57 protein-coding genes (2 of these 57 only partly in view) are annotated in these 57,671 nt (G+C 39.4%); 35 read left to right on the forward strand and 22 right to left on the reverse strand.

Annotation, left to right across the window (positions count from 1 at the left end; translation table 11 throughout):
- On the forward strand, nucleotides 1-18 hold the 3' portion of the coding sequence (locus AC0VYH_RS07750; RefSeq protein ID WP_475373613.1) for a zinc-dependent alcohol dehydrogenase family protein. Its footprint begins 984 nt before the window's first position; 18 of the gene's 1,002 nt are visible here — the last part of the coding sequence; its start codon lies beyond the left edge, outside the window; its stop codon occupies nucleotides 16-18.
- Nucleotides 19-149: 131 nt separating this feature from the next.
- On the opposite strand, the gene AC0VYH_RS07755 is transcribed toward AC0VYH_RS07750, so the two are convergent.
- Nucleotides 150-1,001, reverse strand: coding sequence for a glycine betaine ABC transporter substrate-binding protein (locus AC0VYH_RS07755; RefSeq protein WP_475373614.1), 852 nt, complete (start codon nucleotides 999-1,001; stop codon nucleotides 150-152).
- Between the two features lie 132 nt (nucleotides 1,002-1,133).
- Here AC0VYH_RS07755 and AC0VYH_RS07760 point away from each other — a divergent pair, with 132 nt between their 5' ends.
- Nucleotides 1,134-1,328, forward strand: a complete 195-nt coding sequence (locus AC0VYH_RS07760) for a hypothetical protein (RefSeq protein WP_194221031.1) — start codon at nucleotides 1,134-1,136, stop codon at nucleotides 1,326-1,328.
- Nucleotides 1,329-1,411: 83 nt separating this feature from the next.
- Here the strand turns inward: AC0VYH_RS07760 and AC0VYH_RS07765 are convergent, their stop codons facing one another.
- Nucleotides 1,412-2,050, reverse strand: a complete 639-nt coding sequence (locus AC0VYH_RS07765) for a LysE family translocator (protein ID WP_475367086.1) — start codon at nucleotides 2,048-2,050, stop codon at nucleotides 1,412-1,414.
- Between the two features lie 338 nt (nucleotides 2,051-2,388).
- On the opposite strand from AC0VYH_RS07765, the gene AC0VYH_RS07770 reads away from it, so the two are divergent.
- From AC0VYH_RS07770 to AC0VYH_RS07835, 14 genes are all read left to right on the forward strand, one after another.
- Nucleotides 2,389-5,631, forward strand: a complete 3,243-nt coding sequence (locus AC0VYH_RS07770; RefSeq protein WP_475373615.1) for a DEAD/DEAH box helicase — start codon at nucleotides 2,389-2,391, stop codon at nucleotides 5,629-5,631.
- A gap of 80 nt (nucleotides 5,632-5,711) precedes the next feature.
- Nucleotides 5,712-5,999, forward strand: coding sequence for an HNH endonuclease (locus AC0VYH_RS07775; RefSeq protein ID WP_430242314.1), 288 nt, complete (start codon nucleotides 5,712-5,714; stop codon nucleotides 5,997-5,999).
- Nucleotides 6,000-6,192: 193 nt separating this feature from the next.
- Entirely contained in the window at nucleotides 6,193-7,764 is a 1,572-nt protein-coding gene (locus AC0VYH_RS07780; protein ID WP_475367088.1) for a glycine betaine uptake BCCT transporter, read from the forward strand.
- Between the two features lie 215 nt (nucleotides 7,765-7,979).
- A complete protein-coding gene (locus AC0VYH_RS07785) occupies nucleotides 7,980-8,804 on the forward strand; it encodes an STAS domain-containing protein (protein ID WP_475368797.1) in 825 nt (274 codons plus the stop codon).
- Between the two features lie 187 nt (nucleotides 8,805-8,991).
- Nucleotides 8,992-9,705: an NAD-dependent deacylase gene (locus AC0VYH_RS07790; protein WP_475369050.1), complete on the forward strand. Its 714-nt coding sequence runs from the start codon at nucleotides 8,992-8,994 to the stop codon at nucleotides 9,703-9,705.
- Nucleotides 9,706-9,824: 119 nt separating this feature from the next.
- On the forward strand, nucleotides 9,825-10,286 hold the full coding sequence (locus AC0VYH_RS07795; RefSeq protein ID WP_475373616.1) for a GNAT family N-acetyltransferase: 462 nt from the start codon (nucleotides 9,825-9,827) through the stop codon (nucleotides 10,284-10,286).
- Between the two features lie 47 nt (nucleotides 10,287-10,333).
- On the forward strand, nucleotides 10,334-10,930 hold the full coding sequence (locus AC0VYH_RS07800) for an LOG family protein (protein WP_430242306.1): 597 nt from the start codon (nucleotides 10,334-10,336) through the stop codon (nucleotides 10,928-10,930).
- Nucleotides 10,931-11,109: 179 nt separating this feature from the next.
- Nucleotides 11,110-12,672: a fatty acid--CoA ligase gene (locus tag AC0VYH_RS07805; protein WP_430242304.1), complete on the forward strand. Its 1,563-nt coding sequence runs from the start codon at nucleotides 11,110-11,112 to the stop codon at nucleotides 12,670-12,672.
- A gap of 249 nt (nucleotides 12,673-12,921) precedes the next feature.
- The gene (locus tag AC0VYH_RS07810; RefSeq protein WP_475367092.1) at nucleotides 12,922-14,166 is read left to right on the forward strand and encodes a DHH family phosphoesterase; all 1,245 of its coding nucleotides are present in this window, start codon (nucleotides 12,922-12,924) and stop codon (nucleotides 14,164-14,166) included.
- Nucleotides 14,167-14,508: 342 nt separating this feature from the next.
- Nucleotides 14,509-14,712, forward strand: a complete 204-nt coding sequence (locus AC0VYH_RS07815) for a hypothetical protein (protein ID WP_430242300.1) — start codon at nucleotides 14,509-14,511, stop codon at nucleotides 14,710-14,712.
- Nucleotides 14,713-14,952: 240 nt separating this feature from the next.
- Nucleotides 14,953-15,633, forward strand: a complete 681-nt coding sequence (gene yknW / locus AC0VYH_RS07820; RefSeq protein WP_475367093.1) for a YknW family membrane protein — start codon at nucleotides 14,953-14,955, stop codon at nucleotides 15,631-15,633.
- A 3-nt stretch (nucleotides 15,634-15,636) separates the two neighbouring features.
- Entirely contained in the window at nucleotides 15,637-16,755 is a 1,119-nt protein-coding gene (locus AC0VYH_RS07825; protein ID WP_475367094.1) for an efflux RND transporter periplasmic adaptor subunit, read from the forward strand.
- The gene (locus AC0VYH_RS07830; RefSeq protein ID WP_430242295.1) at nucleotides 16,752-17,444 is read left to right on the forward strand and encodes an ABC transporter ATP-binding protein; all 693 of its coding nucleotides are present in this window, start codon (nucleotides 16,752-16,754) and stop codon (nucleotides 17,442-17,444) included. Before AC0VYH_RS07825 ends, AC0VYH_RS07830 begins: the two co-directional genes overlap by 4 nt.
- A complete protein-coding gene (locus tag AC0VYH_RS07835) occupies nucleotides 17,441-18,628 on the forward strand; it encodes an ABC transporter permease (RefSeq protein WP_475367095.1) in 1,188 nt (395 codons plus the stop codon). Before AC0VYH_RS07830 ends, AC0VYH_RS07835 begins: the two co-directional genes overlap by 4 nt.
- A 38-nt stretch (nucleotides 18,629-18,666) precedes the next feature.
- Here AC0VYH_RS07835 and recQ read toward each other — a convergent pair whose 3' ends face one another.
- Nucleotides 18,667-20,757 carry a DNA helicase RecQ gene (recQ, locus tag AC0VYH_RS07840; RefSeq protein WP_430242289.1) on the reverse strand — a complete coding sequence of 697 codons (2,091 nt, stop codon included), beginning with the start codon at nucleotides 20,755-20,757 and terminating at the stop codon, nucleotides 18,667-18,669.
- 258 nt (nucleotides 20,758-21,015) lie between these two features.
- Here recQ and AC0VYH_RS07845 point away from each other — a divergent pair, with 258 nt between their 5' ends.
- The 3 genes from AC0VYH_RS07845 to AC0VYH_RS07855 all read left to right on the forward strand — a co-directional run bounded on the left by AC0VYH_RS07845 (nucleotide 21,016) and on the right by AC0VYH_RS07855 (nucleotide 22,290).
- The gene (locus AC0VYH_RS07845) at nucleotides 21,016-21,714 is read left to right on the forward strand and encodes a DUF421 domain-containing protein (RefSeq protein ID WP_475367096.1); all 699 of its coding nucleotides are present in this window, start codon (nucleotides 21,016-21,018) and stop codon (nucleotides 21,712-21,714) included.
- 16 nt (nucleotides 21,715-21,730) lie between these two features.
- A complete protein-coding gene (gene fbpA / locus AC0VYH_RS07850; RefSeq protein WP_475367097.1) occupies nucleotides 21,731-21,910 on the forward strand; it encodes a Fur-regulated basic protein FbpA in 180 nt (59 codons plus the stop codon).
- A 257-nt stretch (nucleotides 21,911-22,167) separates the two neighbouring features.
- Nucleotides 22,168-22,290 carry a Spo0E family sporulation regulatory protein-aspartic acid phosphatase gene (locus tag AC0VYH_RS07855; protein WP_430242421.1) on the forward strand — a complete coding sequence of 41 codons (123 nt, stop codon included), beginning with the start codon at nucleotides 22,168-22,170 and terminating at the stop codon, nucleotides 22,288-22,290.
- Here AC0VYH_RS07855 and AC0VYH_RS07860 read toward each other — a convergent pair.
- Nucleotides 22,243-22,410, reverse strand: coding sequence for a hypothetical protein (locus tag AC0VYH_RS07860; protein WP_194222344.1), 168 nt, complete (start codon nucleotides 22,408-22,410; stop codon nucleotides 22,243-22,245). The two genes, AC0VYH_RS07855 and AC0VYH_RS07860, sit on opposite strands and share 48 nt — an antisense overlap.
- Before the next feature lie 337 nt (nucleotides 22,411-22,747).
- Here AC0VYH_RS07860 and AC0VYH_RS07865 point away from each other — a divergent pair, with 337 nt between their 5' ends.
- The gene (locus AC0VYH_RS07865; RefSeq protein WP_048310190.1) at nucleotides 22,748-22,990 is read left to right on the forward strand and encodes a type B 50S ribosomal protein L31; all 243 of its coding nucleotides are present in this window, start codon (nucleotides 22,748-22,750) and stop codon (nucleotides 22,988-22,990) included.
- Nucleotides 22,991-23,074: 84 nt separating this feature from the next.
- On the opposite strand, the gene AC0VYH_RS07870 is transcribed toward AC0VYH_RS07865, so the two are convergent.
- A complete protein-coding gene (locus AC0VYH_RS07870; RefSeq protein WP_475367098.1) occupies nucleotides 23,075-23,557 on the reverse strand; it encodes a sigma-70 family RNA polymerase sigma factor in 483 nt (160 codons plus the stop codon).
- Between the two features lie 398 nt (nucleotides 23,558-23,955).
- On the reverse strand, nucleotides 23,956-24,840 hold the full coding sequence (locus AC0VYH_RS07875) for a TetR/AcrR family transcriptional regulator (RefSeq protein ID WP_194221049.1): 885 nt from the start codon (nucleotides 24,838-24,840) through the stop codon (nucleotides 23,956-23,958).
- 223 nt (nucleotides 24,841-25,063) lie between these two features.
- Here AC0VYH_RS07875 and AC0VYH_RS07880 point away from each other — a divergent pair, with 223 nt between their 5' ends.
- Nucleotides 25,064-28,228 (forward strand): efflux RND transporter permease subunit, encoded by a 3,165-nt coding sequence (locus AC0VYH_RS07880; RefSeq protein WP_475367099.1) that lies wholly within the window; start codon nucleotides 25,064-25,066, stop codon nucleotides 28,226-28,228.
- Nucleotides 28,229-28,391: 163 nt separating this feature from the next.
- A complete protein-coding gene (locus AC0VYH_RS07885) occupies nucleotides 28,392-29,225 on the forward strand; it encodes an STAS domain-containing protein (RefSeq protein ID WP_475368801.1) in 834 nt (277 codons plus the stop codon).
- On the opposite strand, the gene AC0VYH_RS07890 is transcribed toward AC0VYH_RS07885, so the two are convergent.
- Both AC0VYH_RS07890 and AC0VYH_RS07895 read right to left on the reverse strand, forming a co-directional pair.
- Complete coding sequence (locus AC0VYH_RS07890; protein WP_475368802.1) at nucleotides 29,220-29,555, reverse strand: hypothetical protein; 336 nt, start codon at nucleotides 29,553-29,555, stop codon at nucleotides 29,220-29,222. The genes AC0VYH_RS07885 and AC0VYH_RS07890 overlap by 6 nt on opposite strands.
- A 299-nt stretch (nucleotides 29,556-29,854) precedes the next feature.
- The gene (locus tag AC0VYH_RS07895; protein ID WP_475368803.1) at nucleotides 29,855-30,523 is read right to left on the reverse strand and encodes a haloacid dehalogenase type II; all 669 of its coding nucleotides are present in this window, start codon (nucleotides 30,521-30,523) and stop codon (nucleotides 29,855-29,857) included.
- A gap of 167 nt (nucleotides 30,524-30,690) precedes the next feature.
- On the opposite strand from AC0VYH_RS07895, the gene lepB reads away from it, so the two are divergent.
- Nucleotides 30,691-31,245, forward strand: a complete 555-nt coding sequence (gene lepB / locus AC0VYH_RS07900) for a signal peptidase I (RefSeq protein ID WP_404682535.1) — start codon at nucleotides 30,691-30,693, stop codon at nucleotides 31,243-31,245.
- Between the two features lie 308 nt (nucleotides 31,246-31,553).
- The gene (locus tag AC0VYH_RS07905; RefSeq protein WP_475368804.1) at nucleotides 31,554-32,348 is read left to right on the forward strand and encodes a CAP domain-containing protein; all 795 of its coding nucleotides are present in this window, start codon (nucleotides 31,554-31,556) and stop codon (nucleotides 32,346-32,348) included.
- A gap of 33 nt (nucleotides 32,349-32,381) precedes the next feature.
- Here AC0VYH_RS07905 and AC0VYH_RS07910 read toward each other — a convergent pair whose 3' ends face one another.
- The 4 genes from AC0VYH_RS07910 to AC0VYH_RS07925 form a co-directional block, all read right to left on the reverse strand.
- Nucleotides 32,382-33,056, reverse strand: coding sequence for a DNA alkylation repair protein (locus AC0VYH_RS07910; protein ID WP_475368805.1), 675 nt, complete (start codon nucleotides 33,054-33,056; stop codon nucleotides 32,382-32,384).
- A gap of 313 nt (nucleotides 33,057-33,369) precedes the next feature.
- A complete protein-coding gene (locus tag AC0VYH_RS07915) occupies nucleotides 33,370-34,215 on the reverse strand; it encodes an STAS domain-containing protein (RefSeq protein WP_475368806.1) in 846 nt (281 codons plus the stop codon).
- Between the two features lie 208 nt (nucleotides 34,216-34,423).
- A complete protein-coding gene (locus AC0VYH_RS07920) occupies nucleotides 34,424-35,452 on the reverse strand; it encodes an SEC-C metal-binding domain-containing protein (RefSeq protein ID WP_475368807.1) in 1,029 nt (342 codons plus the stop codon).
- A 130-nt stretch (nucleotides 35,453-35,582) separates the two neighbouring features.
- A complete protein-coding gene (locus tag AC0VYH_RS07925) occupies nucleotides 35,583-37,232 on the reverse strand; it encodes a PAS domain S-box protein (protein ID WP_475373617.1) in 1,650 nt (549 codons plus the stop codon).
- A gap of 259 nt (nucleotides 37,233-37,491) precedes the next feature.
- Here AC0VYH_RS07925 and AC0VYH_RS07930 point away from each other — a divergent pair, with 259 nt between their 5' ends.
- A complete protein-coding gene (locus tag AC0VYH_RS07930; RefSeq protein WP_475373618.1) occupies nucleotides 37,492-38,526 on the forward strand; it encodes an LCP family protein in 1,035 nt (344 codons plus the stop codon).
- A 144-nt stretch (nucleotides 38,527-38,670) separates the two neighbouring features.
- Nucleotides 38,671-39,522, forward strand: a complete 852-nt coding sequence (locus tag AC0VYH_RS07935) for a YihY/virulence factor BrkB family protein (RefSeq protein WP_475373619.1) — start codon at nucleotides 38,671-38,673, stop codon at nucleotides 39,520-39,522.
- On the opposite strand, the gene AC0VYH_RS07940 is transcribed toward AC0VYH_RS07935, so the two are convergent.
- The 5 genes from AC0VYH_RS07940 to AC0VYH_RS07960 form a co-directional block, all read right to left on the reverse strand.
- On the reverse strand, nucleotides 39,519-40,319 hold the full coding sequence (locus AC0VYH_RS07940; protein WP_475373620.1) for a sensor histidine kinase: 801 nt from the start codon (nucleotides 40,317-40,319) through the stop codon (nucleotides 39,519-39,521). The two genes, AC0VYH_RS07935 and AC0VYH_RS07940, sit on opposite strands and share 4 nt — an antisense overlap.
- A gap of 166 nt (nucleotides 40,320-40,485) precedes the next feature.
- Nucleotides 40,486-40,692 (reverse strand): heavy-metal-associated domain-containing protein, encoded by a 207-nt coding sequence (locus tag AC0VYH_RS07945; RefSeq protein WP_194221061.1) that lies wholly within the window; start codon nucleotides 40,690-40,692, stop codon nucleotides 40,486-40,488.
- A gap of 60 nt (nucleotides 40,693-40,752) precedes the next feature.
- Entirely contained in the window at nucleotides 40,753-40,872 is a 120-nt protein-coding gene (locus AC0VYH_RS07950) for a DUF6254 family protein (protein WP_226612411.1), read from the reverse strand.
- A 58-nt stretch (nucleotides 40,873-40,930) separates the two neighbouring features.
- Complete coding sequence (locus tag AC0VYH_RS07955; protein ID WP_475373621.1) at nucleotides 40,931-41,770, reverse strand: polysaccharide deacetylase family protein; 840 nt, start codon at nucleotides 41,768-41,770, stop codon at nucleotides 40,931-40,933.
- 107 nt (nucleotides 41,771-41,877) lie between these two features.
- Complete coding sequence (locus tag AC0VYH_RS07960; RefSeq protein ID WP_194221062.1) at nucleotides 41,878-43,152, reverse strand: NCS2 family permease; 1,275 nt, start codon at nucleotides 43,150-43,152, stop codon at nucleotides 41,878-41,880.
- Between the two features lie 185 nt (nucleotides 43,153-43,337).
- On the opposite strand from AC0VYH_RS07960, the gene AC0VYH_RS07965 reads away from it, so the two are divergent.
- Nucleotides 43,338-44,618: a purine/pyrimidine permease gene (locus AC0VYH_RS07965; RefSeq protein WP_475373622.1), complete on the forward strand. Its 1,281-nt coding sequence runs from the start codon at nucleotides 43,338-43,340 to the stop codon at nucleotides 44,616-44,618.
- Between the two features lie 82 nt (nucleotides 44,619-44,700).
- The gene (locus tag AC0VYH_RS07970; protein WP_194221064.1) at nucleotides 44,701-45,135 is read left to right on the forward strand and encodes a universal stress protein; all 435 of its coding nucleotides are present in this window, start codon (nucleotides 44,701-44,703) and stop codon (nucleotides 45,133-45,135) included.
- Between the two features lie 30 nt (nucleotides 45,136-45,165).
- Here the strand turns inward: AC0VYH_RS07970 and rpiA are convergent, their stop codons facing one another.
- Nucleotides 45,166-45,831 carry a ribose-5-phosphate isomerase RpiA gene (gene rpiA / locus AC0VYH_RS07975; protein WP_303536091.1) on the reverse strand — a complete coding sequence of 222 codons (666 nt, stop codon included), beginning with the start codon at nucleotides 45,829-45,831 and terminating at the stop codon, nucleotides 45,166-45,168.
- A 345-nt stretch (nucleotides 45,832-46,176) separates the two neighbouring features.
- Between rpiA and gndA the strand changes: the two genes are divergently transcribed.
- Entirely contained in the window at nucleotides 46,177-47,589 is a 1,413-nt protein-coding gene (gene gndA, locus AC0VYH_RS07980) for an NADP-dependent phosphogluconate dehydrogenase (RefSeq protein ID WP_194221066.1), read from the forward strand.
- Between the two features lie 60 nt (nucleotides 47,590-47,649).
- Here the strand turns inward: gndA and AC0VYH_RS07985 are convergent, their stop codons facing one another.
- From AC0VYH_RS07985 to zwf, 3 genes are all read right to left on the reverse strand, one after another.
- Complete coding sequence (locus AC0VYH_RS07985) at nucleotides 47,650-48,225, reverse strand: hypothetical protein (RefSeq protein ID WP_475373623.1); 576 nt, start codon at nucleotides 48,223-48,225, stop codon at nucleotides 47,650-47,652.
- Nucleotides 48,226-48,309: 84 nt separating this feature from the next.
- Nucleotides 48,310-48,933, reverse strand: a complete 624-nt coding sequence (locus tag AC0VYH_RS07990; protein ID WP_194221068.1) for a cyclase family protein — start codon at nucleotides 48,931-48,933, stop codon at nucleotides 48,310-48,312.
- Between the two features lie 174 nt (nucleotides 48,934-49,107).
- Nucleotides 49,108-50,601 (reverse strand): glucose-6-phosphate dehydrogenase, encoded by a 1,494-nt coding sequence (gene zwf, locus AC0VYH_RS07995; RefSeq protein ID WP_475373624.1) that lies wholly within the window; start codon nucleotides 50,599-50,601, stop codon nucleotides 49,108-49,110.
- Nucleotides 50,602-50,996: 395 nt separating this feature from the next.
- Between zwf and AC0VYH_RS08000 the strand changes: the two genes are divergently transcribed.
- The 6 genes from AC0VYH_RS08000 (at nucleotide 50,997) to AC0VYH_RS08025 (ending at nucleotide 57,078) form a co-directional block, all read left to right on the forward strand.
- The gene (locus tag AC0VYH_RS08000; protein ID WP_475373625.1) at nucleotides 50,997-51,611 is read left to right on the forward strand and encodes a hypothetical protein; all 615 of its coding nucleotides are present in this window, start codon (nucleotides 50,997-50,999) and stop codon (nucleotides 51,609-51,611) included.
- 121 nt (nucleotides 51,612-51,732) lie between these two features.
- Entirely contained in the window at nucleotides 51,733-52,263 is a 531-nt protein-coding gene (locus tag AC0VYH_RS08005) for a DUF420 domain-containing protein (RefSeq protein ID WP_194221071.1), read from the forward strand.
- A 275-nt stretch (nucleotides 52,264-52,538) separates the two neighbouring features.
- Nucleotides 52,539-53,249: a purine-nucleoside phosphorylase gene (gene deoD / locus AC0VYH_RS08010; protein WP_194221072.1), complete on the forward strand. Its 711-nt coding sequence runs from the start codon at nucleotides 52,539-52,541 to the stop codon at nucleotides 53,247-53,249.
- Between the two features lie 150 nt (nucleotides 53,250-53,399).
- A complete protein-coding gene (locus AC0VYH_RS08015) occupies nucleotides 53,400-54,872 on the forward strand; it encodes a spore germination protein (RefSeq protein ID WP_475373626.1) in 1,473 nt (490 codons plus the stop codon).
- Between the two features lie 27 nt (nucleotides 54,873-54,899).
- Nucleotides 54,900-55,988 carry a GerAB/ArcD/ProY family transporter gene (locus AC0VYH_RS08020; RefSeq protein ID WP_475367116.1) on the forward strand — a complete coding sequence of 363 codons (1,089 nt, stop codon included), beginning with the start codon at nucleotides 54,900-54,902 and terminating at the stop codon, nucleotides 55,986-55,988.
- Nucleotides 55,978-57,078, forward strand: a complete 1,101-nt coding sequence (locus tag AC0VYH_RS08025) for a Ger(x)C family spore germination protein (RefSeq protein WP_475368816.1) — start codon at nucleotides 55,978-55,980, stop codon at nucleotides 57,076-57,078. Before AC0VYH_RS08020 ends, AC0VYH_RS08025 begins: the two co-directional genes overlap by 11 nt.
- Here the strand turns inward: AC0VYH_RS08025 and AC0VYH_RS08030 are convergent, their stop codons facing one another.
- A protein-coding gene (locus tag AC0VYH_RS08030) for an NAD(P)-dependent oxidoreductase (protein WP_475368817.1) crosses the window boundary here: on the reverse strand, nucleotides 57,079-57,671 show its 3' portion. Its footprint extends 25 nt past the window's final position; only the last 593 of its 618 coding nucleotides appear in the window; its start codon lies off the right edge, out of view; the stop codon is at nucleotides 57,079-57,081.

Consider the following 57,671-nt stretch of genomic DNA (forward strand, 5'->3'; position numbering starts at 1 on the left):
GATTTGACACATTCTTAAATATAACGTCAAATAACGAAAAGGAACCCATTCGGGTTCCTTTTCATATTGGTTAGTCAAACAAATGAACTAAAAAATAAAGCCATTCATGAGAGCTAATAGATAAAGAATTCGAAGATGAGTTCAGGCCGTTATTCAGTCCATTGAGAGACAAGCTCTTCGTTCTCTTCAACCCACTGCTTTGCGCCTGTTTCGGTGTCGTCAGCATTCTTAATCGTTGCCATTAGACTACCGAGTGAATCATCATCCATCTTCCAATTGTTCATCCACTTAACGATTTCAGGGTGATCGTCACTGAAATCTGTTCTTGTCATAAAGTAAATATCGTCCGCTTCACCATAAACATTTTTGGGATCTTCCAGGTACTTTAAGTCATATTCTGCAAAAGCCCAGTGAGGATTCCACAGCGTGACAATAATAGGTTCTTCGTCTTCATAAGCTTTCTTAAGCTCACTCATCATCGCTGGACCAGAGCTATCGACAAGGTCATAATTTAATTCATATTCATCAACAGCCGTTCTGCTCATTTCCATCAAGCTAGCGCCCGGATCAATTCCAACAATTTGCTCTAATCCAAGTTCGCTTTTTTTGTCGTTCAGTTCTTCTATACTATTGATATCCATATACGAAGGGACAACGAGGCCAAGACCAGTACCCTCATACCATGTTTCTTGCATCTCAACATCTTCTTTGTACTCTTCATATAGTGGCTTATCAGTCGTAGGTAGCCAAACCTCTGCTGCTACATCAAGGTCGCCCTGTGAAATACCAGCCCAAACTGGTGACTTTTCCATTGATTTTAGTTCAATGTCGTATCCTTTTTCTTCAAGTATCACTTTCCACATATTTGAAACGGCGATATTTTCAGCCCAGTTGTTTAATCCAAACGTAACCGTTCCTTTCGACTCTTCACTTTCTCCAGATCCACAAGCTGCTAGAATTGAAAGTGCTGCAATGACTAGGACTAAGATTCCTCTCCTCATAGATACTCTCCTTTTTCTTTCTTATTTTTTGTGTGAAAACGCACATGTTTTCTATCATAACAAATGTGTCACACTTTTGCAGGTTTATTACAGAAAGGAGACAGTGTATGATGAAGGTAGGGAGGGATGGGGATGATCACAATTGCAACAACGCTTATAGTTATTTTTCTTGTTATTATTTTAATTGGTACGCTAATGGTTGCCGGAAAAAGTGATCCTGGGTATGGGAAGAAAGCGAAGAATACAACGGTTACCATTTCCGCTATTTATCTTCTTGTAAGCGTTCTCGCTATAGCAGGCATTGCAGCTTATGTTTATTTTACGTAAACGCATCATTGTAACGAGAATGCTTCTTCAAAAACATTCGTAGTCAAAATGAAGACGTAATAGGATTGGCTGCATAGCCAATCCTATTTTGAAGCAACGAAAATCATTTCAGCTGCAAGGTAGCCGAACCGTAAACCAAAAAATAATAATACGAGACTGGCGGTTACACTAATCGCGCGGAGCGTTCGAGGTTTCATTAGTGATTTTCCGAAGTGGACGGTCATACAAAGATTGACATTCCAAAGGCCGATCCCAATGAAAACGAGTGCAGATAAGAAAAAGGCCTGCCATTTGTCTGGTTGTTGCAGTGAAACGCTAAGCACTGATCCGTAAATACCGAGCCAGAAAAGAAGGTTCATTGGATTAAATGCAGCGATCATAAAACCGGTTGCGTAGGAATGAAATAAACCCGTTCTTTCTTTGTCCTCGTCTTCATCAAGACTTACTTGAGATCGAAAGCCTTGAATCCCTGAAATCGTTAAGATAATGGCTCCGAGAATCATTAAACTAATTTGGACAATAGTCAGCTTAACAAAAGTTGCAATACCGAAGTACATCAAATACATGAGTACAAGGTCTGCACTCATTCCACCTGCTCCTACGAAGAGAGAAGACCAGAACCCTTTATGAATTCCTCGCTTCATGATTTCAATGTTTATTGGACCGAGCGGAGCAGCAATTGATAAGCCCAAGATAATGTGAGCAATAGCAATTTCTAGCATGGCGAGCAATCTCCTTTTATCTATGTATTCTGATTCAGGATAAATACTTTTGAGCAGGCTGTTGGAGTGGATAGATAGTTGATTTATTCGAATGAAGTGAAGGGTTCACTCGAATGAGCCAAACATCTAGAGATCATTAATCGTAACGAATGTAACCTTGAAATAAGGAATTCCTCTTTCTTTAATACATGTCCAAACGGCCTAAATTAGAAGTCTCATTTTGAATTCAGGGAAAAATATGCTATTATGCTCTTTTGGGTCGCGCAATATTTTGAAGAAGATGTGGAAAATTGTATAATGAAGGTTACTACTACCATTGGAATTGATGTGATGTGGATATGAAGCATTTTTCTATGTTTACTAAAAGTGAAATAAAAGAACGTTTTCCAGTGAGCTTCTATCAAAGAGGTCTCACCTATTTTCAGAATGGGCGCGTATCTGAGCTTACATATGATAAAGAAGATCAGTCTTATCGAGCTTATGTAAACGGAAGTTCTGAATATGGCGTGTTAATTGAGCTACTTGGTGATAACTGGTTTGGGTCTTGTGAGTGTCAAGCATTTGAAACATATGGCACTTGTAAGCATCTTGCTGCTGTGCTTATTGCAATCAGCGAGAAGGGGCCGGAAGAAAGTGAAAAGGAAAAACCATCACAGGTACCTCAATCACCACGAAGCTACAGTGAAACAAATCAGCTCATTCAAGTATTAAGTGATTATCAACCCGAAGCGAATCGCTCAAGATTGAGATCGGATCAGTTGAAGATTGAGTTTACATTGAAAGCGAGCTCTTACCCAACGCTTCGTAAATCTCAAGGGGATTCTCCGTGGACACTTGAACTTAAAGTGGGGATAAACCGTTTATATGTCGTGAAAGATATTCGCGCATTTCTAGATGCGGTTCTTGATGAGCAATCTTATTTGTTTACGAAAAAGTTCAGTTATGAACCAGATGAACATACGTTTCATGAACTCGATGAGCCTTTTATTCAACTTCTACTCGCAATAAGAAGGAATGAGAAGGTTTATTTGGATTTACCTGATAACTGGGGGCGTTTTACTGAAAACCGTGAATTGATTTTACCCCCACTGACAGCGAACGAGTTTCTTTCAGAGTTTTTAAAGCAAAATCGATTGATTCGGTTTGAATACAATCGGACGCTTTATGAAGAGACCGAGCTTTTTGATGGTGGGTTACCATTTTCGTTTGAAATTGAACAGCGGGATGATGATTACGTACTACAGTTAAATGGGTTTCAAAGTGCCGCTTATTTTCCTACTTATGGATGGTTATTTCATGATGAGAAGCTTTACAAACTGTCGAAAAAACAGCAGTCCTTATTAAGGGATCTGTCTCATTTTCGAAGTGCGGCTAGAAAAAGTGACTTATCCATTTCTCAAACACAGATTGAACCATTCCTTTCTCAGGTCGTTCCAGGTCTCAAAAAGCTTGGGGATGTAACGATCTCTGAACAGATCAATGAAAAAATCATTAACCCTGATTTGCGTGCGAGAGTCTATGTAAATGCAGAAGGACAGCGACTTCTAGTTAACGTTGAATATGAATATGGCGAAGATGTGATCAATCCTTTTAAAGATGATTCCCGGATCGTAAATGACCAGGGAGGCATTGTCTTAAGAGACAGTGAAAAGGAAAAAACGATTATGTCTCTTATTGAACAAGCATCACTAAAATTCAACGGTAAAGAGCTATATGCAGAAGATGAAGCGGTGATATTTGACTTTCTTTACTGGACGATCCCAGAACTAAATGACCTTGCTGATGTGTTTCTAACAGAATCTGCACGGGGTTGGTTATTGGATGAATCATCGGCTCCAGTAACATCAGTAGATATGGATCATAGTGGAAATTGGCTTGATGTAAGCTTTGACATGAAGGGATTGGATGAAGAAGAAATCTCTCATATTCTTAAAGCCGTGATCGAAAAAGATCGCTATTATCGCCTTGCGAATGGTGCCTTCGTTTCAATTGAAAATGAAGATTTTCAACATGTTAGTCAGCTATTCGACGACCTGAATATAAAAGAAAAAGATATCGAAAGAGGAGAGCTTCATCTGCCACTCTATAGAGGACTCCAGCTCGACGAAAGAATGAGCGGTGGAAAGCACGCTTCACGTTATAGCAAGGCTTTCCGAGACCTTATCTCTCGTTTAAAGCACCCAGAAGACCTTCAGTTTGATCTTCCTACAGGGCTAGAAGCTGATCTTCGCTCGTACCAAATGACGGGCTATCAATGGCTAAAAGCACTTGCCCATTATCAGTTGGGTGGGATTCTTGCAGATGACATGGGACTAGGTAAGACATTGCAAAGCATTGCCTACTTGCTGTCTGAGAAAAAAGATAATCCAGAAGCGATGGCGCTAGTTGTCGCACCAGCATCACTTATTTATAACTGGAAAAAGGAGTTTGAGAAATTTGCTCCTGGACTTCAGATTGAAGTGAATACTGGTACGCCAAATGAGCGGAAAGAGCTTCTAAGTCAAGGGCTTCAGCCAGATGTTTGGATAACTTCATATCCGACGCTCAGGCAGGATATTGCCCATTATGAAACCATTCAATTTGATTCCGTTATTCTTGATGAGGCTCAGGCAATTAAGAATCCTGCCACAAAGACCTCACAAGCTGTGAGACAGTTAAGTGCTAAGAAGCGGTTTGCACTCAGCGGAACTCCAATTGAGAATTCACTTGATGAACTATGGGCACTTTTTCACTCGATTATGCCTGGATTCTTCCCGGATCAATCCACGTTCAGAAATTTACCACATGAGCGAATTTCGAGAATGGTCAAGCCATTTATTCTAAGACGTGTGAAGAAGGATGTACTTAAAGAGCTTCCTGATAAGATTGAGACGGTTCAAGTATCAGAGCTAACAAAACAGCAAAAAGAACTGTACATTGGCTACTTGTACCGTATTCAGCAGGAAACTAAAGAAAGCCTTGCTGGAGATGGTTTCCAAAAAAATCGCATGAAAATACTGGCTGGCCTTACTCGTTTAAGGCAGCTATGCTGCCATCCGTCTTTATTCGTTGAAAATTACCAGGGTCAATCGGGTAAACTTGAGCAGCTTTTAGATATTGTTACGACATCAATCGAAAACAAGAAACGTCTCCTGATCTTTTCGCAATTCTCGAGCATGTTAAAGATCATTCATCAAAAGCTAACGGATTTAGGCTATTCCGCTTTCTATTTGGATGGTCAGACGCCTTCGAAAGATCGAGTTGAAATGACCGAGCGATTCAATGATGGTGAGAATGAAATTTTTCTTATCTCATTGAAAGCAGGAGGAACAGGTTTAAATTTAACTGGCGCCGATACGGTTATTTTGTATGATCTGTGGTGGAATCCAGCTGTTGAGGAACAGGCTGCGGGACGAGCTCACCGAATCGGACAGAAAAAAGTTGTTCAAGTTATGAGGTTAATTACCCAGGGTACCATTGAAGAGAAAATTTATGAGCTTCAGCAAAAGAAAAAAGAACTCATAGAGAAAGTTATCCAACCTGGAGAAACGATGATCTCTAGTCTATCTGAAGATGAAATAAAAGATATTCTGAGCATCTAATCGCTAGAACTTAAGGCATTTATGTAGTTTGAATAGCTCTTATCAAAGTAACAAACAATACCTTACAGAGGGGTGTTTAGATGGAGGTGTGTGAATTATGTGGAAGAACGGTTACCAAATGCACGCTTCACCATTTAACCCCTAAAGAAGAAGGCGGTTCTTTCAAACCAACCGCCTGGCTATGTGTGCCTTGTCATAAGCAAATCCATGCTCTTTATACGAACAAGGAGCTTGCTATTAGGCTCAATACCATTCCACAGCTCAAAGAAGACGATCGAATTCGTCGTTATTTGAAGTGGATAAAAAAACAGCCAGGAACGAAGAGTGTTAAAACGAAGAAGGCAAACAGTCGAAAGCAGAAAAAATAAATTTTCAAGTCGGTTTTTTATTTAAAATCCTTATAAAATGCAACGTTAATTGAAAAATCTCGAAAATGAGTTAGTTTAGATTCAAAATTCGGTGTTTCGACATTTTTTATAGTGGTATATGTAGATATAGGTAAAAAGGTACTAATTCTTAAGCTATAGGAAAAGAAAATTATTTTAAGTAGAGGTGAAGTGTATGAGAGGAAAAGTATCCTCCGTGTTTTGGAGCACGCTCATTATAAGTTTATTAATGGTTGCTTGGGGAGCGATCTCTCCAGACACATTACAGTCGTTGACGGCGAGTGCCCAAACATTTATTTCGAATAAGTTTGGGTGGTATTATCTAATTCTTGTAACACTGTTAGTTATTTTTTGTGTGTTTATTATTTTCACACCGTACGGGAAAATTAAGCTAGGAAAGCCCGACGAGAAGCCTGAATTTACAAGGTTAAGCTGGTTTGCCATGCTATTTAGTGCTGGTATGGGTATTGGACTGGTTTTCTGGGGTACAGCGGAACCGATGTCCCATTACGCTGTTAATGCGCCTACGGCAGAAACTGGTTCACCCGCTGCCATTAAGGAAGCTTTGCAGTATTCATTTTTCCACTGGGGTATTCATGCCTGGGCAATTTATGCCATTGTGGCGTTAGTTCTTGCATACTTTAAATTTAGACATGATCGTCCCGGCTTAATTAGTGCGACTTTATATCCAATTTTTGGTGAGCGCGTGAATGGTCTTTTTGGTAAAGTTATTGATACGCTAGCGGTTTTTGCAACAATCGTTGGTGTTGCGACAACATTAGGATTTGGTGCCGTTCAAATTAACGGTGGTTTATCGTTCCTAACAGATGTACCAAATAGCTTTAGTACACAGCTGATTATTATCGGCGTCGTTACGGTACTATTCATGATTTCAGCCTGGTCAGGGATCGGAAAAGGAATCAAATACTTAAGTAATGCGAATATAGGATTAGCAGGAGTTCTTTTCCTAGCGATGTTCATTCTAGGACCTACTGTTTATATTCTGAATATGTTTACAGATACAATCGGTTCTTATCTAACCAATTTAATGGCAATGAGCTTCCGTATTGCGCCATTAAATCCAGAGAACCGTGAATGGATTAATAACTGGACAATTTTCTATTGGGCCTGGTGGATTTCATGGTCACCATTCGTAGGGATCTTTATAGCCCGCGTATCAAGAGGAAGAACGATCCGAGAATTTCTCGTAACTGTACTTCTTGTTCCTTCGATTGTTGGCTTCCTATGGTTCTCAACATTTGGGATTTCGGGTATCAACATTCAACAGCAGGGAATTGCTGATATTGCGTCTCTAGCAACAGAGGAATCTCTCTTCGGTATGTTCCAGAATTACCCTCTAGGGCTTATTTTATCAATTATAGCGATAACCCTAATCGGTACATTCTTTATTACTTCAGCTGACTCCGCAACGTTTGTTCTTGGAATGCAAACAACTTACGGTTCCTTAAATCCTGGTACAAGCGTGAAGCTAACGTGGGGGGTTACACAATCAGCTATGGCTGCGGTACTTCTATACACTGGTGGATTACAGGCGTTGCAGAATGTATTGATTCTCGCAGCATTGCCGTTCTCCATTATTATGATATTAATGACCGTGTCCTTCTATAAAGCTTTAAAGAAAGAGAAATATTTAGTGGCGAAAGATCCAAAGCCTAAAAAAGAAAAACGAAAAGAAAAAAAAGCAGGTTCTGAACCTACAGATTCAACTGCACCTGCTACAAAATAGAGATTTGAGGCGATAAGGATTTCCTTATCGTCTTTTTTCTTTTTTGCATATACTAATTTGACTCATTGAATTGATTAACATAAACCGTAAAGAATTCAATATGTCACTATCCTCATTCATTAACTCAGGTGTCGGTCGCTCAATCTTTACTTTTACCCTCCGCCGTTATAAAATGATTTAGCATATAGGATATTATGGATAAGTGGGGATGAAAGATGACGGTAAGGTTGCAATCCACAAGTGAAAAAATCCTCGATCGTAAAGAGGAAATTGCACATTTAATTACAGTAGAGCAAAATAAAAAATTCCCAGATCAATTGGAGAGTCTATCTAATGAACTGCTCCCAATGCGTATTGAATTGGTCACCGTCTATGCTAAAGCGTTAGCGCTTGATGACGTTGAGAGTGAGCAGAAGATTAAAGAGTGGGGTATTGAGACTGGGGAAGAGTGTGCAAGAATCGGAACAACGCTTGATGCGATGTTAAGTGAGGTGCCTCATTATCGCAATTTTATAGGTGAAGTATTGAAGGAATATGCGATTGAGCAAGGCATGGGCATTGAAGAGCTTTATGAAATGATTTCAAAGCTAGATTATACAATGAATTTGGTCGTTTATTACTTTAGTATTCCTTATGTTGACTATCAAACAAATTTACTTGAGCAGTCTCGTAAAGAGATTCTTGAATTGTCAGCACCAGTCGTGCCTATTATGGATGGCGTTGCCGTTCTACCTTTGATTGGAACGATTGATACATACCGGGCGAAGTTAATCATGGAGGAATCTCTTCATCAATCCGTGAATCTCAATCTTAATTATTTTGTAATCGATCTCTCAGGGGTTCCCATCGTTGATACATTTGTCATTCAACAGCTCTTTCAAATTATTGAAGCTCTTAAGCTTGTTGGAGTGGAAGCGAGAATTAGTGGAATCAAACCAGAAATAGCCTTATCAGTCGTAAAGCTAGAAACAAATTTTGGTCAGGCCAACACATACTCAACATTAAAGCGAGCACTAGCCGATTTAGTGAATATGTCTTAAGTGAAACTGCCCTCACATTATGTGAAGGGCAGTTTTTATCAAGGTTGATAACCCCACTCATCCATATTAAATTGTAAAAAAAGATAAAACGACCTTACGATTAGATAACAAAAAACGGGACAAGTGGTTTAGAAAGCGGAAAATATGTGAATGGTTAACTATTGGATAAATGAAAGCTGGTGATTCTATGCTTACGGAACTATTTAATAAATCCAAACATACTGTTGTTTTAACAGGGGCAGGGATGAGTACAGAAAGCGGTTTGCCTGACTTTCGATCTGCACTCGATGGAATGTGGAATGAGGTAGACCCGCTTCAATTTGCAAGCAGAGATGCGATGAAATACGAACGAGATTTATTTGTTCGATTCTATAAGCAACGAATACAAAAGCTAAACGAAGCTTCTCCTCATAGTGGTTACTATCATCTTGCTGATTGGGAACGAAGCGGAAAGCTTGGTTGTATTCTGACTCAAAACGTTGATGGGTTTCATCAGTTGGCCGGTAGTCAAAACGTTGCGGAAATGCATGGCTCATTGCGATCGATTTATTGTGATGAATGTGGAGAAAAAGCTTCAAGTGAAAGATACATGAATGATGATTTTGTCTGCCACTGCGGGGGATTGAACAGACCTGGCATTGTATTATTTGGTGAACCACTTCCAATGAACGCGATTCATCAGGCGAAAGTGGAAGCGAAGAAGGCTGATCTATTTATCGTTCTAGGATCTTCACTAGAAGTATCACCCGCGAACGTATTCCCGATGGAAGCGAAACGTAACGGTGCTAAGTTAGTTATTGTTAATCAGGAGGAAACAGGGTATGACAGCGCAGCTGACCTTGTTATTCATGATAAAATAGGCAAGGTTCTAAATGATCTTGCAGAAGCTAAAGCACAATAGAACATGGAAACATAAAAAAATGCCGATGGATATCGGTGTTTTTTTATGGTCGAATTTACACTATTTTTCAAACATATTTAATAGTAAGATAAAAAGAGATAGAAAGGAGATGTCGGTGTTTGATAGTATTACAACCAATGAATGATTATGATTATAAACAATTTCTTGAAGTTTCGATTGATAGTTATGCAGCAGAAAAAGCTTCGGCAGGAAACTGGAAAGAAGAAGCGTATGAAAAGTCTAAGCAGGAATTTGAACGATTATTGCCTAAAGGAAGGCATACCGAAGATCATTTCCTGTATACCATTGTAAATGCAGCTATAGAGGAAAAGGTAGGAATCTTATGGGTAAAGGAGGATAACGAAGCAAAGGAAGCATTTATCTATGAGTTTGCAGTAAATGAAGATAAGCAAGGTAGAGGCTTTGGAACTGAAGCCATAAAGGCACTGGAAGTATTGTTAATGGAAAAAGACATTGAAGGACTTTCGCTTCATGTTTTTGGTCATAATACAAAAGCAATTCGCCTTTATGAGCGATTAGGATTTAAAACAACTAATATTAATATGAAGAAAAGCTTATAACTAAATTCTTATTTGTCTAATTGAAATGATGGGGGGAGGATCTAAAATTGAATGAACTGAAACGGATGACTGTTTTTTGTGGATCTAGTGAGAATGTTGATAACCACTATTTTGAAGCCGTTGAGCAGCTTGGCAAGGAGCTTGCAGAGAAGGATATTGAAGTGGTTTACGGTGGGGGAAATGTCGGGCTAATGGGGGCGCTAGCAAGATCGGTTTTAAAAGCTGGAGGCAAAGTGACAGGGATCATTCCTCGTAAAATATATGATAATGTGACTCACATAGAGCTATCGAACTTAGTTATAGTCGATACAATGCATGAACGTAAAGCCAAGATGTATGAGTTAGGAGATGCTTTCATAGCGTTACCTGGTGGAATTGGAACCCTTGAAGAATTAACGGAGATATTCACCTGGTATCAGCTTGAATATCATAATAAACCGATTGGACTCCTGAATACAAAAGGCTATTATGAACGCTTTTATCTCATGCTTGAGCACATGGTAGAGGAAGGCTTTCTTCATAAGCAATATATGGAGCCGTTGCTTACAGAAGAAAACCCTGAGAAACTTGTTGCGATGATAAGTCGACATTCGGTTCCTATGATGAATAAATGGAAGCAGGATGATATAAGTGATCGCATTTAAATACCGGACATTCCGGTATTTTTTTGTGCTTTCCTATACTTAAAAGTATGATTGTTTATTCAATAAACACGCCTGAATTAATTAAGTATTCAGACGAAAAAGAAGGGATTATCTCTGTGAAAATGGAACTATACATACGCAAACCAAATATAAGAGAAGAAAGATGTGGAGGTTTCTAAATGTATATAACCATCGGTTCTTTATTCCTTCAAACGGTAAAAAAGTATGGTAAGAAAGAAGCGCTAGTTGATGTAGATCGAAATATAAGATGGACGTATAAGGAATGGAATAGTGAAGTGAATCGCCTCGCTAATGCTTTATTAGATGCAGGAGTTAAAAAGGGAGATCGGGTATCGACCTTTTTATTTAACACTGTGGAATTAGCTACGCTTTATTTTGCTAGTGCGAAAATAGGAGCTGTCATTAATCCAATTAATTTTAGATTGAAATCTAATGAGATCGCTTACATTATTGAAGATGCGAAGCCATCAATATTCCTATTTGAACGTGCTCTCGAACCGATTGTTTCAGAGATACAGTCTCAGTATCCGAATGTTTCTTTCTGGTCAATCGATGATCATGAACCCTCATACGCCGAGAGCTACGAGAAACATGTTCGTCTTTCGCATGATCAAGAGCCAGTAGCTGAAGTAGATGAGAACGATACGTATGCGATTATGTATACGAGTGGAACGACTGGTAGACCTAAAGGTGTCATGCATCGCCATCGTAATATGTTAGAGCAAAGCATCTTATGTGGAGCCTCTTTAAAGCTTACACAAGCCGACCGGGGACTTGTGGCAGCGCCAATGTTCCACTGTGCAGAATTGCACTGTAACTTTTTACCGAGAGTACACTTTGGTGCAGCAAATGTTATTGTTCATCACTTCGAACCGAAGAAAGTACTTGAAGTCATTCAAAACGAGAAAATTTCAGTTTTCTTTGCGGCTCCAACGATGTGGAATATGATTCTTCAAGAAGATTACGGTAAATATGATCGAAGTAGTTTAAGGGTAGGGCTTTATGGTGCTGCCCCAATGGCGCCTTCTCTTGTCGTTTCGGTAAAAGAAAAGCTTGGTATTCATTTAATTCAAGCTTACGGGATGACTGAAATGGGCCCAGCTGTAACATTTCTTGATGAGCACGAACAGTTAACAAAAGTAGGTTCTGCAGGAAGAGCAGCCTTAAACCATGAAGTAAGGGTTGTTCGTCCAAATGAACGAGGTCCTTCAGAACCTGATGACGTGCTTCCTCCTGGAGAAGTAGGTGAAATTATTGTAAAAGGACCATGTATGATGATGGGATATTTTAATCGCCCTGATGCATCGAATGAAGCGATGTATAAAGGGTGGTATCATTCAGGAGATCTCGGCTATATGGATGAAGATAGCTACCTTTACGTTTCGGATCGGGTGGATGATATGATTATTTCCGGTGGGGAAAACGTCTATCCGAGAGAGGTGGAAGATGTTCTCCATGGTCATGAAGGAGTTTTAGATGTGGCGGTACTAGGGCAGCCAGATGAGAAGTGGGGAGAGATCGTCACTGCTATTATTGTGAAGAAAGCGGAAGGGTTAACAGAGGCAGAACTCGATCGTTATTGTAAAGAAAGTCCAAACCTTGCTGACTATAAGCGCCCTCGGAAATATTTATTCTTAGAAGAACTTCCGCGAAATGCTAGCGGCAAAATACAAAAGTTCCGCTTGCGAGAAAAGTATCAAGTTAAAACAAATGAATCCTAAACGCTAAAACTAGCTAAGAACGGGGATGCTATTAAAGCAATATTAGATAATAGTGTTAATCCTTCGATAAATGACTCATTCACGTGTAAATGGATTTTGTTCTTTTATATTGGACAGGGATTGCGAAAGACCTGTATAATTGAAAAATTGTAGGAAGGAAGCGGGCATTCGCTCGCTTTTTTCAATGATTCGTATATTCATGAATTTTGAAATGGCGTACATACTAACATCGAATAGGAGGAGTTGCTCATGATTAAATTATTTACGGATAGTGATCTTGATGGAACGGCCTGTGCTCTTATTGCCGAGTTGGCATTTGAGAATGAAGCTGAGATCACACATTGTACATATCGTAATTTAGATGACAGGGTAGAATCATTTCTTCTACAAAACAGCGGAGATCCGGTGTTCATTACTGATTTATCTGTGAATGAGCATGTTGAAAAACATTTGGAGGAGCGTTATCAAAAAGGAAGTCATGTCCAAATGATCGATCATCATGCTACAGCGATGCATTTTAACGATTACGAATGGGGTTTTGTTGATCCAGGTGAAGATAAAAAAACGTGTGCCGCAACACTTTTTTATCAGTTTCTGTTGGAGAAAGAGAAAATTGAGCGCTTGGAATCGTTAGAACAGTTTCTTGAGCTTGTACGAAAGTACGATACTTGGGAATGGGAAGAGGATAATGAGGTCGATGCGAAACGATTGAATGATCTATTTTCTATTATGGGAAGAGAAACATTTAAATCCGAGATGCTGAGGCGTTTAACGCGAGATCCCGATTCCTTTGCTTTCAATGAATCAGAAGAAATGATTCTTGATCTAGAGGAGCGGAAAATCGAGCGTTACATTCATCAGAAAAATCGTCAGCTCGTTCAAATGGAAGTGGATGAATACTGTATCGGTCTTGTTCATGCTGAATCGTATCATTCAGAACTTGGTAATGAGTTAAATAAGCGAAATCCACATCTTGATTTCATTACGATCATCAATGATGGAAGCCGACGACTTGGTTTTCGAACGATTCATGATGAAGCAGATGTCTCTGAATTTGCTTCACGTTATGGAGGCGGAGGCCACCCTAAAGCTTCAGGTTGTGAAATGAATGAAGACACGTTTGGTATTTTTGTAGCGCCATCATTCGCTCTTAAGCCACTTCGTAAAGATCCTGAACGGAATAAGCTCAATGAGCGAAACAGTGAAAGTGGCTCTTTCTATGAGAATCATGAAGGGAAAATCATCTACATTCGTCCTAGTCGAAATGATCAGTGGGAAATCATGTGCCGCGGCGAGGTTGAAAAGAACGACTTCGAACACTTTGAGGATGCAGAACGATACGTCAAACGCTCTTATCATGCGTGGCTCCGTTCTGATAAGGAAGTCGTGGAAGACTTTGTCCGTATTCTTCCTCTTACAAAGAAACAAATCATCGATCGCTATCACTATATGATCAAGTCAATGCTTCATCAAGAAGAAGACGCTCTTAGCTGAGCGTCTTTTTCATATAGAATTCACATCGATTTTTCATCATTTTGTTTTCTTATTTCGTTAAAATAAAAGGATAGAAAGAGGCACAGTCGTTTTGTGTCTATGAGGTAATCCTGAATGAAAAAAGCTAGCTTCCTATTTGTTTTCTTCCTATTATTTTATTTGTATGGTAGCATGCGAAACCACGAAGCCATTTTTGAAGACGACGAGGGAGAGAACTCTTGGCGCTGATCAGTGCACAAAATCTGTTTCTTTTCTTTGATCCCGGGGTATAGAAGGTTACATGCCCATGGCACTCAACCATAGCGTTGCGAGCATGCATAATGGGTGTGAAAGGAGAAATCAGTGAAGCGAATGATCTTTAACAATCGCTATTCGCAAGTCCTTTACCAGACACAGAAAGCCAGGGAACGATGCTTAAAGTTTGAGAAGAAACCGTACATTAGGACGATCGCGACCGCTACTGGATTCTCAGAAGAAGAGATCTTAGAATCTCTCGAATTTGGTGATGTCGATTACATCATGAAGCTGCGTTTGCACTATAGCTAGACGTAACGTTGTGCGTTGTAGAGCCATTAGGGCATGTAACTCTTAGGTGAACTTTGTTCATAAAGAGAGCGGCTATCAGTGTAGCTGGAGGCTGATTATTTCAAAATGAAATAATCAGCTTTTTTTGTGTTTTTAACGTGACGCCTTTTAGAAAAAATAACTATTTTTCAAAAATAATGGAACCTTTTTCTGTTAGAGTCGTAGAAAGAGATGACATTATTTTGAAAGGTTGTGTACATAATGAACGAAGATTATGAAGAAAAAGGAAATGTAGCAAAGCCATCACTACTTGGAATGATTTGGAGTCCTGGAGAACAGTTAAGCCATATCCGACAAGCTCCTAAAGTATGGTTGCCCTTACTCGTTGTTACGGTATTATCACTGATCGGCGGGTGGTTGATGATACTTGGGCCAGGATTCGAAGAGCAGTTCGCTACAGGGGATTTACAGGGAGAAAATGTTGACGGTCTTATTTTATTTACTAAAATCATTACAATCGTGTCGGTTGGCGTTGGTCCGGTATTATCCATCCTCGTTGGTAGCTTTATTCTTTGGTTGATTAATAAAGCAACAAGCTCAGAAGCTACGTTCAAACAATTCTTCTCGATGAATACGTATATTGGGTTTATTGGAGCAATAGGTGCTGTTCTTAATGGACTTATTATTGCTATTGTCGGAGGCACAGTTGATAAGCTCTACACAAGTCTTGGTAGTTTAGTAAGTGGAGATGGATTTCTAGGTGGATTTCTGAATGGTATTGAGATCTTTGGAATCTGGACGATTATACTGACGGCTCTAGGTCTTCGCATTACTGCTAAATGGCCCAAAGGACTCGTATGGACAATCGCTATTATCCTTTTTGTTTTTACAATTGGCGGCGCCGTAATCACTGGTGTAACGAATAATATGTCAGGAATATAAGCAATGAAAAAGAAGATTTGGATTGCAATCGCTGTTGTTTTAGTCATTGTTATTGTAGTAGGTGTGAACATTTATCGGACTTATGCGGATAGCACGGCTACTGTTGAAGCTGAAAAAGCTATAAAGGAAGAAATAAATTCCACAGTTATGACTCCTGGAACGTTAGCAATGGCTGATGAAAGCACCCTTTATCAGGATCCTGCTAAGGGTGAAGTGAAGGAGGTTCTTGTTAAAGAAGGAGACTCCGTAAAAAAAGGAGATTCAGTACTTACATACGAGAATCAGGATTTAGAAATGGAGAAAGAGCAGAACGATATTAACATCGAGTCGCTATATCTACGAATCAATTCACTTGATAAACAAGAAAAGCGTTTAAACGAGAAAAAAAGCGACTTAGCTGATAAAGCTGGAGAAGAAGCAGCAGAAACGATGGAAGCAGAGCTTGATCAAGTGAAAATGGATAAGCGGATGGCGAATCTTGACTTACGTCAGGCATTATTGCAGCAAGATCGTTTGAAGCAGAAAATAAGCGAACTTGAAGTAACAAGTGACATTAGCGGTGTTGTGTTAGAAGCCAATGATGCAAACGCACCGCAGTCGACTCAAATGGAAAAGCCTCTTTTGCGAATTGGAAGCATGGAAAACCTTATCGTCGAAGGAACGCTTTCTGAATACGATACGTTGAACATTGAATCAGGTCAAAAAGTTACGATTACAACAGATGTGCTACCTGACGAAAAATGGGAAGCGGAAGTAATGGATGTAGGCTATTTACCGGAAGCATCGGGTGCTGAATCAAACGCTTCTGCTGTTCAATATCCGGTTACGGTTACATTAAAGAAGCCAGAAGAGTTGAATTTAAACCCAGGGTTCCAGATGATTCTTGAAATTGAAACGGAATCGCATGAAGCATTAACACTTCCATTTGAAGCGGTTCAGCAAGATGGGGAAGAATCATTTGTCTTTATTGTGGAGAAAGGCAAAGCTGTGAAACGCGAAATTGAAACAGGTTCTTCTACAACGAAGCGGATTGAAATTACGAAAGGGATCTCGACGGAAGAACAAGTTATCATCAATCCGCCGGATAAGCTTAAAGACAATATGGAAGTGACCGTAAAATGATCCAACTTGATGAGATTACAAAAAGCTATACCCTTGGTAAGGAATCGGTCAATGTTCTTAGAGGAATTAGTTTGGAAATTAATAGTGGTGAATTTGTTGCCATTATGGGCCCGTCTGGATCAGGTAAATCAACCTTAATGAATATAATTGGTTGCCTTGATCGCCCAACAACTGGATCTTATTTCTTAAATGAAGAAGATGTGTCGAAACATAAAGATCAGGAGCTAGCGAAAGTTCGAAATCAATCCATTGGTTTCGTGTTTCAACAGTTTCAATTATTACCAAGACTAACAGCGCTCAAAAATGTGGAACTTCCTATGGTTTATGCTGGTGCTTCGAAAAAAGAACGAGAAGAGCGCGCTAGAGATGCTTTGACGAAGGTCGGACTACAGGATCGAGTCGAACACCTTCCAAATGAACTCTCAGGCGGCCAGAAACAGCGTGTCGCTATTGCAAGAGCACTTGTGAATGATCCGTCTCTTATTCTTGCTGATGAGCCTACAGGAGCCCTTGATACGACTACTAGCGTTGCGATCATGGATTTGTTCGTTCAGCTTAATAAAGAAGGAACGACGATTGTTGTCGTCACACATGAACCAGAAGTAGCCGAGTATGCAAACCGTGTGATCTACGTGCGGGACGGTTTGCTAGGGCAGAATCCTCTTGCGAACAGGGGGCATACAACGTGAGTCTTTGGGAAAATATCAAAATGGCTTTGACGTCAGTCAAAGCCCATAAGATGCGTTCCATCTTAACGATGCTTGGCATTATCATCGGAGTTGCTGCCGTGATTGTCGTTGTTGCTATTGGGCAGGGCGGAGAGGCGATGCTTAAGTCTCAAATAGCCGGTGATGGAAACACGATTGAAGTATTTTACCAGCCTTCTGAAGAAGAAATGCAGCAGGGGAAATGGGAAGATAATCCCTTTACACAGGAGGATATCCGTCAGTTAGAGGGAGTGGAAAAGGTCTCGAATGTTGTGGCCTCTTCCTCTGAATTTTCTACCGCTCGACTTCGAGAAGAAGAAGCCGAAACTTCAATTACAGGTATCAATGAAGCTTATTTAGATGTGAACCAACTAAAAGTAGAAGAAGGACGTTCTTTTACAAGTGCTGATTTTCTCGGTGGTCGAAGAGTAGCCGTTGTAAGTGCAGCGATGCAGGAAGAATTATTCGAAGGTAAATCACCAATTGGAAAAATCATTCGAATTGGTGTTCAGCCTGTTGAAGTGATTGGGGTGCTTGAGAAACCAACAGGGCTTTTTGCGTTCGGTTCAGTAGAAACGTACATTCCTTGGACGGCAATGCGAAATATGCTCGGAACGAGTAACTACAGTCAGGTGACACTTCAAGTCGAGAACGCTGATGATATTCAACCGATTGGAGACCGTGCAACGTTATTATTAAATCAGCTACACGATACAGATGATTCTTATCAAGTTATTAATATGGAAGAAATTGCGCAAGGAATTGGGCAGGTAACGACCATTATGACAACCATAATTGGAAGTATTGCTGGAATTTCGCTTCTTGTAGGTGGCATTGGTGTGATGAACATTATGCTCGTTTCTGTAACGGAGCGAACGCGTGAGATTGGAATTCGCAAGTCTTTAGGAGCGACAAGGCAACAAATCTTGCTTCAGTTCCTCGTCGAATCCATTATTTTAACGTTAATTGGAGGAATCATTGGTATATTGCTAGGATCTGGTACAGCTTATCTTGTCTCCTTTTTTGCAGACTGGCCATCGTTAATCTCATGGCAGGTCGTTTTAGGAGCCGTCGTCTTTTCCATGTTTATTGGGATTGTATTTGGTTTATTACCAGCGAACAAAGCCTCAAGATTAGACCCAATTGATTCCCTTCGTTATGAATAATAAGAAAGAGGATGAGCCGGCTCATCCTCTTTTTTGCGTTAACTATTCGAAGTTTGACGATGTTTTGTTAAAGCGACCTTAATTTGAAAGTAAGTAAACGATTCGGGTAGTGCTTCTTTAATTGGCTTTAGTTTATCAAACCCTACATCTGCCGCTTTCTCAAGAATCTGATGCTCTGTTTCCTGATCGATGAGACGGCTTGTATCTTCAAGTAAACCTTCTTCCATTGCCTTTAGTAGATGACTCTCGACGGTGGTTGGACTTAACGAACGCGCTGCTGAGATGTTTGGAATGTCTTTACCTTCATCAAATAATTTTAATGAGGCTTTATGACTCGCATCCTCTGAAGACGTAGGTTTCGCTGATTTTGCCGATGAGAGTAGCTCTAGAAAGACTTCGCCATATTTATCAAACTTCATATCCCCGACGCCCTTGATCTCAAGCATTTCTTCACGTGTGGAAGGGATTTTGGCGCTCATTTCTCGCAAGGTACTATCGGCAAACACTACGTATGGTGGCACGTTGTCACGGTCGGCAATTTGCTTTCGTAGCGTCCGCAGCTGAGTAAAGAGCTGATCATCCTCTTCAATCGCTACTGGTTTACGAGCTACTTTCTTATAAATGTTTTCCTGGCCTTTTAACACAGGTAATGTTTTCTCCTGTAGAACGAGGGTGGGGTACTTACTATCAGTTAAAAGAATATATTGTTCGGCTGTTAGAAAATCAATCATATCCACAATATCCTGCTGAGTGAGATGTTTTAATAAACCAAAAGTTGAAACGCTGTCGAGTCGAAGTTCGTTCAAGCGTTTTGATTTTGATCCTTTCAGAACCTGTGCAATGATTGTTTTCCCAAATCGTTCATTCACTCGTTTAATCGTTGAAAAAATCATTTGGGCTTCACGGGTAATGTCAACCGCTTCTCTGTCATCAACACAATTGCTACATTTACCACATTGATAGCCTGGCCGCTCATCTCCAAAATAGTGAAGAATGGTTCCTTGGAGGCATTTTTCAGTATGACAATAATCTACCATCGCTTTTAATTTGGCGAGATCAGCGGATTTACGTTCAGGTTCATGTTGGTTCTGATCAATGAGAAACTTCTGCACATGAATATCACCAGGAGAAAAGAGAACAAAGCAATCACTTTCTTCTCCATCACGCCCAGCTCGCCCTGCTTCCTGGTAGTAAGATTCCATGTTCTTTGGAAGGTTGTGATGAATCACAAACCGAACATTCGATTTATCAATCCCCATCCCAAAAGCATTAGTTGCGACCATAACGGAAATGTTATCGAATAGAAATTCCTCTTGCGCTGTTTTGCGCTGCTTTTCTGTCATACCAGCGTGGTACTTGCCAACTTTGATGCCCTGTTTGTGTAAGGAAGCGTAAAGCTGATCTGCTTCCTTTCTAGTGGCGGTATAGATAATACCGGATTCAGAAGCGTTTTGGCTAAGGTATTTATCGATAAATGATTTTTTCTTCTCTCCTTTAATAACAGAGAAGTGCAAGTTTTCCCTGGCAAATCCGGAGATAAAGGTTTGCTCTGGGGTTATGTTTAAGATTCGCTGAATATCCTGAATAACTTCAGGTGTTGCCGTAGCTGTTAAAGCAACGACGGGAGGCTGCACTTCAAAGTGATGAAGCATCTGGCTAATCTTCATATAACTAGGTCTGAAATCATGCCCCCACTGGGAAATACAATGGGCCTCATCGACGGCAATTAGCGAAATCTTAGTCCGCTTAAGCAACCGCTGAAACGTTGGTGCTTCTAAGCGTTCTGGAGCGACGTACAGTAACTTTATTTCTCCACTTTCAGCTTCAGCCATACGGTCTCTAATTTCAGTCTCTGTAAGTGAGCTATTAATATAGGCAGCTTCTATACCGTATCCGGCAAGCGCATCAACCTGATCTTTCATTAGTGAAATTAGCGGTGAAATGACGATCGTTAATCCATCTGATAGAAGAGCAGGAATTTGGTAACAAATTGATTTACCTCCACCAGTAGGCATAATGCCAAGCGTATTATAGTTAGATAGAACACTTGAAATGATCTGTTCCTGTCCACCTCGAAATTGATCATACCCAAAATGATGTTTAAGTTGTTCTCGTGCTTGTTGGAGCATCGTATCTTCCTTTCTGGTTCGTCAGAAGTTCGTTTGCTTTTCTCATCTTACCGTACCCGTTGAATTGTGTATAGACAACCTCCGTGATTCTTTAAAAATGGAAATGATCACTGCAAAGGTTAACGAACAAGATTACTAAAAGCAGTCATTAATCATTCTTTCAGTATTAATATAGGATAAATGTTTAGGAAATGGGCAAAATGGTAGAATGTGCAAATAAAAAGTGGTTTTTAAGCGTAATCAAAGGGGAACATGAGTATGGTGGACTGGTTTGAAGTTATACTAAGATCTTTGTTTATTCTTATCGGACTATTTTTCATCACAAAGCTTCTAGGGAAAAAGCAATTATCTAAACTTTCCTATTTTGAATATATTGTTGGCATCATTATTGGTGACATTGCCGGTAGTTTATCAATGGACATCGAGGTAAGCGTTATTCACGGTATAACGAGTCTGTTAATATGGACGCTTGTTTCTGTGTTACTCAGCTATTTATCGATGAAAAATAAAAAAGTAAGAGATTTCGTGGAAGGAAAAGCACGAATTTTTATAAAAGATGGCAAGATCCTTGAGGACAACTTAAAGAAAGAGCGTTTTACAATTGATGAACTGCTAGAAATGCTCCGCAAAAAAAGCGTCTTTTCTGTAAATGAGGTAGAGTTTGCACTATTTGAAGCGGATGGAGAGCTCAGCGTTTTACTAAAGCGAGATTATCGGATGATACGACCATCAGAACTGTGGCTTCATCTTCCCGAAGAGAAAGAGCCTAAAACCGTAATTATGGATGGAGAAATCATTAAAGGAATGCTCATTGAAGTAGGGAAGAGCGAAGAGTGGCTGAGAAGCTACCTAATAGACAAGCAGGTGGTAGTAGAAGATGTTTTTCTTGCGCAGCTTCACTCTGATGGAAAGCTAACGCTTGATTACTATGAAGATGGTATTTCGGAAGTTGAATAGCACAATGGAGGATGTTATGGAAAAAGAAGGATCGTTCCGATCAAAAGAAGAGCTTATCGTGCTTCTTCTAGATCGTGGAATATATAAAGTGAAGCACAAGCAATTATACGAGTGCTCCCAAACAGAATTGTACTACTACTATCTTTCTATAACGAGAGATAAATTACAACGATTAACTACAAAGGTTAGTTCGTAACAGCTTCTATTTAGAAGCTGTTATTTTTATGAATGAATGGTCTTATAATAAGAATTTGTTCGAATAGTGTAAAGAACATTTTAATAAAGAAATAGAGTCATTTTGTCTAGTTTTGGCGAAAGCCTTCACAAGTCATAAAATAATTTGGATAATAGAGCTTGTACTTAAACCGATAGGAGGGGTGACGAACTTTGTTATATGTTAAACAGGACGCAAAAGAAGAATTGCTTCACTGGATAAAGCGTAAGCAAGAGGAAATGATTGAGATTGGTACATCTAAAGGAATTTCACATAAAGAAACTTTACAGTGTAGTCAGGAGTTGGATGATTTACTAACTTCGTATCAACGTTTGGCCTCCGTCAACCAACTTAGAAGTTAACCTTTGGATCGAGTGAAAAATGGCTTCCTTAACGACTGGTGGATAATCGTTTTGGAACTCACGAATACAATCACGAATTTGTTGAATTAGTATAATCTCCTCACGAACTGCATCGTTCATTTCAACATCCTCCTCGAGATTCAGTTTATACACCAATCATGACAAATTAGATGCTAAATCGTCAATCCTTTTTACTTAAAATCGTTCAAATGTTCTTATAAAATTCATTATTTTCTGTTAAATTAAGTCTTTTGTACTATATGGCTTGTATGACCTACATAATGTTCTTTAATTTTCTTAAAAAAATTTCATACAATGTTTGAACAAATGGCTCAAAAATTATATACTAGAAAGGACGGGTTTTGGTGCCCATTAATATGTGGCCCCAAACCTCTGTTTATTTCTATAACATTCATTTAACGTAAATGATGATTTGATTGATAAAGGAGGTCTAGCAATGAAGGAAGGAATCCATCCAAAATACCAGCAAGTTGTATTTTTAGACGTTAGTACTGGTTTTAAGTTTCTAACTGGTTCTACTATGGGATCTAACGAAACGATTGAGTGGGAAGACGGTAGCGAATATCCACTAATCAAAGTTGATATTAGTTCTGAATCTCACCCATTCTACACTGGTCAGCAGCGCTTTAACGATGCTGGTGGTCGTGTTGAAAAGTTCAAAAAGAAATACAACCGCTAATAAAAGTAGAAAACACTCTGAGGAGTGTTTTCTTTTTTTGACTAAAAATATACGATGAAAGTGATCGGAGCATTTATAAAACTTTCAAAACGATAAAAGCTGTTTTCGTAACTTTGATAATGCGCTTTTTCTCCAGGATTTCACTGCTTCAATGCTCACTCCTTCAACCCCAGCTAATGTCTTAAGGGATTCCCCGCCCAAAACGACCATGTTCACCCATTTACTCTGCTTTTCTGTAAGATTACTTAAGTCTAGTTCAGGTAATAGAGTTTGTTGATGAACTGGTAGCCTTTCTTCATATTCACTCCAATCTGAGTGAAGAGCGAGCTGTTTAGACAATCGTATTTCTTGGCGACATTCATCAATTAGCTTTCCACGGACTTTCATGTAGGCGTAAGATGAAAAACTTCCTTTCCCATGTTGATAGCTTTCAGCACATTCCCATAGGGCGATCATGCCTACCTGTTCATATCTCATATAATGGTTTGTAAGATGAAGCTTTTTAATCTGACTTTTGATGAGTGGCATGTATTGTTCAACCAAATCTTCAAATACGCTATCTTCCAATGAAATTTTCTCCTGAAATCAGGTGCACCTTACTTTTATTCCGCCGGTAAATCAGACGATACGTGAATAAGAGAGAAGAGTCATATGAGCAAACTTAGAGTTTTGTCTAGGAGAATCGGTATGTACATCACGTCATGCTTGTGAGAATGGGGAGTACAGCTATACTCATAATTACCTAACAGGGAATCTTTCCTTTTTCATATTCGGTATACCAAAATCTTAAAGAAACATAAAAAAACGATCTAAGATTAGATCGTTTTCGGAGGAGAGGACTTATGCTTTTCGATAGCAAAGCTGGGCGTTAATGCCTTTTAATTGAAGTTCGCGGACAATACGTCTTAACTCTTCTTTTGTTAGGAGCGGCTCTTTCACAATCTTCCACCTCCACTAATTTGGGATTACTGATCGAGTTCCAGTGCGTCAATAAGTGCAGTCTTATATAAGTCAAGTTCGGAGAATCCTTCAAACTGATGTAGCATTCCTTTAAAGATAAAGCGACGCGGGTTTGGATCACTTACTTCCTTCTTCAGAAATTGAATGGTTTCAAGCAGCTCTTTACGCTGGTTTTCTTGAATGTTCATTCGATTAATCAACGTAGCCATTTCATTCAATATATGAGAAGGGGATTTTCGCTCGCACCCATCTGAATGACTCATGTTCTGGAAGATTGCAGAGGCATGATCCAATGAGAGGAAGGGGGCAGTGTTATTTTCTAACATACCGCTTACCATGTCATTCAAGCGACTTAATATAAAGCGTGGAAGATACTCCAGGTCTAAGTCAGCATTCTGTAAGACAATTAGCTTAATATAGGAGGAGTACATACCATCTAGGAGCAAAACACAGTCCGGGAGAATCGGAGTAATCCGATCGCCATATAAGTCTTGAATGCTACTCGCTAACGTTTCAAGGGACTCCATTCTTATCTTAAGAATTAAATCGTCTATTTCTTTGTTCATCGAAATAGCTTGTTCCCTGAATTGCATAATAATAAACTCTTTATGATGCAAAATTTCTTGTGCCTGAACGTAAAGCAGCTTCTCAAGCCGTTCTTCAGGGGTGAAGGAATCTAATTTCGCTTCTGATATTTTCTTTTTTAATTTCTCATAATAATAAGCGAAAATGGAATAAAGCACATCATCTTTAGATTGGAAGTGGAGATAGACGGCTCCTTTAGAAATTCCACTTTCATTAGCGATTTCCTGTATAGACGTGGAATGGAATCCTTTTTTGGCAAAAAGCTGCATCGCCGTTTCAAGGATTACTTTCTTTTTTTCATTCATCTTACACCTCTGTTCGCCAGTAATTTTACTGACCGGGTTTTGATGACCGATTGGTCACATCTATTATATCATGTTCAAGATTTTTTTCCTAATCTCATTTTTTACGTATATTTTACAGTGATTTGTAAACAAAATAACTTGAATTATAACGTTTAATTAAGTATAGTTATTGTGTAATGACCGGTCAGTCATAGCAGAAGTAGAAAAAAGGAGTGGAAGCTGCTTGAGAAAGCTGATTCAATTTTCATTAAATAATAAGTTTGCAGTTTGGTTATTAACGATTATCATAACCGCTGCCGGATTATACTCAGGGTTTAATATGAAGATGGAGACTATTCCAAATATTAATACCCCGCTCGTGTCCGTGACGACAGTGTATCCTGGTGCAACACCAGAAGAAGTGTCTGATAAAGTATCAGAACCAATTGAAAACAAAGTGGAAAGTCTCCCAGGAGTGAAGGTCGTTAGTTCATCTTCATTTGAAAATGCTTCGAATGTGCAAATTGAATATAATTTCAGTAAAAACATGGATGAAGCTGAAGATGAAGTAAGGGAAACCATTCAGTCACTTTCATTACCTGAAGAAACGCAAGACCCAGACGTGTCACGACTAAGTTTTAATGCTTTCCCAGTCATGTCACTAAGCGTTTCAGAGAAAGATCGTTCACTTACAGAATTAACCCAGCGTGTAGAAGATGATGTACTTCCAGCTGTTGAAGGCGTGGAAGGCGTTTCTTCTGTATCGATTGCTGGGCAGGAAGTCGAAGAAGTATCCTTCTCATTTAAAGATGAGAAAATGGAAGAGTACGGTTTAGACGAAGAGACTGTTAAGAATCTCATTAAAGGTTCTGCTGTTAACATTCCTCTTGGGCTATATAACTTTGACGATAATCAAAAAGCCGTTGTTGTAGACGGTAATGTATCGTCATTAGAAGATTTAAAAGAACTTGAAATTCCAGTCATTCCATCACAGCAGGGTCAGGGAGCTCAAGCAGGCTCAGCTCCTCAAGCACCTTCATCAACTGATGGTGCACAAGCCCCGTCCGCTTCTGCTGAAGGAGCTAGCGAAGCTCAAGCACCACCGAAAGTTCCAACCGTTCAGCTTCAGGACATTGCAGACATTGAATTAGTTGGGGAAGCGGAATCAATTTCACGTACGAACGGTCAAGAATCGATTGGTATCCAAGTTACAAAGAGCGCAGATGCTAACACTGTTGATGTTGTAAATGGTGTGAAAGATAAAATTGCATCACTTGAGGATTCGAATAGCGACATTAGTATTGTGACGATATTCGACCAAGGAGAACCTATCGAAGAATCTGTTAGTACAATGTTGAATAAAGCGATTATTGGAGCGATTTTCGCAGTACTAATCATCCTATTGTTCTTGCGTAACATTCGCTCAACTTTAATCTCAGTTATTTCAATACCGCTGAGTTTGTTAATCGCATTGTTAGTTTTAAATCAATTAGATATTACACTGAACATTATGACGCTTGGTGCGATGACGGTTGCGATCGGTCGTGTTGTCGATGATTCCATTGTTGTCATAGAGAATATCTATCGACGTATGGCCATTGAAGGCGAGAAGCTACGAGGGAAAGAACTCATTACAGAAGCTACGAAGGAAATGTTCGTTCCAATCATGTCTTCTACCATTGTAACCATTGCCGTATTTCTACCACTTGGCCTAGTACAGGGGCCAGTAGGTGAACTATTCTTACCGTTTGCACTAACGATGGTATTCGCTCTACTAGCATCATTGCTTGTTGCGATTACCATTGTGCCAGCGATGGCTCACTCTCTCTTTAAAAAAGGGCTTGTGAAAAAAGAAGGAAAACCTTCTCATAAAGAAGAAGGCAATAGTCGTCTTGCGAACGGTTATAAGAAGATGCTGAATTGGGTACTCAATCATAAGCTGATTACATTTGGAGCAAGTCTACTTGTATTAGTAGGAAGTCTTTTCCTCGCACCGATTGTTGGCGTAAGCTTCTTACCTTCCGATCAAGAGAAAATGATTGTAGCGACCTATAATCCAGAGCCTGGTGAAACGACTGAGAATATCAATGATCTCGCTCTTGAAGCGGAAGATTATTTCCTTGATAAGGAAGATGTTGATACAATTCAGTTCTCAGTTGGTGGAGAAAATCCAATGAATCCAGGTGCAAGTAACCAGGTTCTCTTCTTCGTAAGTTATGATGAAGAAGCAGAAGGATTTGAAGAAGAACGCAAAAACGTTCTTGAAGATTTGAAACAAATGACTGAAAAAGGTGAATGGGGCTATCAGGACATCTCTGCTTCTGGTGGAAGTAACCAGATCACATTAGTTGTGAATGGAGAAACAATGGATGACCTTGGTCCAGTTGTTGAAGATGTAACGGCCGTTCTAGAGAAAGAAAAAGATCTAACAAATATTAGTTCTAGTATTTCTGAATCCTACGATCAGTTTACGATTGTAGCAAATCAAGAAAAACTAAGTGAGCTAGGGCTATCAGCTGGTCAAATAGGAATGGAGCTTCGAAACACAGGGGAAGCACCAGTTCTTACAACTATTGAAAAAGATGGAGAAGAAATAAATGTCGTTCTTGAAGTGAGTGAGAAGACATATAAAGATCAAGAAGATTTAGAAGGTACAACGATTACGTCACCACTTGGTATGGATGTACCTCTAAGTGAGATTTCAACGATTGAAGAAGGGGAGTCTTCTAACACAATCACTCGTCGCGATGGCAAAGTGTATGCTAACGTGACAGCGGAAGTACTTGATGACAATGTTGGTCAAGTTTCTGCAGATGTGCAAGAAGCCATTGATAACATGGACTTACCGGACTCTTCAGAAGTAAGTCTCGGCGGAGTAACTCAGGATATTAATGAGTCCTTTACTCAGCTCGGTTTAGCAATGCTTGCTGCTATTGCGATTGTGTACCTGGTTCTTGTTATTACCTTCGGAGGTGGTCTTGCACCACTTGCGATCTTGTTCTCACTTCCGTTTACCGTGATTGGTGGACTAGTCGGACTATTGATTGCTGGAGAAACAATTAGTATTTCTTCCCTAATTGGAATGCTCATGTTAATCGGTATTGTTGTAACAAATGCGATTGTACTGATTGACCGCGTGATTCATAAGGAAAAAGAAGGATATACAACAAGGGAAGCGCTACTTGAAGCTGGTGGTACGCGACTTCGACCGATTCTAATGACTGCACTTGCGACAATTGGCGCATTAGCACCACTTGCATTCGGTTTAGAAGGCGGAGCGCTCATCTCTAAAGGACTTGGGGTCACTGTTATTGGTGGTTTAACAAGTTCAACTCTTCTTACGCTAATTATTGTGCCTGTTGTGTACGAATTCTTCATGAAGTTTAGAAGGAAACCCAAAAGCGAATAGAGAATAAAAGATGGAGGCCGGTGGGGCCTCCATTTTTTGTGCTTTGAATGGGTAAATAAACATACGAATCGCACTGTTTTACTAAATAATTTGTCAGATGTGTACAAAATGGTATTTTCGGGAAACAATGAACTATTAATGAGTAAATAGGAGAGACATAACAATGGAAAAAGTGGAAGTAATGTATGTCGAATATTTTCATGAGCGTCTAGAAGAGATCGGAGACAAATGGACGAAGCGCCTACAACTTTTGGTTGATGAGAGAGAAGCAACCGATACGGCAGTTCTTAAATTACCGGAATTAAAAAACGAAATTCAGTTATTCTGTTCGGATTTTGTAAAACAAATGATTTTTCTTGAATCAAATAGCAGGGATGTTCTAGGGTGGGCTGAAAGAATGGTAGGGATTTTTTCGAATCACACCTTTTCTCTACAGCAGTCAGTGGCAAGCTTAACCTATCTCAGACAAATTCTTTGGGACGTGATGGTAGAGTTTAGTGCACAAGAAGATCAGCTGATTGAAGCAAGTCGATTAGCTGAGTGGGGTAGTTACATGAACAAGTCGTTTGATTTGCTTCTTCATAAGGTGACTGTCTATACCAATCAATTAAATGAAGAACAGATTGCAGCTCAGCAAACGAAGATTACCGAACTAAGCGTGCCAATCATTCCGATTTCAAAAGAAATTGGCGTTCTCCCTCTGATTGGAACGATTGACACATACCGTGCATCTCTTATTCAGCGCAAAGGGATTGAACGTAGTGCTGATCTACAGCTATCTTATCTTGTGATCGATTTATCAGGTGTACCAATTATGGATACGATGGTAGCAAATGAGATCTTTCAGCTCATCAACATGCTTGAACTCTCAGGTATTGAATCGATTTTAACGGGTATTCGGCCTGAAATTGCGCAAACAGCTGTTCAGCTTGGAATTGATTTTAATAATGTGCATACTTATGCTCACCTGCATCAAGCTTTGAGTGCTATTCTATAGCATGCAGGTGAGGTGATCATTAAGCAATTGATAATTGCCATGCTTCAACAAAAAGAGAGCTATGATGTATTTGCTATTACGCTTAAGGATGCTAATGTTATAAAAAAATTGCTTTGAAAGCTCGCGATAAGGTAATTTTCTCGACTTAAAAATACTGCTTACAAGATCTTCCGTTGAAGCTAGTTTAAAGGCTATTTCTCTACACAAGTCTCGAGTCGCATGCTCTGCCGGCGTACTAGCCGGCAGTTTTTTAAGTGAAATACGAAATAATCGTAGCTGTTCCTGATAGCGAATGATTTCCTTCTGAATTGAATAATTTACATTAATCATAGTCCAAGCACCTGGCTTCTTTCTCTCAAATTTTAGTAAATGAACGCTTTGATGTGTAGATTATACGGCTAAGCATTGTGCTGGTCAATGGGCCTATTTTGGTGAATGGGTGATTTGGCAGTGGGTCTAAAGTATTGTTCGTGTTGAAGAACGCTCTTGTAATCTCTGATACAAGCATGGATAACAATATCAATACGAAAACCTGAACTTTCGTTCAGGTTTTCGGAAGTATATTTAATTCTTTTATTTTAAGGCAAGGGGCGAAACGTGAAGAAATCCATATGATCTCGAATGAAGTGCTACGACCAGTTCGCTATACCACTTAATTCATGGTAGATACTATCTGGTTGAAGGTTTAGCTTTTCAACAGGGTTTTCGTTACGATTAATCCAGGCTGTATGAAAACCGAAGTTCTTGGCACCAGATATATCCCATCCATTTGAAGACATGAACAGAACTTCTTCTCGCTTAAGCTCAAGGAAGTCAAGTGCATGAGTATAAGCAGCAGGTGATGGTTTGAATTGTTTAATGTCATCTGCGCTTATAATGTAATCCAGGTGTTCAGATAGAGGAGATTGCTTTACGAGCGGATCGAGCATATCGTGTGAACCATTTGAAAAAATAGCAAGCGTCATACCTTGTGCTTTTAATTCTTGAAGTACCTTTGGAACCTCTTCATACACATCTAGTTGCTGATAAGCTTCGAGAAGAATTTCCTCATTCTCATGACTTAATTCTGTCTCTGCTTCTTCTACAGCATAGCGAAGGGCATCTCGAGTAACCTCCGAAAAAGGTCGGTAGTTTCCCATCATTTGTCTGAGATAGCTATATTCAAGCTGTTTTTTTCTCCAACTTTGACTAATTTGATCTCCTTTACTAGGAAACAGCTCTTCACACTTTTTAGATACTGAATAAACATCAAACAACGTACCATATGCATCAAATACGAAAGCCTTTATATTTTTCATAAGAATCCTCCTTTAAGGATGTAACTTGATTAAGTGTTCCACAAAAAGAAGGGAAGATAAAACTTTTTGCTCAAAATAGGCTGAAAGACAGTGGTATTCATATGGAACTTTATAGGAAAATTATGCTAGACTTAATATAGAATCTTGATTGAATGCTGGAGGGCGAAATGAAAACAGAAATAGAAGCAAATTGGCTAAAAGATTGGGGTGCACCTCTCCTTTTTGCTATTATCCTGGCATTTGTGATTAAAATGTTTATCATCGCTCCATACATTGTAGAAGGAGCTTCAATGGATCCAACCCTACATGATGGAGATCGTCTGCTCGTTAACAAATTCATCTCCTATGTGCAGGAAGAGCCAGCAAGAGGAGACATTATTATTATTAAGGATGAAGATGCAGAGAAGCATTATGTGAAACGAGTAATTGGATTACCTGGAGACATTATCGAAATGAGTCAGGATAACCTTTATGTAAACGACAAACAGCTTAAAGAACCTTACTTAGACGGAAATCGTGCTGATGCAGAAACAATGGGAATGAGATTAACCGAAGATTTTGGTCCGATCGAAGTACCCGAAGGTCAGCTTTTTGTGATGGGTGATAATCGTTTGAGAAGTATGGATAGCCGAAATGGTCTTGGGAAAATTGAGTTGGAAGAAGTCGTTGGAAAAGCAGAAGTGGTGTGGTTTCCCTTTAAAGAAGTGAGGTCAACAAATTGAAGTAAACAAGAAGGGCGTAATCGCTCTTCTTGTTTTTGTTACGCTTTTGAAACAGTTGAAATGAAACGTTAACAGTAAGTAGCCTCCTAATATATGGATTTTTTACCAAACTTAAAGTTTCAAGTATATTAAGAGATTCTGCTCATAACCGTTGATATAAAAGGGTTATTATGAATAATTAACTTGATTTATACGAAAAATCACCTGGTATGAATTACTAGCATAGGAAGTTATTATGGTCTTTTAGACTAGCAATCTTATGATATTCTCAGTGTGTAAGAAATTTCACCAATCAGGGAGGAATCACATTGAAAAAGTCAATTATTCTAGGTGTCACAGCGGCAGCAGCCCTGCTGGCAGCAAACCCATCAAATAGTTCTGCTAATACAGGCGACCAACACGCTGTCAAAGCAGAAGTTAATGCGCAAACATTCCAGGTCAACAATATAAATGAGTTGCAGTCTATTCTGGATCGTTTCGAAAAACAATATAATATTTCTATTAAAGATTCTATTAATCTAGATCAGATTTTCCAACAGCAAGGTAATACTGAACAGCCAGCACAAGAAGAGCAGGCTGAGAAATCTGAAACTCCTTCTGAAGAGCCAGCTAAAGAACAAGCCGAAGCTCAAGAAGCTACACCTTCTGAAGCACAGCCAGAAGAAGCGCCTGCACCAGAGACAGAGCAGGCAGAACCAGCTAAAGAAACTAATGAAGACACAGGATTATCAGAATTTGAACAACAGGTTGTTAATCTTACAAATGCAGAGCGTGAAAAAGCTGGATTGCCTGCACTTGAAGTAGATACTGAACTTAGTAAAGTAGCACAAGCAAAGTCTGAAGATATGAGAGATAATAACTACTTTGCTCACAATAGCCCAACGTATGGCTCACCATTCGATATGATGAACCAGTTTGGCGTAGATTATCAATCAGCTGGAGAAAACATTGCTAAAGGACAACAAACACCAGAAGAAGTTGTGAACGCTTGGATGAACAGTGAAGGACACCGTAAGAACATTATGAACGGTAGCTTCACACATATTGGTGTTGGTTATGTAGAAGAAGGAAATATTTGGACACAACAGTTTATTGGTAAGTAATAATAGATTGATAACCCATCTCTAGTAGATGGGTTATTTTTTTTGCTTGTTAATAAACTTACTAGCTTCACGTTTGCTAAGAGGGGGTAAAGTATAATTCTCTAAGAAGTTTTTCACGATTTCAGAATCTATTTTGGAATATTCTCTGAGCGACCAGCCGATCGCTTTTTGGATGAAAAATTCATTTGAATCTTTGAGTAGTAGGATGTATCTTTTGAGTCGATCGAAATCTGTGGAATCTTTATAAGAAAGTTGAAAAAGAAGCGCACTACGGTTTAGCCATAAGTTTGGACTGTTCACCCATTCCTCTATTATCGGTGCAATTTGATCAGGATATTGTTGAAAGTAAATACCTGCACTATGGACAGCAAGTCCATCTACAGTATCCCACCAGGATTTTGTGATAATAAGTTGCTCAATAAGATCGATATAGTCTTTGGGAAAACGTTTGACTCGGTCAAGAAGATCGAGGGCGGCATTCTGATACTCTCGTTCTGGTAATGCCCATAGCTTTTCAAGAAGTTCTTTAAGGGTATCGAGATCTGGTTTTCCATGCATTTTAAGCGCATTAATAACAGCTTTCCTTCTTTCTGGTGTCTTAATGCCGAGAAAAGGAAATTGATTTCGCATATACTTTTCCATTTTTTTAGATTGCTCTGGATTTTGGAGCGGTTCAAGCTCTTTTTGAATAATGGATACAGTTAACATGTTTCTTACCTCCTTCCTACATTTTACAAAATATTTGGTTTTTATTGGAATGATGATAATATACTTTAATAAAGTTTTTTCTGCAAATAGAAGAAGGCGCGTCTTTTGACGCGCCTTCTTCTTTACTAAAATAAGGAGGTTTCCCGGGGGAGGGAAGGGATGCATTAATTTACTATACGTTGGAACCAGAGAAGCTTTCCGGGTTGGGAGAAAGCTTCTCTGGAATGACTAAAGTATAGCAGGCTTTCATGAAAATATGAGGATTATGGGATGTTTTTGATAAGAATGACAGATTTGTGAACAGCGTAATGAACTAAACAGAAGGATTAGGAAGAACGGCTAATTCAGTAAGTGCATTGTGAAGACTGGATTTGATGGTTAGTTTGTGTAAATCAATTCCTAACTGTACAGCTGAAATCGATATCGAAGGACTTATGCCGGTCAGTGTCACCTGAACTCCCATAAGGCTTAGCGCTTCTGTTATGTCAAACAAGTGTTTTGCGACCATCGTGTCCATTGTCACAACTCCTGACAAGTCAATGATCATATGGTCGAGTTCAAGTTTACGAGATTGATCAAGCGTTTTCTCCATGATTAGTGTTGCGCGATACGTATCAATATTACCAACAAGTGGAAGAATAGCGAGATTTTGAATAATAGGAATGATCGGTGTAGAAAGTTCTTCCAGAGTCGAGTTATATTTAGTTTCAAGCTGCTGATTACTAGTGATATAAGAACTCCCATAGCTATACACAAACTGGTCAAGAAGAGGATCTATCCTACTTGGTAATTGAATGACATCCCGTGGTTTCATATTTAAATTTTCAACGATTGGTTCGATTGCCTCCCATATCGCTTCTCGAATGAGAGGTACAGTCACAATTAGAGAAATGATCATTTCATTTTCGTCTTGAACGAGTTCGCCAGATTCTTCTCCAAATTCTTCGATTGCTGCAAATGCGTTCACAGTGTCTTTTTGAAGACTTTTACCAATCAATTTTATAAGATAGGTCGTGTTTTTTATGGAAAGTTTCGGTTCATTATTAAAATCTGCGTCATCAAGGTCCTGGCGCTGACGTTCATATGTACTTTGTGCAATCTCCAAGGCTTGTTCAAGTATATAAGTTCCTACTTTTTGAGTAGATGTTTGATCGGTCACTTCAGTTCCCCCTTTTTCGTGTTAGCCATGTTCGTTTCTATTGTTGATTCTACCTTTTGCTCGAAGCGATTGGTTATCACAGAGCATTAAGCATTTGAAAACAACAATGGTCCTTAACATAACCCTTTTATTATATCTTATATGTAAATCGAAATTAATGAAAAAGCTGGCTTAAGGTTAAACCAGCTTAAATGTGTGATCATTAATTTTAGTTCATGACAGGGATAAAGCGTTCGTGGAAGGCTTTATATTTACTAGAAATACTAGAAGCAGATGTTCCATATTTTTTCGCAAGAGCACTCTGGCTGATTGAAGTGTCATAAACTTTGGCAGCAAGATATTCAAGAGATGCTGCAAAGATAGAAGCTTTTCTAACAATAGGCTTTTCATCATCAGCATATTTCTTCCAAAAACGAAGGATTTCTTGAAGTTGTTCCTGAGAGTACTCATCACTAACCTGCTCCATAAAGAGTGAAGCTACTTCTGCATCTTCTTTTCTAGACCAAATCATTTCAATCGATTCGTTTGATTCTTCTGAACCGTTGCCGTGCTTCACAATTTGACTAAGTACTTCTGGGAAATCACGTTGCATCATGGAACGAACATTGTAGTTCGCTTCTTCTGATGAAAGTTTCTTTTCCACCATTTCCATAGCATCTGGTGCGATTTTAAGAAGTTCAATAAATGGCATGGCACCATTTTTGACAGGGAGAAGAATGCCTGCTAGACTTTCTCCGCTAGTAAGGATCACTTCTTCATGTAAAAGGATACTGATCGGTTGGTTTGACCCGAGTTCTTTTACGACCGCTGTGTGACCTGATGCTTCTTCCACTGTATAAATAGACATGTATGCATCGCGCCAGTCGTTCACAGTTTCTTTAACTTTCTCAGTAGAAAAGGTGTGCGAATAAAGTTGAAGATATTCTCTAATAATGGTTTTGTTCCACTGGTTAAGAGATTGATGGAAAATGGCCCACGGGAAAATACCGTGCATATAAGCTTCCTCAAGGTTTTTGGGGATTTCAAAACGGTTGAATAAATCATTTGCTAGAGAGACCATTTTTTGATCATGTTCACTCATAGCATACTCTACAAGCTGTGCTTGAATTGTATATAGTTCTTGTGTATAGAGCTGTTCTTCTAATTGATCCTGTGCACTTTCAGATGTCATACAGCATTTTTTATATTTTTTGCCGCTGCCACAAGGACAGGGATCATTTCTTTTTGTTTTTTGCAATGTTGCTTCCTCCTTCAGGTCAAGCTTATTCGAGAATAAGAGACGAATGATATTTTAGCATAGAAATGGCTAGAAGCACAAAAAATGGACAAAATCCGAGCGGAAATGACTATTTTTTTATTCATTCCTATCATGTCTCACGTTCAATCGGAAAGCAAACGGTCACAGTGGTTCCAATTCCGACAGTACTATTAAAATCGATTTTTCCTTGATGATTCTCAATAATTTTAAAACTAGATAGCAGACCTAGACCAGTGCCTTCTTCTTTTGTTGTGTAGAAAGGTTCTCCAAGTGTTTTTAGTTTGTGTTCTGGGATACCAACACCTTCATCGACGATGATCACGTTAATGCTATTGTCTTTTACTACAGTTTTTAATCGTAATACGCCGCCATCAGGCATCGCTTCCATCGCATTTTTGATTAAATTAATAAAAACTTGCTTCAGCTGATTCTCTTCTCCATATAGAGATTCGTGACGTTCGGTGAAGTCTGTTATAAAAGAAATGTTGTACAGAGATGCCTGTGTACTTAAAAGCTGCATGACATATGAAAGCAATGCATTTACATTAAAAAATGTAAAATGCTCAGCCTGAGGCTTGGCAAGGACTAGCAAATCTTTAATAATCGAATCCATCCGGTCAATTTCAGATAGCATAATGGAAAGGAACGGCGTCTTATCTGCAAAATCATTATCACTAGTTAGAAGCTGAATGAATCCTTTGACAGATGTTAAAGGATTTCGTATTTCATGAGCTACGCTAGCGGCAAGTTGGCCAACAGCAGATAGTTTTTCTGTTTTTAGCAGAGCATCTTCTGTCTTCTTTTTGTCTGTTATATCCATAAACGCAGCCATGATCCCATTGATCTGACCATTTTCATCTTGGATAGGCGCTGTAAACAAAGCTGTAAAGACGACTGATCCATCCTTACGCATCCGTTTGACTTCTTTATTTACGATATGTCCATATTCAATAATTTCAGGAATCGTAATATCCTTTTCCTCTACTGGAACAATGGGGCTTTTCTTGCCGATCACTTCTTCGCTTTTCCATCCAAATATTTTTTCGGCAGCTGGATTCCACAGTCGAATGTTTGACTCCATGTCGAGGGCAAGAGTGGCGATAGGAGAAGCGCTAATGATCGCTTGTATGAGTTGTTTCGCTTCCCAAAGTTCTTTCACAGCTTTTTTTCGTTCTGTGATGTCTCGAGTTTGGATGATCGTGGTGGATTTGTGATTGAATATAATTGGAATCAGCGTTGATTCGACATCTATGACTTCGTTATTTGAACGTAACAATTGGTATTCAATTGTTTCAGAAGACGGTTCCTCTTGAGCGTGTATTTTACTTAGTAGGCCTTTGAACCTCTCAGTATCTTCCGAGTTAGCGATAAGTGATTGACGATTAACATAGAGGTCTTGAATCGAGTCAACACCTACCATTTGGAGTCCAGTACGGTTTGTATAGGTGATTTCATCCTTTTCCATAAGACAAATGGCATAAGGAGAAGATTCAACAAGCCTCCGATATCGTTCTTCACTTTCAAGAAGCTGATTTTCCATAACTTCATTTTTATAGAGAAGGTGTTTCAATAGGAAATAAAGAAACAAACAAGTTAGTAAAATAAAAAACCAGCCTTTATATAGCCCAATTTGCTTATTTGCTAAGAAGTCGGAAGAGAAGTGATACAGAATTGTATCAGAAAGCAATATCCAAACTGAGCCGAATAGAAAATAGCTTCCTATAATGATCCAGGGGATTGATTCGGTTTTAATATGCACTAGAGTTTGTCCTTTCTCTATAGCTTCTTATTGTATTCTACATATATCTTAAGATTATTACAAAGTACTCCCAACTAGTTGGTAAAATATTTAGGTAGAAAGTCGTGATAAAGAGTGATACATTTATAGTTAGGATTATTTCAGAATAAACCTTTTACAATGGAATCGGTCAGCGAAAGACCGACGATCATTCGGTTTATGATACGAATGATCTAGGCATGTAGTAAAAGAAGATTTATATTGAAGGAGATAATTTTCTATGAATGATGAACATATGGAACCTCGAAGTCGATATAAGCCTAAGAAAAAACGACGTGGATTAAGAATAACGCTATTCATTCTATTATTTATTATAGTCGGTTTTGGTGGGTATGCGGGATACCTTTATTATAAAGTTTCCAGCGTTTCAGACCAATCAGTGATGGAGCCAGAACGTGGAAACCAGTCAGATCTTAGAAATGGTGCAGTTGATATGGGGAAAGATCATTTTTCTGTGTTATTACTCGGTGTTGATGATGAAGAGGATACATCGAATGGGCGCAGTGATTCGATGATGGTAGCCACATTTAATCAAGATGATAAATCAATGAAGCTTCTTAGTATTCCTCGTGACTCGTATGTTAACATTCCTGGAAGAGGAATGGACAAGATCACTCACGCTCATGCTTTTGGTGGAATTGATTTGACCATTGATACAGTGGAAGGTTTGTTAGGAATTCCAATTGATGAAGTTGTCAGAGTTAATTTTGATGCTTTCAAAACAGTGATTGATGAAATGGGCGGAATCAAAGTTAATATCGATTCGCAGCTTATCGCAGATCAACTATACAAGGAATCTAAAGGGAAAATTGATTTAGAAGTAGGAGAGCAGACGCTAAATGGGAAAGAGGCCCTTGCTTTTGCAAGAACCCGTAAGGCTGATTCAGATTTGAAGCGTGGTCAGCGCCAAATGGAAGTGATTACTTCTGCCATTGATAAAGTTAGTTCACTTTCTTCTATTCCGAAGTATGGGGACTTAGTAGATCGTATAGGTGAGAACTTAACGATGAGTTTTACATTTAACGAAGCTCTAGGACTTTATCCATTTATTTCGAAAATCGATTCAATTGAAAAACTACAGTTAACAGGTACTGATTTTCAACCTGCTGGGACTTATTATTTCAAACTGGACGATCAGTCTCTTGCGACGGCAAAAACGGAGCTTAAAACTCATTTGAACCTGGAAGATCAAATTGACGATCCAAATGGGAATATGAATGCTATAGAAGAAGAGCAAAGTTCAACAACTCCTTAAATGGAATGTATGAACTTAAATTGAGAGTAAAAAGTAAGGCCTAAAGGGAGCAGACATCGCGTCTGCTCCCTTTTCGTGTTGATGATTACAGTGAGGCATAATAGGGAATGGAAGGGAAGAACTATAGAAAGGGGACTAGTGAAGATGTCAGGGATTGCATTCGTTAAAAAATTAGGTAAAGAAATAGGAGAAGATCGTGTAACAAGTCTTGCAGCAGAATTAGCATACTACTTTATGCTCTCCATTTTTCCTTTGCTTATTTTAATTCTTTCAATTCTTCCATACTTATCGATTGACAAACAGGAAGCAGTGGATTTTCTTACAAAATATGCTCCCGGAGAGACCGGAAGTATACTTCAGGATAACGTTCTATCAATCATAAGTGAGCCGCAGGGAGGGCTCTTAACGATTGGTTTACTCGGTACTCTCTGGTCTGCATCGAACGGTATGATGGCTCTGATGCGGGCCCTTAACCTTGCATATGACGTTGAAGAAACGAGATCTTTTATTAAAGCTAGACTACTTTCGATTTGCCTAACAGTTGGACTTATACTTGTCTTTATTGTCACACTTGTTCTACCAGTTTTCGGCGACGTCATTCTAGATGCTGTTACTTCGACGCTTAACCTTCCGAGCTCGACTGAGTTTCTTTTCCGTATTTTACGTTGGGTTATAGCTGTAGGGATTATGGCGTGTATTCTGGCAGCTCTTTATCGATTTGCTCCTAATAAGCATTTTCCATTTAAAGAAGTTATTATTGGAGCAGTCGTTGCGACGATTGGCTGGCAAGTGATTTCTCTTGCTTTCGCTTTTTACGTAAGTAATTTCGGTAACTATTCAGCAACTTACGGTAGTCTTGGTGGTGTCATTATCTTAATGCTTTGGTTCTATTTAACGGGCATCATTCTTCTCGTCGGCGGTGAGGTTAATGCGCTTCTCCATAAGAACAGAAGGAGGGCAACGACTTCAGCAGAAAGCGAACAAATTGGATTTTAATGAGTCAGTGGTAATTGAATAGTGAAAGTTGTTCCAAACGCTGGGGCACTGCTCACCTTAATCGTTCCCTTATGATTTTGAATAATTTGTTTACAGAGGAATAGGCCAAGTCCTGTTCCTTTTTCTTTTGTCGTATAAAAAGGTTGGAAGACCTTTTGTTGGGTGGACGTATCCATGCCAGCTCCGTTATCACTAATTTTGATCGTAACGGAGTGAAGACGCTTTGCAATTGATAATGAAATCTTTCCGTTTTCTTTATTGCTACTACGAATCGATTCAATACTATTCTTAATCATATTTAAGAACACTTGCTTAAATTGTCCTGAATCGATCGTCACTTCGAGTGGTTCGGAAAAGTGATTTAGATTCGTAGTAATATCACATCTGTTCAGAGTGGCCTGGCTATGGAAAAGAAGAATAATATTTTTTAGGAAAGGCACAACATCAATACGCTCTTTGATATGTTCAATAGGACGTGCAGCTTGAAGAAATTCTTCAATCAATGTATTGGTTCGATGGATTTCTGATAATAGTAAATCAGCTATATCGTTTTTTTGTAATTTATCCAAATCGGGTTTAATGAGCTGGAGGAAACCTTTCATGATGGTAAGAGGATTTTTGATTTCATGTGCTACACCTGCGACAAGATAATGAACGGTACTTAGTGTTTTATTTTCATAAGCTAAAGCTTCAAGTTTCTCGATTAACTCGTTGTATTCCTCTAATGAGCAAGGTGATGGATAATGTTCTGGCATTAGAGGGAGTTTTTTTTCGACATTCAGGTTAGTGTGATCCACTCACGCCACCCCTTTCCTTAACTTTTCATTAGCGCATAGTTATACCTTACCACCATGAAAATGCGAAGGTTGAAAGTTCATAGGAAAGAATTCGAGTTTTTTTGTTGATATGTGTTGAATATCGTCACTAAAAAAGAGCCTGCAAGTTGCACAGACTCTAACGAAGCTACGAAGGCTGATAGCCAGCGTCTTCGATTGTTTGCATGATTGCCGATGGATCAACGGCATCTTCATCATATACAATGGTCACTGTTTCTTCATTCAGATCGGCGAGAGCTCGATCGATACCGTTTAAAGAGAGAAGGGCAGATTCAATGCGTTGAATGCAGTCTTCACCTTTCATACCGGATACGGATACCGTCATTTCATTCATAAAACAAACTCCTTTCTTACTCTACAAGCCTTTACCCATATTAGAAGGAGTTTAATCGACCTAAGGTTTATTCGGTGTTTCGTTAGCAAGCTGTTCAAGCGACTTAATCTTGCCGTGTGGGTTTTGCGCTTCTTTTCTTTTTCGAAATTGTCTTTCACGCTGGCCTTTTGATTGGCTCATGTGTTGTCACCCCTTATTAGTTGTTCATTCATAAGGTGACCATTCAGAACAATTGTAGTCACTGCAAATTCTGGTTGTGAAGTTGAACAAAGGTAAAACCTTTCTCTTGGAGAATAGGAACGGCTTGTTTCACGCCTTCAGACGTTCCACTTTTTGGTTGATTCATATGTAACAAAGCGATATCGCCAGGTTTGGCCGTCATAAGAGCGTTCTTCACTTGTCCGCTTGTAAAAGTCGCACCAGCATCTCCAAGAATGGTATAGTTTACAATTTGTATACCAAGATCCTTAGCGATTTGAACTGCCACTTCATCGTAATATGCCGTTCCTGATCGAAACAAAGTTGATTTTGATCCTGTAAGATTTTCTATTTTCTCCTGGTTTTCTTTGACTTCGGCAATCACTTCTTTGACTGATGCCGTTCCTGAAATACCCCAGGCGGATTTTCCGTTTACAGATAGAGGTTGATGATGGGTGCCGTGATTTTCAATCTGAAATAGCGGATTAGTAGCGAGCTGCTGAAATATTTTGGAGTTCTCTTCAATCCATCTGCTATTAATGAAAAGGGTTGAAGGGATCTGCTCTTCTTGTAAAAATCTGATAAGTTCACGATCGACGTTACTTCCATGAGGGCCACCACATGCATCGAATGTAAGAGCGATTTCTTTTTCTGATGTTTCAAAGTGCGTTTGGACTCCTGTGGTGCGTTCCCCCCATTCATTTGGCTGAACGGTTTCGTATTTTGTAAGGATAAGTTCTGTTGGCACGTCATGATGCATATAGGGAATAGATCTTTTGATGAAAGTTGCTTCAGAAAAGGAGTGTTGGGCTTCTCGTTGTTCACAAGCAGAGATAAGAAGAAAGGATAGTAAAAGAAAAGCTGTTTTCGTGTTCGTCAATTTTATCACCTTTTCCAAGCTTATCACACAATATTTGGATGTAGTGATGGAGAATAAAAAAACCTCCCAACAAGGGAGGTTTCATTCATACCTTTACAACGTTAATGTTAGATCGTATGCAAAAAGAAGTTAATGAAAAATAAACTCGCGATAATGTACATTGGAACAGGAACTTCTTTTGCTTTGCCTAAAGCAATTTTAAGAAAAGGATAGGCGATAAAACCAAATGCAATACCGTCCACAATACTATACGTGAGTGGAATCATCACAATGATTAAGAACGCTGGAAACCCTTCAGAGAAATCCTGCAACGAGATGTTCTGAATGGATGTGATCATCAGTCCGCCTATAATAATAAGAACTGGGGCGATCGCAGAATCAGGAATCATCTTGAAGACAGGTATGAAAAAGAGAGACGTTAAGAACAATAATCCTGTTGTGATGGACGTTAAACCAGTACGCCCTCCTGCAGAAATACCTGAGGCGCTCTCGACAGTTGAGACGGTAGGACTTGTGCCGAAAAGACCAGACGAGATAGCTGAAATGGCATTTGCTTTGTAGGATTTATCAAATTTCGATTGATCTGGAAGTAAGCCGTGAAGCAAGCCCATATTCTCAAAAACAAGAATCATCGCCATTGAAAAGGTGGCGATCCAGAAAGGAAGCATAAGAATATCATCGAATGACATCGCTCCAAAAACAGCTCCGTATGATGAAAAAGAAAAGCTTTCCTGCTTTCCGGTTGAAATTAAGCCTAGTGACCAGGCAAGTGCTGTGCCGAGAAGCATGCTAATTAAGAAATGACCTTTTACATTTCGAATAAACAGGATGGCTGCTAATGCAAGCGTCACAAGGGTTGCAATAACATGAGCAGATCCAAGGTTTCCAAGTTCTACAAAAGTCGTATCGCTAGAAACGACAATGCCACCTTTTTGTAATCCGATAAATGTTAAGAATAAGCCTATTCCAACGGTAATTGCTTCTTTTAATGATCTTGGGATTGACTTTGAAAGGACACCGGATAGCGGTGTGAACGCCGTGATTGCAAAGAGAATCCCTGCAACAAAGACGGAAGCGAGTGCCACCTCCCAACTTAATCCCATTGATTCAACCATTGTATACGTAAAGAATGCATTTACACCCATTCCTGGTACGAGGATAATCGGTGCATTTGCATAAAAACCAATTAACAGGCAGCCGAACACTGACGTCAGGACTGTTGCAATCATTCCTGCTTCGAAAGGAATTCCTGCATCAGCAAGGATTGACGCGTTAACCGCTGCAATATAAACAATCGTAAAAAATGATGTAATGCCTGCAAGAATTTCTTTCTTCAGTGAAGTATCGTGAGCCTGAAAATCAAAATTAATTTTCGTTTTCACTTTATTCCCTTCTTACTTGTGTTTCCCTCTCCCACCCGTGTATTTGATTAAATCAAATCACCAATAAAATAGTATAACAGAGCCTTGATCTTTTTTATAGTGGAAAAATACGTAATGACCTCATTCAGTCACTTTGATAAAATAAGTGGGGTATATAATTTGTTTTAAGGAAAGAAGGCTTTTACATGCGTAATACCTTATCAGCCCTTCAATGGGCCGTTTTTATGATTGCAGGGTCAATCGTTGCTCCCGTTGCTATCGCTAGCTTGTTCAATATGGATCCTGCGATGGCAGCAGGGTTCGTGCAAAGAACGATGTTTGTGCTTGGCGTAGCGGGAATACTTCAAGTAACGTTCGGTCATCGATTACCTATTAACGAAGGTCCTGCCGGGTTATGGTGGGGAGTGTTTGTGCTTTATGCGGGATTAAGCTCTACCCTTTTCGGATCTGATATAGAGACGCTACAAGCACTTGAACTTGCGATGATCGCAAGCGGAGTGATTTTCATTCTTCTTAGTGCGTTTGGATTAGTAGAAAAGTTATCTCGTCTCTTTACACCGGTCGTGACAGGAATTTATCTCTTGCTTCTTGTTGCTCAACTTAGCGGATCGTTTCTAAATGGGATGATGGGCGTTGGTTATTTAAAAGAAGGCATTGATCTTAGAATTGCTGGACTATCGCTTTTACTTGTATTTATCTCCATTTGGTTTTCACGTTCTATGCCTGCCATGATTCAACAATACAGTATTCTCATTATCCTAATTATAGGGTGGATCATTTTTGCGGTGTTTGGACTAGCCAAACCGATCGTTGTTCCTGAGGGAGGAATGATTGAGCTTCCAGAGGTGCTTGCATTTGGTTATCCTACATGGGATTCCGGCATGATTATCACAGCTTTTCTAGTCACGCTGCTTCTTCTCACCAACATGATTGCGAGTATACGCGTAGTCGAAGAGGTGTTGAATAAGTTGGCAAATACAAAGCCAATGGGGCGCTATAGACAAGCAGGTTTTGTTTCTGGCATAAATCAATTACTTGGAGGCGTTTTTTCTGCGGTGGGAAGCGTGCCGATCTCAGGTGCCGCTGGATTTATATTAACAACAGGATTAAAGCAGAGACTTCCTTTTGTACTTGGAAGTGGATTTATTATTATCATTAGTTTGTTTCCAGCCTTAATGGGCTTCTTTGCAGCGCTACCTGAACCGGTTGGGTATGCTGTTATCTTTATTGTATTTGTGAATATGGTTGGAATTGCTTTTAATGAGTTTAAGAAAGATCAGTCAGAGGAAAAACCATTTATAATAGGGATTTCCTTTATGGTTGGGATTGGAACAATGTTTATTCCACCCGAAGCCTTTCAGCAAGCACCTCCAATTGCGGCTTCTATTCTAAACAACGGACTTATTCTCGGTTCCATTACAGCTATTTTGACAGAACAAATTCTCTACAAAAGGCAACGTAAATAACCATCTCTTCGTGATTAATGTCACAGGACTAGTTCTTTTCTTATGTTAAAATGATAGTAGAACAGGGGAGGAGAATGTTGCAATGAAAAAATATAATAAAATTCTTGTAGCTTTTGATGGATCTGACCTGAGTGTTAAAGCATTAAATGAAGCGATTGCCATGGCAAAAGAAAATGACTCTCTTGAAATTGATGTTGTCACTGCATTAAACCCTACAGCGCAAATTAGCTCTGCTGTTGTTTACGCGAGCATCTTAAATGAACTTAGAAAAGAAGCGGTGGATATGCTGAAGGGAATTAGCGAGAAGTTAGACGTTCAGCTACCAAATCATAAAGTGAAGACAATGGTTCTTGAAGGGAACCCTGGAAATGAAATTGTGAAATATGCAGATGAGCATAATCGTGATCTTATTATTATGGGGAGCAGGGGACTGAACGGTTTACGTGAGTGGTTCCTTGGAAGCGTGAGTCATACGGTCCTTCAGCGTTCTCATTGTCCCGTGTTAATCATTAAATAATGCAAAACCCGGCATATCTGCCGGGTTTTATTATTTCTCCACATATGTAATTGTGTTTTCCTGACCAATAATGGCTTTAGCTGCATAGCCAATAAAAAGCCCGTTGTCTACAACACCTGGAATCTGATTAAGATTGTCGTGCAAAGTAGAAGGGTAATCAATTTCTCCGAACTGACAATCGACGATGTAGTTTCCATTATCCGTGACGTAAAATGAACCTTCATTTTTTCGTATGGCCGTTTGACATCCAAATTTCTTTAAAGCGTTAATGGTTTTTAAATATCCAAAAGGAACGATTTCTACTGGAAGAGGAAAGGACCCAAGCTTTTTCACAAATTTATTAGAGTCAGCAACAACGATCATATGTGTCGAGTGATAAGCGATAATTTTTTCGCGAAGTAAGGCACCGCCACCTCCTTTTATAAGGGTTAAATCTTCTGTTAGTTCATCTGCCCCATCAATTGTTAAGTCAATGGATGACACTTCTTCAAGGGATAGAAGGGGAATACCGTTATCGCGAGCGAGTATTTCAGTATTGGTCGATGTGGCTACTCCCTTAATATCCAATCCCTCTTTAACCATGCGGGCGATTTTGAGGATTGTCCAATAGACAGTACTGCCAGTACCGAGCCCAACAACCATTCCATTCTGAACATAGTTAGCGGCTTCTTCGCCTGCGCGTTGTTTTTCGTTCAAAATTCAATCACTCCTTTTCTATCTATGTTAACCCATTAAGTATAATCGTTATTTCCCCTGTTTCCCAATGATGAATTTTGTAAGCGCATACTTCGTTGGCGTGATAAGGATCTAGTGAATAGGTCATTTTAAATCATGATATTTATAGGTTATTTATACCATGTTATTTAGTTACTAATCTTTGCACGGTTAGCAGGAAAGACGTATAATGCATACTGTCAGACTGTTCGCGTGACTAGGTTGATAGCAGGTGAACATACTATTTAAATAGTATGTTCACTTGTAACAAAACGGTTTGCGATTGGTGAGTTAACGAAAAATAGGAAATGAGCTGGAGGGAATAAGATGTCAAAACAACAAATTGGTGTTATTGGATTGGCGGTTATGGGGAAGAACCTTGCGATGAACATCGAAAGTCGCGGCTATTCTGTTTCTGTGTATAACCGATCTGAAGAAAAAACAAAAGAAATGATGTCAGAAGTTGAAGGACGAAATTTTCAGGATACATACAGCATTGAAGAGTTCGTTCAATCTCTAGAAACACCTAGAAAAATTTTGCTAATGGTTAAAGCCGGCATGCCGACGGATGCGACGATTGACCAGTTGCTTCCACATCTTGATAAAGATGATATCATCATTGATGGCGGGAATGCGTTCTTTAAAGACACGCAAAAGCGTAGCGAAGATTTGAAAGAAAAAGGTATTCGCTTTATTGGTACTGGTGTTTCTGGTGGAGAAGAAGGCGCACTTAATGGCCCTTCTATTATGCCTGGTGGACAACCGGATGCGTTTAGTGAAGTTGAAGATATCTTTAAGGCGATCGCTGCAAACGTAGATGGCGATCCTTGTACAACATATATCGGTCCAGATGGAGCGGGTCACTATGTGAAAATGGTGCATAACGGCATCGAGTATGGTGACATGCAGTTAATCGGCGAAGCTTATTACATGATGAAGAACGTGCTTGGTCTTTCGACTGATGAGCTTCACGAAGTATTTAAAGAATGGAATAAAGGTGAGCTTGATAGCTACCTTATCGAAATTACAGCTGATATCTTTACGAAGAAAGACCCTGAAACAGGCAAAGCGCTTGTAGACGTCATTCTCGATACAGCTGGACAAAAAGGTACAGGTAAATGGACAAGTCAAAGTGCTCTTGATCTTGGTGTACCACTTTCAATCATTACGGAATCTGTTTTCTCCCGCTTCATTTCTGCAATGAAAGAAGAGCGCGTGAAAGCAAGCAAGCTTCTTGCTGGCCCTAATGTACCAGCGTTTGATGGTAATAAAGAAGAACTAATTGAGAAGATTCGTAAAGCTCTCTACTTGAGTAAGATTTGTTCTTACGCACAAGGCTTCGCACAAATGCGTTCTGCTTCAGATGAGTATGATTGGAACCTAGATTACGGTTCAATCGCTATGATCTTCCGCGGTGGTTGCATTATCCGTGCTGGTTTCCTTCAAAACATTAAAGAAGCTTATGACCGTGAGCCAAGCTTAACGAACCTTCTTCTTGATCCATACTTCAAGGAAATCGTTGAATCTTATCAGGGTGCTGCTCGTGATATCGTTTCACTTGCTGTACAGCGTGGAATTCCTGTTCCTGGGCTTGCAAGCGCGATTGCTTACTATGACAGCTATCGTAGCGAAACTCTTCCAGCAAACCTTCTACAGGCGCAGCGAGACTATTTCGGCGCTCATACGTATCAGCGTATTGATCGCGAAGGTGTGTTCCACACAGAATGGCTTGAAGACTAAAAGTTAAACAAAAAACCGCTAATCACTTCCTTATGGGAGGGTTAGCGGTTTTTTTTACTTTCAGTTTTTAAATTTATACACCATCTTTTTGCCAACTCGAATGAATCGCAAAAGACCGCCAATGAGTATGAGTAAAAAACTAGCATAAATGCATGACCATTTGATTGAGGTGAAGAATGGTGCACTCCATGAAATGAATGAGAACGTAGTTGGATAAAAATACATTACAGCAGATGTTGAAATGTTTTCTAAGTAATCAAATAGAACACCGAAAGCGGGGAGTAAGTTAAGAAGAAGCCATTTTTCGTTGGAAATAGATCGGAAGAGAACAGTAATCGATGTGGTTAAAAAGAACCAGTAAACGAGCGGCCAAATAATATCAAAGCTGAAACGCTCTTTAATATAATAGCTTCTCCCGCTTTCTCCATATTGCTCTGCAACGCTATATAGCTTTTCAGGAGTATAAAAGAAAGAGCCATCAGGAGAATCACTTGTCCCAGTGACTTCATGAGATCTTTCCGATACTTCAGGAAGAATAAATGCGAGAAATAAGGCGAAAATGACCACAGAGAAGAACCATATACATGGAGTCAATCGAGAATTTAACTTACTAGAAAGATAAAGTAGGGACTTCATGAAAACCCTCCATATTATCAGTATGGGTAAATCAATCACAGAAGATAGTAAGAAAGCCAGGGATTCTCCCTGGCTTTCTTTGTACTATGCTTCTTTTAATCCTTCAAACAATAAAACGCGAGCAGGTGATGCATCAGTTCCCTGAAGTTTTAAAGGTGCGGCAACCATGAAGTATTCTCCAGCGGCCACGTCTTTTAGGCGTAAGCCTTCCATGATGATAACATCCTTTTCGAATAAAGAGCGGTGTGTAGGGTGCTCAGGCTGGCTACGTTCAATACCAAGACCATCTACGCCAACTCCGCGAATGTTTCGCTCTGCAAGGTAGCGTGCAGCGTCTTCACCAACGAAAACAAAGTCAAAGTTAAATTCCTCTTCGAAAGAGTTTTGAGATTTGAAAAGGATAAAGTCTCCTTCTTGGATGTCTTCAGCTTCAATATCTTTATCAGATATCGCACCTTTTACATTGGTGACGTCGATTACTTTGGCTTTACCAACAAGATCTTCTTGATTAATCGATTCAATCGTTGCTCCATCATTCATCATATGAAGCGGAGCATCTACGTGAGTGCCCGTATGTACATCAAGAGATAGACGAGACTCTGTTACATGGCCATTCGTCGTCGTGTTGATTTCAGGCTGTTTTTCTTCCTTGTTCTTATAAACGGCCATTCCATTAAAGATAGGTGCACTTACATCATACATTTTCATTAAGAAACACTTCCTTTCAAATAGTAGTGTATATGATAAAGAAAGATACGTGAAGCACGTATCTTTCTTTTGTCATTTTGAATCAATTGCGACGAATCGCAGAAACTACGATGTTTGTTGAATAGGAACACAAAGAGCGTGTTCAATTTATAGAGTTCCAGCGTCTCAATCACTTTACTCTTTCGGTAGGGGCCACCAGTGTAAGTTGTCATTTTCAAGAAGCTTATCTGCCGCTTTTGGTCCCATCGAACCTGCTGGGTAGTTCGGGAAGTCTTTTTCTTTCTCGTTAGCCCATGTCACCGAAATAGGGTCAATGAACTGCCATGAGAGAGCTACTTCATCCCAGCGAGCAAAGTTTGTTGCATCCCCACGCATCACGTCATGAAGCAAGCGTTCATATGCTTCAGGGGAGTTCATGTTGTTTTCCTGGTTGTTATTGAAATTCAACTGGATCGGTGTTGTTTTACGCATATCGCCTGTATCTTTGGCATTCAAGTGAAGCGTAATGCCTTCTTCAGGTTGAATGTGAATGACAAGGATATTCGGTCCAAGCTTACCACTTTCATTCTTATAAAGGTTCATTGGCAAGTCTTTAAACTCAATCAGAATTTTAGTAGATTTATTTGTCATTCGTTTACCAGTGCGAATATAGAATGGAACACCAGCCCAGCGGAAATTATCAATCATTAGCTTCGCTGCAACGAATGTTTCTGTATTTGATTCTTCATCCACATTATCTTCTTCACGGTAGCCTGGTAATGTTTCTCCATCTACTTCGCCTTGTTTGTATTGACCGCGAACGAAGTAGTCATTTACTTCTTCCGGTTTAACTGCACGAAGCGCGCGAAGTACTTTAACCTTCTCACCGCGAATCTCTTCTGTTGAGAGGCTAACAGGCGGTTCCATCGCTAGAAGTGAAACCATCTGTAGGACATGGTTTTGGACCATATCACGTAGGGCACCAGACTTTTCATAGTATCCACCACGTGTTTCGACACCAACCGTTTCACTAGATGTAATCTGGATATTTGAAATGTGGCGACTGTTCCAGAGTGGTTCAAACATCGAGTTGGCGAAGCGAATCGCTTCGATATTCTGCACCATTTCTTTTCCAAGATAGTGATCGATACGATAAACTTCATCTTCAGAGAACACTTGGCGAATTTCGTCATTCAGCTTTTGAGCTGATGGGAAATTGTGGCCAAAAGGTTTTTCGATAACGAGGCGATTAAAGCCGTCACCATCTGTTAAACCTTCAGAGTCTAGATTTAATGCAATTGTTCCAAAGAATTCTGGAGCCATCGCCATATAAAAAATGCGATTTCCTGGAATATTAAATTTCTCATCAAGCGATTGTGTTAATTCATTTAATTCCTGGTAAGATTCTTTCTTCGTAACATCAAATGGTTGATAGAAGAAGTGACTGCTAAATTCTTCATGCTTGTCATCTTTATCCATGCATGCTGTATGTATAACAGAGTCATGAACATTTGAACGGAATTCTTCATTAGTAAGTTGTCTTCTTGCTACTCCAACAACAGCGAAATCCTCTGCAAGTACTCCCTTGCAATAGAGGTTATAGAGTGATGGAAATAGCTTGCGTTTGGCAAGATCTCCTGTTGCACCGAAAATCACGATAACAGAAGCCTGTTTTGATGGTTGATTCATCTTTGTGACCTCACTTTTTGATTATTGCTGTTCCAGAGGGAACTTATGGAAGGAACAGTGAATTCCTTAATTCATCAGTAAAGACTGTTAATGATAAAACGTCTGCTGAAATTCTATCGATCCCGTAATAGAAGATATTACCGGGTTCCCAAGTAAAAATTTTATAGCTTTTTCGCGTTAAAATCAAATTGTGTGATTGAAGTTACGGTAGGATTTTGAAAAAAGAATATAATGGTATATGGCTGTAAGCGATACCAAGCTGATTCCTTTGCGGAAAGGTGTGTACAAGGATTTTGAAGGGAAGATTCGTAAATTTTTTTGAAATAGAATGAATGGATTCAATTACGGCGAATATAGTAGGTAAGTGATTGAGAAGAAAAGGGAGGATGAGTACAATGCTTAAAAAACTGGTCATCTTCTTCCTGCTTATTGCTTTCAGTATTTCATGCTCAACTGTTGAGGAGAAGCCTCAAGATTCAGGAGAAGTGGAAGCAGAGCGCACAGAATCTGTTCAAAGTATCGTAATGAAGCAAGGGTATAACGTGTTAAATGCGATTAAATCGAAAGATGGCAAAGAGCTTTCTAAATTTGTTCACCCAAAAAAAGGTGTGCTATTTTCTCCCTATGGAACGATAGAAGTAAAACGAGCTCAAGTGTTTATGCCAGCTCAACTAAAAGAGTTCTTTAAGAACTCTAAGCAGCTTGAATGGGGAACAGAAGCAGGAAGAGGCGATCCCATTCGTTTATCGCCTGAGGAATATTTTAATGCATATGTATACGATGTAGAATTTAGCGAGACGGAAATCGTAACATTTGATGGCATTCATCGGGAAACAAATAGCATACAGAATATTAAGGATGTGTTTCCGGAAAGTCACTATGTAGAATTTTTTGTGCCCGGATCGGAAGAATTCGAAGGAATGGATTGGAAAAGTCTTAAATTGGTATTCTCTGAATATAAAGGACAATACTATTTAATTGGAATTATTCATGATCAATGGACACCTTAATGTGAACAAATCGTGTCACAAATTTGAACTTTACGTGTGAGATGAATCTCATTGGTTGCTCAATCCGAGAAACTTTCTTATCCTTAAAAGGTAGATTATTGTGATAAGGAGAAGAAATCTAATGAATGATGTTAAACAACGGAATTATACACCATGGATTGTCGGGCTATCAATTGCAGTGAATGTGCTCGTTGTTGTCCTTTTTTTCCTACCTGAGTATAGTGGTGACGTGGGATTTGATATTACGCTGCTCCCTTTGCTAAATGCTGTTTTTAATAGCTTTACATTTGTTTTCTTAGTAGCAGCGCTCATTTTTATTATGCAAAAGAATATTAAAATGCATAAGCGGTTTATTTTTGCTGCTTTTACAACAACGGCACTCTTTCTCGTTTCATATGTGACGTATCATGGGCTTTCTGAATCCACTTCGTTTGGAGGAGAAGGCATCATCGTTCCCATTTACTTCTTTATTTTAATTACGCACATTATTTTAGCTGCCGCTATTGTTCCTCTGGCTTTAATTACGGTTACGAGAGGATTAAACATGCAAGTGGCTAAACACCGTAAAATCGCTAGGTGGACGATGCCGATCTGGCTTTATGTTAGTATTACAGGTGTTGTCGTTTACTTGATGATCTCACCATATTATTAAGGCCTTGTATAAAAAAGTCTGAAGCATCTGCTTCGGGCTTTTTTTATGGTTAAGTTAATGAATGTTGTTGATCTTTGGCTCATTTATGCTCTGTGATGACCACTCGAATGAGCCAAAGATCAACAACAGTATAAATAGCATTTTGTAAGCTGGATAGCCTCTTGTATAGTGTGTTTTAAGGAAGGATAGGCTACTATTATATGATTGCGTGTGGCATAAGGGCGGATCTTATGCTACTTTTGTTAGTGTACGTATTATATCAAGGAGGTACGACTATGAGTGTTCATATTGGTGCAAAACAAGGGGATATTGCGGAAACGATTCTATTACCAGGAGATCCGCTTCGTGCTAAGTATATCGCAGAGACATTTCTAGAAGATGTCGTTTGCTACAACGAAGTAAGAGGTATGCTTGGATATACAGGTACATATAAAGGCGAACGAATTTCTGTTCAAGGAACTGGAATGGGTGTTCCATCTATTTCGATTTATGTGAACGAATTGATTCAGAGCTATGGTGTTAAGAATCTTATTCGTGTTGGAACATGTGGAGCATTAAAGAAGGAAGTGAAAGTAAGAGATGTTATTCTTGCGATGAGCGCGACATCGGATTCAGGTGTGAATCGCCTTCAGTTTAACGGTATGGATTTTGCTCCTACAGCTGATTTTAATCTTTTGAAAAACGCTTACGACGCTGCAGCTGAAAAGGAAATGAGCGTTCATGTAGGGAATGTGTTTACAAGTGATTCCTTCTACCGTGACAATCCGGAAATCTTCCAGCAGCTTGCTGACTACCAGGTACTTGGTGTAGAAATGGAAACTTCTGCTCTATATACAATTGCTGCGAAGTTCGGCGTGAATGCCTTAACGGTGTTAACCGTTAGCGACCATATCGTAACGGGGGAAGAAACGACCTCTGAAGAACGACAAACAACCTTTAAAGAGATGATGATTATTGCCCTTGAAGCGGCATTAAAACAAAAATAAAACGAGAAGAAGACGGCTAATAAAAAGCTCGTCTTCTTTTTTTTGTTTTCATTTAGCATTAATTGCTTTTGTGACTCATTTATCCCAAGAAATGCATATTTCATACGTTATCTCCAAAAGCTAGAACTAACGTATGAGGGGGGATTTACAATGGTTAGAAGGAGAACAATCAAACGACTTCATAAATTGAAAGAAATGGATCAGCAATCGGATAACCAACAAAACAACAAAACCACCCTTCAGGAGCTTATTTTAGATAACTTCAGCGATTGTGATGACCTTGTTCATCGAACGTTCCCGGAGCTAAGCATTTCAATTATTTATTTCCTGCATTTAGTTAACGATCAACTGCTGAAAATGGAGTTGCTTGAACCCCTTTACCATGCTTCTGAAGAAGCTTCCCTTCCTTTCCTTAGAAGATCGAACTTTCACAAATCAGATGATGAGAAGAAGCTAATTGATGGCATTATAAAGGGAGAGGCTGTTGTTTTTCATAAAGAGCATGCTTATTTGATTAATATTTCTGGACCAAAGCAGCGTGAAATTCAGCCTTCCGAAACGGAAACAACGATTACGGGCCCCCATGAAGGATTTGTGGAGAGCAGTGAAATCAATCTCTCTATGATCCGAAGGCGTGTAAGAAGTTCACACTTGAAAATTAATGAAATTCCAGTAGGTGAAGTGGCAAAAGGAAGCGTCTATGTTCTCCATATTAAAGGAATTGCAAATGATGAAATCGTTCAAGATTTGACTAATAGGATTGAAAAAATTGAAATTGATGCCGTTTATGATTCACATATTCTTACTCAATTAATTGAGGATCAGCCTAATGCGCTTTTTCCGCAATTTATGTTAAGAGAAAGGCCGGATGCGATTGCAGCAGCACTTGTAGAAGGAAAAGTCGTCATTGTTATGGACGGTAGTCCTGCAGTGATTATTACCCCTTCAAGCTTCTTTGACTTCTTTCAAACGGGTGATGACTATTACCAAAGGTGGATTACTGGAACGGCCACAAGACTACTGCGCTTTGGTGCATTCATGATTACGATTGGATTTACCGCCCTATACGTTGCCGTCACATCCTTTCATTATGAAATGATTCCACAGTCACTTCTAACAACTCTTGCCGGTTCAAGAAGCAAAGTACCATTTGATCCTTTATATGAAGCGTTAATTATGGAAGTTACTCTGGAATTTTTACGTGAAGCAGGTGCTCGCCTGCCTACAAAAGTAGGGCAAACGATCGGTATTGTAGGCGGTATTGTCATAGGGCAAGCGGCTGTTCAGGCTGGTATTACAAGCAACGTTCTCATTATTGTGGTGGCAAGCTCTGCCATTGCTTCTTTTGTAGTTCCAAGTTATGTAATGAGTGCAAGTATCCGTCTAACGCGGTTCGGTTTAATTCTACTCGCAGGATTACTTGGCAATCTCGGAATCGTGATTGGATTGACGATTCTTGTGATTCATTTAAGTAGCTTAACGAGCGTTGGAGCACCATATTTAGCACCCTTATCCCCATTTTTCAAGAAAGACTGGGGCGACTTCTTATTAAGGGCTCCTTACTCATTAATGAAAACGAGACCAGCTATACCGAGAAGTTCAAATAAGAAAAAAGTGAAGTAAGTAGCTGATAGAAATTGAGGGATATTAATGTCGGAAAAAATAGCGCCATTCCACCTCGCCATCCTGATTTATATGATTCAATCAGGTGTAACGCTATATAAATTACCTCGAATGCTCGCGGTGAGTTTCGGAACAAACGGCTGGGTTATGATTCTCATTATTTCCCTCATTGCTGGATTAAACATCTTTCTCGTTTCTCTTGTGAATCGTTTTCGGAGGGGAGAGAATGTATTTGAAATTATGGAAGGGCTTGTTCCGCAAAAGGTTCTTGCCCCTTTTTATGTCATATTAGCGCTTATATGGTCAATTCTCCCTCTTCTTGTAGGAAAAGACTACATGCTCATCACGCAAGTCCTTGCTTTTCAAAATACCAGTTTGCTGTTGCTGTATAGTATCATCTTGCTCCTCGCCTTATATCTTGTCGTTAAAGACATTTATACGATTACGAAAACAACAACCGTTTTCTTTTTTTTGACGATTTGGATGACGTTCATGCTTATTTATCATATTCCTTATTCTTCTTTGATGCGCTTAACACCATTTATCTTTAAAGATGGGAGTAATCCTATTCAAGGACTGATCGAGGTCTATACTGCCTTCTTAGGCTTTGAAATTGTGCTCTTTCTCTTTCCTTATATTGATCAAACAAAGCCTAAATGGTTTCGAAGTGTTTATGTTGGACATGTAATTACAACAGTTGTCTATGGGCTTACATGTTTCGTTTCATTTATGTATTTTTCATTTGATCAGCTTAAATTAACTAGTTTTCCAGTGCTGAATTTGATTGCTTATATTGAAATCGAGCTTATTGAGAGGATTGAAAGTCTTGTTTTCAATTTGTTCTTAATGAAAATTCTTATAACCGTCGTTATGTATTTATGGGCAGCGAAGCTCCTGCTCAATAGAGCAATACCTGCTATTAATGAAAAGTGGTGTGTATTCATTCTCATCTTTGTGGCCTATTTGATCACGTTAAAGGTGGATGTAGCATACGAGCTAGCGCCCTGGCTATTAATTTTTGGATTAGCAGCTGCAGGGATTGCATTTGGGCTTCCTATACTATTGCTCGTAACGCTTTGGATCAGAAGTATAAGGAGGAAACGACATGCGGAATAACAAAAAGCTATGTATTGTTATCTTAGCCGTGATCGTTCTGACAAGTTGTAATGACAAGAAAGTAATTGAAGACCTGGCGATTATTAGTATGATTGGTTTTGATCGAATAGAAGGGGAGGAAGGAAAGTTAAAAGTAACGGCTTCATTCCCCGATTTATCAAGTGAGACATCCCAGCAGGACGAAATCATTGATACGGTAGCCAATTCAAAAAAAGAAGCTGAAGATCTTCTCTCATCCAAAACGAGGCAACAGGTTGTCAATGGACAAATTCATTCAATCATAATAGGAAGAACACTTGCTGAAGAAGGGGTCAGTCGTGTCATTACATCGATGGAACGAGATCAGGAAATTGGTTCACAAGTGAAGCTTGTCATGGCGTTTGGAGAAGGGGAAGAGATCATTAAGACAGATGTCGAACCGGATGTAGGTAGCTATGTTGACAAAATGTTAAAAACGGAAACGGATAAATTTACGATTCCAGAGATGGACATCTTTCATTTTTCAAGAGATTACTTTGATGACGGCATTGATCCGGTGGCCCCTCTTTTTAGCAGAGTAGATGATGATTTAGTATTAATGGGAACTGCTCTTTTTCGAGAAGATAAGTATGTAGCCCATTTGGATTTACTTCAGTCAAAGGTTTTATTGTTTCTTCTTGGGAAAGTAAAAAGAGGGGAATTAACGATTAAAATTCCGGATGGTGATAACATCCGCAACCTACATTTTGATTATATTAAGAGTAATAGGAAAATTAAGGTTGTTAAAAGTAATGGTAAGGTGGATCACATTCTAATAAATGTGAAGATGCGTGGCTCAGTCATTGAGGATACAGGAGCAAAAGAAATTTCAAGTACTAACGAAACTAAGAAAATTGAAAAGGTAATTGCGGAACATATTGAACGTGACGCGGAGGGGATTCTTAAAGTGTTAAAGGAAAATCAAACGGATAGTCTTGGACTAGGGCAATATGTAAGGCATTCACTATCATATCAAGAATGGAAAAACCTAGATAAACATGAATACCTTGAAACAATACCTGTATCAGTAAACGTTGATGTGACGATAAAAGATACAGGCATGTCTCAGTAATTAGTAAGCAATCCCCACACGTTTACAGGAGTGATTGCGATCGAAGAGTTCCTTGTATACAAAAGCAGCCGTGTCTGCGGTTGATATTTCACGACCACCATCAGGAAGATATTCTTCTTCCACGCGATATTCTCCTTTTGCCGGGCCATCTGGCAAATAAGTAGGACAGATGATTGACCAGTCCAGATCGCTAGCAGAGAGCATTTCATAAACAGAAAGATGTTCCCTTGCTGCTCGCGTTGTCTTTCGTTTAGATTCAGAGGATTCAAAACGATAGAGAGTTGGTTCGACTCGGCTATTAAGTATGCCAGCTGTTCCTACGGTGATAATCCGATTAATCTGTTGTTTTTTCATCACCCGTATTAAAATCGGGGTGCTTTCTGATAACGTTGTTGTTTTATCAGTACCAAGTGCACTAACGATCACATCAACGCCCTTGGCGGCTTTTTCAACGACGTCTTCATTGAGAACATCCCCTTCGACAATCGTAAGGTTACTATTTGTAGGGAGCTTCTCAGGTGATCGTGTTAAAACAGTCACCTGATGCCGATCGGAGAGAGCTAATGTAAGAATGTTGCTTCCGACTCGTCCTG

It is taken from the genome of Anaerobacillus sp. QJM3NY_32 (assembly GCF_056173645.1).

What these genes read in the sequence shown, in the direction of transcription:
- AC0VYH_RS07855 (WP_430242421.1), top strand. Translation starts at nt 22,168, where the DNA reads ATGATTGAGATTGGTACATCTAAAGGAATTTCACATAAAGAAACTTTA.
- AC0VYH_RS07765 (WP_475367086.1), bottom strand. Translation starts at nt 2,050, where the DNA reads ATGCTAGAAATTGCTATTGCTCACATTATCTTGGGCTTATCAATTGCT.
- AC0VYH_RS07985 (WP_475373623.1), bottom strand. Translation starts at nt 48,225, where the DNA reads ATGAAGTCCCTACTTTATCTTTCTAGTAAGTTAAATTCTCGATTGACT.
- AC0VYH_RS07890 (WP_475368802.1), bottom strand. Translation starts at nt 29,555, where the DNA reads ATGATTAATGTAAATTATTCAATTCAGAAGGAAATCATTCGCTATCAG.
- AC0VYH_RS07910 (WP_475368805.1), bottom strand. Translation starts at nt 33,056, where the DNA reads ATGTTAACTGTATCCATTATTCAAAAAGAGCTTGAACCGCTCCAAAAT.
- AC0VYH_RS07950 (WP_226612411.1), bottom strand. Translation starts at nt 40,872, where the DNA reads ATGAGCCAATCAAAAGGCCAGCGTGAAAGACAATTTCGAAAAAGAAAA.
- fbpA (WP_475367097.1), top strand. Translation starts at nt 21,731, where the DNA reads ATGGAAAAAGAAGGATCGTTCCGATCAAAAGAAGAGCTTATCGTGCTT.
- AC0VYH_RS07810 (WP_475367092.1), top strand. Translation starts at nt 12,922, where the DNA reads ATGATTAAATTATTTACGGATAGTGATCTTGATGGAACGGCCTGTGCT.
- gndA (WP_194221066.1), top strand. Translation starts at nt 46,177, where the DNA reads ATGTCAAAACAACAAATTGGTGTTATTGGATTGGCGGTTATGGGGAAG.
- AC0VYH_RS07770 (WP_475373615.1), top strand. Translation starts at nt 2,389, where the DNA reads ATGAAGCATTTTTCTATGTTTACTAAAAGTGAAATAAAAGAACGTTTT.
- AC0VYH_RS08015 (WP_475373626.1), top strand. Translation starts at nt 53,400, where the DNA reads ATGGTTAGAAGGAGAACAATCAAACGACTTCATAAATTGAAAGAAATG.
- AC0VYH_RS07780 (WP_475367088.1), top strand. Translation starts at nt 6,193, where the DNA reads ATGAGAGGAAAAGTATCCTCCGTGTTTTGGAGCACGCTCATTATAAGT.
- AC0VYH_RS07755 (WP_475373614.1), bottom strand. Translation starts at nt 1,001, where the DNA reads ATGAGGAGAGGAATCTTAGTCCTAGTCATTGCAGCACTTTCAATTCTA.
- AC0VYH_RS07830 (WP_430242295.1), top strand. Translation starts at nt 16,752, where the DNA reads ATGATCCAACTTGATGAGATTACAAAAAGCTATACCCTTGGTAAGGAA.
- AC0VYH_RS07990 (WP_194221068.1), bottom strand. Translation starts at nt 48,933, where the DNA reads ATGAAAATGTATGATGTAAGTGCACCTATCTTTAATGGAATGGCCGTT.
- AC0VYH_RS07875 (WP_194221049.1), bottom strand. Translation starts at nt 24,840, where the DNA reads ATGAATGAAAAAAAGAAAGTAATCCTTGAAACGGCGATGCAGCTTTTT.
- AC0VYH_RS07935 (WP_475373619.1), top strand. Translation starts at nt 38,671, where the DNA reads ATGTCAGGGATTGCATTCGTTAAAAAATTAGGTAAAGAAATAGGAGAA.
- AC0VYH_RS07760 (WP_194221031.1), top strand. Translation starts at nt 1,134, where the DNA reads ATGATCACAATTGCAACAACGCTTATAGTTATTTTTCTTGTTATTATT.
- AC0VYH_RS08025 (WP_475368816.1), top strand. Translation starts at nt 55,978, where the DNA reads ATGCGGAATAACAAAAAGCTATGTATTGTTATCTTAGCCGTGATCGTT.
- recQ (WP_430242289.1), bottom strand. Translation starts at nt 20,757, where the DNA reads ATGCTCCAACAAGCACGAGAACAACTTAAACATCATTTTGGGTATGAT.
- AC0VYH_RS07865 (WP_048310190.1), top strand. Translation starts at nt 22,748, where the DNA reads ATGAAGGAAGGAATCCATCCAAAATACCAGCAAGTTGTATTTTTAGAC.
- lepB (WP_404682535.1), top strand. Translation starts at nt 30,691, where the DNA reads ATGAAAACAGAAATAGAAGCAAATTGGCTAAAAGATTGGGGTGCACCT.
- AC0VYH_RS08020 (WP_475367116.1), top strand. Translation starts at nt 54,900, where the DNA reads ATGTCGGAAAAAATAGCGCCATTCCACCTCGCCATCCTGATTTATATG.
- AC0VYH_RS07895 (WP_475368803.1), bottom strand. Translation starts at nt 30,523, where the DNA reads ATGAAAAATATAAAGGCTTTCGTATTTGATGCATATGGTACGTTGTTT.
- AC0VYH_RS08005 (WP_194221071.1), top strand. Translation starts at nt 51,733, where the DNA reads ATGAATGATGTTAAACAACGGAATTATACACCATGGATTGTCGGGCTA.
- yknW (WP_475367093.1), top strand. Translation starts at nt 14,953, where the DNA reads ATGAACGAAGATTATGAAGAAAAAGGAAATGTAGCAAAGCCATCACTA.
- AC0VYH_RS07785 (WP_475368797.1), top strand. Translation starts at nt 7,980, where the DNA reads ATGACGGTAAGGTTGCAATCCACAAGTGAAAAAATCCTCGATCGTAAA.
- deoD (WP_194221072.1), top strand. Translation starts at nt 52,539, where the DNA reads ATGAGTGTTCATATTGGTGCAAAACAAGGGGATATTGCGGAAACGATT.
- AC0VYH_RS07970 (WP_194221064.1), top strand. Translation starts at nt 44,701, where the DNA reads ATGAAAAAATATAATAAAATTCTTGTAGCTTTTGATGGATCTGACCTG.
- AC0VYH_RS07825 (WP_475367094.1), top strand. Translation starts at nt 15,637, where the DNA reads ATGAAAAAGAAGATTTGGATTGCAATCGCTGTTGTTTTAGTCATTGTT.
- AC0VYH_RS07790 (WP_475369050.1), top strand. Translation starts at nt 8,992, where the DNA reads ATGCTTACGGAACTATTTAATAAATCCAAACATACTGTTGTTTTAACA.
- AC0VYH_RS07805 (WP_430242304.1), top strand. Translation starts at nt 11,110, where the DNA reads ATGTATATAACCATCGGTTCTTTATTCCTTCAAACGGTAAAAAAGTAT.
- AC0VYH_RS07885 (WP_475368801.1), top strand. Translation starts at nt 28,392, where the DNA reads ATGGAAAAAGTGGAAGTAATGTATGTCGAATATTTTCATGAGCGTCTA.
- AC0VYH_RS07945 (WP_194221061.1), bottom strand. Translation starts at nt 40,692, where the DNA reads ATGAATGAAATGACGGTATCCGTATCCGGTATGAAAGGTGAAGACTGC.
- AC0VYH_RS07965 (WP_475373622.1), top strand. Translation starts at nt 43,338, where the DNA reads ATGCGTAATACCTTATCAGCCCTTCAATGGGCCGTTTTTATGATTGCA.
- AC0VYH_RS07930 (WP_475373618.1), top strand. Translation starts at nt 37,492, where the DNA reads ATGAATGATGAACATATGGAACCTCGAAGTCGATATAAGCCTAAGAAA.
- AC0VYH_RS08000 (WP_475373625.1), top strand. Translation starts at nt 50,997, where the DNA reads ATGCTTAAAAAACTGGTCATCTTCTTCCTGCTTATTGCTTTCAGTATT.
- AC0VYH_RS07845 (WP_475367096.1), top strand. Translation starts at nt 21,016, where the DNA reads ATGGTGGACTGGTTTGAAGTTATACTAAGATCTTTGTTTATTCTTATC.
- AC0VYH_RS07860 (WP_194222344.1), bottom strand. Translation starts at nt 22,410, where the DNA reads ATGAACGATGCAGTTCGTGAGGAGATTATACTAATTCAACAAATTCGT.
- zwf (WP_475373624.1), bottom strand. Translation starts at nt 50,601, where the DNA reads ATGAATCAACCATCAAAACAGGCTTCTGTTATCGTGATTTTCGGTGCA.
- AC0VYH_RS07775 (WP_430242314.1), top strand. Translation starts at nt 5,712, where the DNA reads ATGGAGGTGTGTGAATTATGTGGAAGAACGGTTACCAAATGCACGCTT.